Origin of the sequence: Candidatus Thermokryptus mobilis (assembly GCF_900070205.1) — a bacterium.
GTDB lineage: Bacteria > Bacteroidota > Ignavibacteria > Kryptoniales > Kryptoniaceae > Kryptonium > Kryptonium mobile.
This window is the reverse complement of sequence record NZ_FAOO01000010.1, coordinates 57,672-98,887: the sequence shown is the minus strand read 5'-3', so window position 1 is coordinate 98,887 and position 41,216 is coordinate 57,672. Positions and strand designations below refer to the sequence as shown.

The window sequence follows — 41,216 nt, the reverse complement described above, 5'->3', positions numbered from 1 at the left end:
ATAGATGACTTGTAAACCACTATCTGCTAAATCTTTTAAAAGCTTATAAAAGTGTCTGCAACCATGGGGATGAAGATAAAGTTCAGGCTCCTCAATTGCGATGATTAAAGGTTTGCGAATTACTTCGGCATAGGCACGAGCAATTGCAATTGCTAAAGCGCTCTGAGTACCCGCTCCCATATCTTCTGAATCATATTCTATATCACCTTCTTTAAAATATGGTCTTAAATTTTTGATAACTTCCATGGGATCCAAAATTGATAATTTAAGTGAAACATCAAGCCCAGTTTGGTCACGAATATGTCCTTTTAAGATGTCTTCTACTTGTTGTACCGCCGAATAAATATTATTAGTGTAGACTTCTTGAACTTTATTTTTAAATTCTTCTTTTTTCTGTAGTGTAATTTGAGAATTTATGTGTTTTAGTAATTTCCCATATAATGTCCACTGGGAAGGACTTACCTGTCTGGAAGCTTGGCGATCAAGGGATAAATACATCAAAGTAACTTCTTCTTTCATCTCATTTGAAACTTTCATTACACGTCCGGAAGAATAGGTAATTGCAATACCACCAGAATCAATTTCTACCATTGCTTGTTTTCCCTTATTCACATCTTCCATCCTAAACTCCGAGATTCTAGTCGGCTATTTCACGGCGATAAGAAGTTTATGCTTGCTCAAAATTTAAATAACTTTTCATCAAACTTCAAAGTTTCCCGAGAAAACCTTTGATTTTACAGGGGGAATTTTTAAATTAAAAACAAGTAAAACAAAGGATGGAAGGTTAAAATATGGTCACAAGAGAGATGATTAAATCAGTTAAAATTAATCCTTCAGATGTTCATTCAATTCTTTCAAAGCACATTTTAGTTGATGGTTTTGATATGGTCATTGACCTTAAAAATAGTCAGGGTCGGCGTCTTGTTGACGCTAAGACGGGCAGGGTGTATCTTGATTTGTTTTCTTTCTTTGCTTCATCGGCGCTTGGGATGAATCATCCTAAACTCCTTGAGGAGGAGTTCCTTGAGAAGCTCAAGCTTGTTGCGGTTAATAAGCCGACGCTTTCCGATATTTACCCGCTTGAGTATGCTGAATTTGTTGAGACATTTTTCAATCTTGCTGTTCCGAGTTATTTTAAGTATGCTTTTTTCATTGAGGGTGGAGCTCCAGCGGTTGAAAACGCACTTAAAGTTGCTTTTGACTGGAAGATGCAGAAAAATCTTGAGCGTGGTTTTTATAAATCGGTTGAAGATGAATCAAAAATGGTTGTGATACATTTCCGTCAGGCATTTCACGGGCGACTTGGTTATACGCTTTCTCTTACTAATACTGACCCAATAAAGCATAAATATTTCCCAAAGTTCAAATGGCCGAGAATTCATAACCCGGCTATAAAGTTTCCACTCAACGAAGAGAATTTGAAGAAGGTTCAGGAAGAGGAGAATTTAGCCTTGAATCAGATAAAGGATGCGATAAGGGAATACGGTCATAACATCGCAGCTTTGATAATTGAACCGATTCAAGCGGAGGGTGGAGATAATCACTTCAGAAAGGAATTTCTCGTTGCATTGCGTGAGATTTGTGATGAAAATGAAATTATGTATATAATGGATGAGGTTCAAACAGGAATTGGTTTGACTGGAAAAATGTGGGCGCATGAGCACTTTGTTAAACCAGATATAATTGCTTTCGGTAAGAAATCACAAGTTTGTGGGATCCTTGTTGGTGAAAGGGTTGATGAAGTCAAGGACAATGTTTTTCATGTTTCAAGCAGGATAAATTCAACATTTGGCGGTAATTTGACAGACATGGTCAGGTTCGCGAGAATCCTTGAGGTCATACACGAGGAAAATTTAATTGAGAATGCAAGAGTTGTTGGGGATTATCTCTTGGATAAGTTGATACAATTACAAAGCGAATTTCCAGATATTATTTCAAATGCGAGGGGAAGGGGTTTGATGTGTGCATTTGATTTACCCGATGCCGATTTCAGGAAGAAATTTTTAAGGAAGGTTTATGAAAATGGCGCTGTGATGATTGGTTGCGGTGAGAGGTCAATAAGATTCAGACCACCTCTTACGATCACTAAGGAAGAAGTAGATGAGGGAATGGAGATAATAAGGAAATCGCTTTATGAGTTGAAAGATTGATTTACGGGATAAAAAATTTTGTTTAATCAAATGAAGCACTTTTACCTTGTATTGTTTTTTCTGTTTTCTTTTGCACTTTCTCAACCTAAGTTTGAATTTAGAGGACTTTGGGTTGCTACAAGTGGTCTTGATTTTCCTCTTTCTGTTAGGGCTACAAATCAAAAGCAGGAGCTTGACAGGATAGTTAATGTTGCAAGAAGTGGAGGGTTCAACGCAATAATTTTTCAGGTGCTTGCTCGTGGTCAAGCTTATTATGAGTCGGAGATAGTTCCTTGGGCATCGTATTTAACATCACCCTTAATGGTTGATCAGGATGGGACGCTTTATCCTAATCTTGGGACCCCGCCTGGAACGAAGGAAAATCCGCCACAATTTTATGATCCGTTAAATTATCTCATTCAAAAATCTCACCAATATGGGATTGAAGTTCACGCTTGGATAAATGTTTATAATCTTTTGACTTTGCCGGACACAATTTATCATCTTGCTATTTCACAACCAAGGCACATAGCTATTGATGACAGCAATAGGTGGAACACCAAACTTTTCGCTAAAGATTCGCAGGGCAATTGGCTTATAACATTTGGAAATTTGAAACTTATTTGGCTTGACCCAGCAAATCCCTATGTCAGGAAATATCTTTTAAGTGTTGTTTCCGAGCTTGTCAGGAAGTATGACATTGACGGAATTCATTTTGATTATATTCGGTTTCCCGGGGCATATACTTACGGTGATTCTTTCAATTTTTATTTTAACAATCGCAGTGATTATGAAAATGGTAATCCGTATGGATTGGGTAGAGATGATTTCGCTCGTCTTTCAATTGAAAGGTTTGTCAGGGCTGTTTATGACACTGTTAAAAATTTGAAGCCGTGGGTTAAAATTGGAACCACGACTCCGGGAATTTATCAAGGTTGGAGATTGCCGATAAATCAAGCGTATTTTGACCTCTATCGTGATGGAAGGTCTGATCCGAGAAAGTGGGCTCAATTAGGATTGATAGATTATCACGCTCCCCAAGTTTATTGGGATATCGGTTCTGAATACGATTTCAGGGTTATATCTCAAGATTGGAACGCAAATATGTTTGGTAGACATGTTTATATCGGAATTTATGGGGATAATCCTTTTAGCGAGATTTCCGCAGAAATAGATTTTACAAGAGGCATTGCTGCGTATGGAGCGGTCATTTTTAGGTACTCAAACGTTTTAGCATATCTTGACTCACTCAAACAGTTTAAATATGGGACATTTGCAATTCCTCCAGCGATGCGTTGGAAGGACAGCATACCTCCAAATCCACCTCAGGGACTTTTGATAAGAAAACTGGATTCATATACCTGGCAGCTTGTTTGGTTTAATCCAGAGCCAGCTTCGGATGGTCAAAAGCCAAGCTATTATGTCATTTATAGGGTTGAGCAAAGTGAGATCGTTAATTTAAACGATCCGAGAAATATAATAGGAATAGTTCCCTCGGCTTCTTCTGTTAACATATATACCGACAGGATTCCAGATACGGCGAGGATTTATACCTATGTTGTCACATCGCTTGATAGATTGAAAAACGAGAGTCAACCGTCAAATGTGGTTATAACGAATGTCGGGCTTGAAAGTATCTTGGCAGATTTTAATCTGTCTCCAGGGTATCCGAATCCGTTCAACTCAGTTATCAATTTTAGTTATTCTGTCCCGTCTGGCTCGTTTGTTGATATCAGGATTTATGATCTGCTTGGGCGTGAGGTTAAAAAGATAGTTTCTGGGTTTCATTTTAATGGACGATACCAGTTTTATTGGGATGGGACGGATAATAACGGAGTTGAAGTTGCAAGCGGGTTTTATGTTTGCAGGATGAATGCTTTTAAAAACGGGAAAGTTATCTTTTCAAATTCGCGGAAAATCTCATTTTTAAAGTAAATTTTCACGAGTAAGTGCCGAGAAATCTTGAGATCAAAGTTAAGTTTGATGATATATCTCTGGCTGAGAGAATAGCTGTTGAAGTTGGAGCTGAACTCAAGGATGATTTCATTCAAATTGATACTTATTTTAAAGTTGGAGATGGTAGATTGAAGATGAGAGAATTTAACACGGGCGGTGCGGAGTTGATTTTTTATCGCAGGGATGAAACAAGCGATAAGCGATGGAGCGATTACCGGGTTTTAAAAGTGCACAATGCGGATGAATTGAAAGTTTTACTTTCGGAAGCGCTCGGCGTAGATGTGATTGTTGAGAAGAAGAGAAAGGTTTTTCTTTACAAGAACGCAAGGATTCACATTGATGAGGTGAAGGAGCTTGGAAATTTCATTGAATTTGAAGTGATTGATGATGGTGGTGATGTTGATGGTTTGATGGAGTTTTTGATTGATAAGTTTTCATTGCGCGGTTCTGAATTTGTGAAGGTATCTTATTCGGATTTGTTAAAACAAAATCAGGGAAATAAATGAAGCGGGTAAAAATTTTAGTTTTGTTCGCTTTTTTTATTTTTTTGTTTTCTTTCAGCTTATATGCTCAGCAATCGCTTAAGCCGAAGAATATAATTTTGATGATCGGTGATGGGATGGGGCTTGCGCAAATAAGCGCTGGGAAAACATATAAGGGAAATTTAAATCTTGAAAAGTTTAAAGTCGTTGGTCTTTTGACGACGAATTCGTGTGATGAATATATAACTGATTCAGCAGCTGGGGCGACTGCGATGAGCACGGGCTATAAAACAAAAAATGTTGCGATTGGGATTGATTGTGATGGTGAGAGAAGGGAAACAGTTCTTGAATATGCGAACAAGATTGGGAAGGCAACGGGTATAGTTGTCGTTTGCGCAATTACTCATGCAACGCCAGCTGCTTTTGTTGCACATGTTCCAGATAGAAACATGCAAATTAAAATTGCCGAACAAATAGCAAAAGAAGCAAATGCTGATCTTTACCTTGGAGGTGGTTGGGGTTGGTTTTTGCCTAAATCAAAGGGTGGAAAGAGAGAGGATGGGCAGGACTTAATTGACACGATGAGAAGAAGAGGATATTATTTTATTTCAAAGCCGGAGGAATTTTACAATTTTAACTTTGATAAAGCAGGTAAGGTTATAGGTTTGTTTGCTGAAAATCATCCGCCTTATGCCCCGAATAGAAAACCGACACTTTCGGAGATGACGAAAAAGGCAATTGAGTTTTTATCAAGGGATAAAGATGGTTTCTTTCTTATGGTTGAGGGTTCTCAGATTGATTGGGCTGGGCATGCAAATGATAGTGAACAAATTTTAAAAGAAATGGCTGATTTTGATGAAGCAATTGGGGTTGCACTTGAATTCGCACAAAAAGATGGAAATACTCTTGTTATAGTCACGGCTGACCATGAAACAGGGGGTTATGCTATTGTCGGTGGCTCGGTAGAAGAAAAGAAAGTTGAAGGGAAATTCGTTACGAAAAATCACACAGGGATAATGGTCCCTGTTTTTGCTTTTGGACCGGGAGCAGAGGCGTTTGCTGGCTTTGGAGATAACACATTGATCGGGAAGAAAATTTTTGAATATCTGAAAAAGTGATTAAATTTGCGAGCGAAGGAAGAAATTAATCTCAAAGAGGTGAAATTTTAAATGAGCAAATCGGCTAAAAAATCCTCGGGAAAAAAAGGTAAAAAGGGAAAGAGGATAAAACAACTGAATGAGAAATCAATTGAAATTTTGCCAGTCATTGAATATGCGATTTATGAGGTTGATAAAATTTTTCAGAATCAAGGCGATAGGTTAACGGATGCTTACCTTGTTTCATCTCTTAAGGGGCTTGTGAATGAAATAAAGTCAAAATCTTTTAAGAGATTGCTTGAGGAAGTAAGGGGTGAGATGATTGAGGACCCGGATATCATACATTGGGATATAGTTTCTCGGCTTGGTGATCATATTGAGTCGGGTGATTTGAATTATTCAGACAAAGACATTATTAAGGCGATTGATGGTTTGATTGATACGATAAAAATTCAGATGTCAAAAGAAAACCCAAGGGCTTATCTTTCCTTTCTTTCGGAGATCATGCGCGGGGCGGATGATTTTGATAAAGGAATGCGAAGCGATATTGAACCGGAGATTGATGATTTTGATGAGGATGAAAACTTTTAAAATTTTTGCTAAACTTTTATGGGTTTTAAATGTGGCATCGTTGGTTTGCCAAATGTTGGCAAGTCAACACTTTTTAACGCTTTAACATACTCCAGCGTCCCAGCTGAAAATTATCCCTTTTGCACCATTGACCCGAACATTGGGGTTGTTCCCGTTCCTGATGAGAGATTGAAAAAGCTCGGTGATGTTTTTAAACCAAGGCGAGGGATAACCCCAGCTGTTATTGAATTTGTTGACATAGCTGGGCTTGTCAAAGGGGCAAGCAAAGGTGAGGGTCTCGGAAATCAATTTCTTGCACATATACGAGAGGTTGATGCAATAATTCATATCGTTAGGTGTTTTGAAGATGAAAGTGTTGTCCATGTGAATGGGAGCATAAACCCAAGAAGGGATATTGAGATAGTTGAGACGGAATTGATTTTGAAAGATATTGAGACGGTTCAGAAAAGAATTGAGAAAATTAGAAATATCGCAAGGAGTGGCGATAAGAAAGCACAACATCAGTTTGAAGTTTATGAAAGTTTGATTTCACATTTAAATGGTGGGAAATTTGCTCGCAGTTTTAAGTATAACCCTGAGGATAAACAAATAATTGATGAACTCCACTTATTGACGGCTAAGCCATTTATTTATGTTGCAAATGTTGATGAAGCGGGTTTAAATGGGAATAAATATGTTGATGAGGTTCTTTCCATAGCAAAAGAGGAAGATGTCCCAGTAGTTGTCATTTGTGCTAAGCTTGAAGCTGAGCTTGCGCAATTTCCAGAGAATGAAAGGATGGAGTTGTTAAAGGAACTTGGTCTTGAAGAATCCGGGTTGCAGAAGGTGGTCAAGGTCGGGTATGAAATTCTTGATCTTATAACTTTTTTCACCGGGAATGAAAACGAGGTTAGAGCTTGGGCAGTTAAAAGGGGGACGACTGCTTATGAAGCAGCTGGAAAAATTCATTCCGATTTTCAACGCGGTTTTATAAAAGCTGAGATAATGAGATGGGATGAACTTGTAAAGTTTGGCTCTGAGCATGCGCTTAGAGAACATGGGCTTGTGAAGTTTGAGGGGAAGGAATACATAGTTCAAGATGGTGATGTAATTTTGTTTAGATTTCAGGTCTAAATTTGGAACTTGTTAACTTTCTTTCTTCGTCCAAATTTTAAACAGAGTTTAAAACAAAATTTGAAAAACGATATGAGGGCAAAATTTTTATTTCTCTCTTTGTTTTTGCTTTCCCTTTTTATCACGGCGGTTAGTCCGATCTTTTCGCAAAGAAAGGTTCAAGTGATTCAGAAGCAAGCGATTTTAAAGTATGATACGAGTTTATATCGTGCTTTGCAGTGGCGTGAGATCGGTCCCTTTAGAGGTGGGAGGTCAATCGCTGTAGCTGGACATCCATCACAGCCGTTGACTTATTATTTCGGCGCAACTGGTGGAGGTGTTTGGAAAACTGAGGATGGAGGTTTTACCTGGGTTAATATCTCAGATGGTTTCTTTAAAACGAGTTCAGTTGGAGCTATAGCTGTTGCTGAGTCCGACCCTAATGTTATTTATGTTGGGATGGGAGAAGCCTGCTTGAGAAATAACATTTCAATTGGTGATGGTGTCTATAAGTCGGAAGATGCTGGAAAAACATGGAAAAATGTTGGGCTTGCTGAAACGAAGGTCATAGCGAAAATTCGCATTCATCCAAGGGATGCGGATATCGTTTATGTTGCTGCGCTTGGAAACCCATTTGCACCGTCAAAAGATCGTGGTGTCTATAAGTCAATTGATGGTGGGAAAACTTGGAGAAAGGTTCTATATAAAGATGAAAAGACGGGCGCTGTTGATATCGCAATTGATCCAACGAATCCAAGGGTAATTTATGCTGCGATGTGGGAAGTTTATAGGAATTTTTGGACGCTGTCAAGTGGAGGTCCAGGGAGTGGGCTTTGGAAGTCAACGGATGGTGGAGAGACATGGTTTGAGATTTCAAACAATCCGGGATTTCCAAAGGGGATAAAGGGTAAGATCGGTGTTGCTGTATCGCCTGCAAAGCCAGGACTTATTTGGGCTCTTGTTGAAGCTGAAAACGGCGGGTTATACAAATCTGAAGATGGTGGAGCTACATGGAGGAAGGTCAACGACGATAAGCGACTTTGGCAAAGACCGTTTTATTATATGCATGTCTTTGCCGACCCAAAGAACCCCGATGTCGTTTATGTTTTAAATGTTCAGTTCTTGAAATCAATTGATGGGGGTAGGACATTTAACATTGTTAGAACGCCACATGTAGACCATCACGATTTGTGGATTAACCCGGAAAATCCGAAGATAATGATTCACGCAAGCGATGGTGGCGCTTCTGTGACATTTAATGGTGGAGAGACATGGACGGAACAAGATTATCCCACAGCTCAATTTTATCATGTCACGGTTGATAATCAATTTCCATATTATGTCTATGGAGCTCAGCAAGATAACACAACGGTTGGAATAGCAAGCAGGACAACTGGGATGGGAATTGGTGTAACCGATTGGTATCCTGTTGGTGGTGGAGAAAGCGGGTATATTGCTGTAAGACCGGATGATCCGAACATAGTTTATGCTGGAAGTTATGGCGGGCTCTTGACAAGATATAATCACAGAACAAAAGAAATCAAAAACATAAGCGTCTGGCCTGAATCGCCAATTGGTTCTGGGGCAAAGGATATAAAATATCGTTTTCAGTGGACATATCCGATTGTGATTTCACCCCATGATCCGAATGTTTTATATGTGACTGGGAATCATGTTTTCAGAAGCACCGATGAAGGAATGAGTTGGGAGGTGATAAGCCCGGATTTAACGCGCAATGATACTTCAAAAATTGGTCCTTCGGGTGGACCGATAACGAAGGATAACACGACAGCTGAATATTATTGCACGATTTATGCTTTTGCTGAATCACCGGTTAAAAAAGGTGTTTTATGGGCTGGTTCAGATGACGGTTTGATCCATGTTTCAACTGATGGTGGTAAAACTTGGCAAAATGTCACGCCGAGGGAATTGCCTGAGTGGAGTTTGATTAGCATAATTGAGCCATCTCCTTTTGACGCCGGGACGGTGTATGTTGCAGCAACGAAATATAAACTTGGTGATTTTAAGCCCTACATTTTCAAAACGACTGATTATGGTAAGACATGGAAAAAAATTGTAAGTGGAATTCCTGATACGCATTTCACAAGGGTTGTCAGAGCAGACCCTAATAAGAAAGGAATTTTATATGCTGGGACTGAGTTTGGAATTTATGTTTCCTTTGATGATGGCGAAAATTGGCAGACCCTGCAATTGAATTTGCCTGTTTCACCGATTTACGATATTGCTGTTCATCCGCGCGAAAAGGATTTGGTTGTTGCAACGCATGGTCGTTCTTTTTGGATACTTGATGACCTTGAATTGCTTTATCAGTTAAGTGATGAGGTGGCGAAGTCGGATATTTATCTTTTCAAGCCGGCGGATGCTTATAGGATGCGCGGTGGAAGTTTCAGGCGCCCAGGCATTACGCTTGGTCAAAATCCACCAAACGGTGTTGTGGTTTATTATTATTTCAAGGAGAAACCGAAGGATGAAGTTAAAATTGAATTTTTTGATGAAAAAGGGAACTTGATAAAGTCATTTTCAAGCAAGGAAAGACCTGAAAGGGAAGGGATGCTTGAAGAGTTTGGATTTTTCTTTGGTCAGCAAATTCAACCAAGCGTTACTGCAGAACAAGGGCTGAATAGATTTGTTTGGGATATGCGTTATCCAGACGCTGAGAACTTGAAAGATATAAGATTTTGGACTTGGGGTGGAAGCACAAGAGGTCCAGTGGCTGTTCCTGGAAAATATCAGGTTAAACTTACTGTTGGGACAAAGTCATTTACTCAGTGGTTTGAGATTAAAAAAGATCCGAGAATTTCAACTACAGATGAGGAGTTCAAAGAACAGTTTAACTTACTCATAAAGATCAGGGATAAACTCAGTGAGGCAAACGGAACTGTGAATAAAATTAGAGATATAGTCAAGCAACTTGATGAGCTTGCGCGAAAATTGAAGGGAACTTCAAAGGAAGGTGAAATTAATAAACTTATTAAGCCGTTGAAAGATAAATTGACGGCTATTGAGGGAGAAATAACACAAAATAAAGCGAGAAGTTCTCAGGATTTGCTTAATCATCCTGTCAAATTAAACGGGAAACTTGCAGCTCTTGCGAGTGCTGTTGCAAGTGCTGATTCTAAACCGACAAAGCAGATGTATGAAGTTTTTGATGACCTTTCAAAGCGACTTGATGAGCAGTTGAAAAAATTCAAAGATGTATATGAGAAGGAAATCCCTGAATTCAATCGCAAGGTTAAAGAGCTTGAGATCCCGGCAATTATAGTTGAGACGAAATAAACCCTTGGTAAATTTGATGATTTTAGTTTTGATTTTATTGATTTCAAGTTTCTCTTTCGCACAGGACACAGTAAAGACATATTATTTAGGTGAGATTGAAGTTACTGCTTATCGTGTTGGTGGTGAGGCATTAAATCTTCCCATGGCTGTTAGTTCAATTGGTCGTGAGTATATAACTTTAAAGAGAACAATCAGTTTATCTGATGTCTTAAATTATGTTCCTGGTGTTCTTGCGCAGAGTAGAGCCGGGGCTTCGGACATAAGATTAACGATCCGGGGTTTCGGCTCTCGCGGTTTTGGAGATAAATCCAACGCTGGAACGATAAGGGGGATTAAAATACTTGTTGACGGTTTTCCGGAAACCGAGCCAGATGGTAGAACCTCGCTTGATTTTGTTGATTTACTTGCAACGGAACAAATTGAGATTATAAGAACTAACGCATCAACCTTATTTGGCAACGCTTCTGGTGGTATTGTTAATTTTGAAACCTTTAAGGTGAAGGAATCTTTCGTTGAATTGAGCAGTATGGTCGGAAGTTTTGGTTTATTTCATCGTGGTGTAAAAGTTGGGCTTAAATTAAGCGATGCTGATGTTTTCCTTATTGGGACGGGTTTTGATTTTGATGGCTGGCGCAAGAATAGCTCGGCGAAAAAAAGGCAAATATATTCAACTTTAAAATTTAAATTTTCAAATATATCTCAATTTAAACTTGTTGCTGGTTTCTCATCCCATCTTTTTTATATTCCTGGTCCACTGACATATGCGCAGTTTATTGATAATCCTTCCGTTGCAAATGAGATTTACTTTTCAAGAAGAGAGCGCAGATACAATCGCATAGGTAAAATAGGTGTAAATTTCACAACACAATTGAGGCAAAATCATAGTTTTGATATGCGCCTTTACCTTATGCCGAAGGTTTTGCAAAGGTCTGAAAGAAATACATTTCGTGATTTCAATCGCTACTTTTTTGGTGGGGCGTTTTCCTATCAATATTATGATGAGAACACAAAACTTAAACCGAAGTTTATCCTCGGATATGATGATTCCTATCAAGACGGAACGATTTTGTTTTATAATCTTATCAATGGGGAGCGAGGTGATTCCTTAAGAACCAATAAGAGAGAAGGCGGAAGGACATTTGGATTTTTTGCACGCCTTGAAGTTCAACCATTTGATAAAATTTTTCTCTCGGCTGGTGGAAGATATGATTTTCAAGTATACACAAGCGAAATCTATCCAACTGGAGTAAAAGTTAGAACAAGGCGTGATGTTTTAACCCTTAGACATTTTACGCCGTCTTTTTCAGTTTTGTTCAAATTGGCTAAAAATAGCACAGTTTATTTTACTTTAAGCGGTGGCGTTGAAGCACCGGCTTTTAATGAAGTTGATCCACCGCCAGAGTTAAAAGATGTTTCTCTAAACCCACTTTTAAAACCGATGACTTCGCAAACTTACGAAATCGGGTTTAAAGGGATATCTTTTTTTAACGGATCAATTTTTCAAAATTTGATGTATTCATTTTCTACTTTTAGAATTTTAATCAAGGATGAAATTGTCCCTTATGAAAATGGTAAATGGTTTTTTTCGGCGGGAAAATCTGAAAGAAAGGGATTTGAACTCAGCTCAAGGATCGGTTTGAAATACGCCAATTTAAACTTTGCCTTCACATATATTGATGCGAAATATTTAAAATATGAGAACGATCTGGGCGATCACTCTGGTAAAGTTGTCCCTGGGATTCCAAATCTTTGGTGGAATGCGAATTTAAATTTTAATTTTAAACCCCTCACTTTAAGTGTTGAGTTAGCTCACACTGGCAGATATTTCGCTGATGATTCAAATGATATCAAAGTTTCAAGTTATACAATTTTGAATTTATCTGTTTCAGCCGAGTTCAAGTTTCTTGGTTTTGGCGCACGACTTTTAGGTGGGGTGAACAATCTAACCAATGAGAAATATATCGCCTCTGTCTTTATAAATCCAGAGCGTAAAGTTCCTTATTCATTCATTGAACCAGGTCTTCCGAGGAATATTTTTGTGGGGGTTTCGGTTAGATATAGACCTCTTGACTTAGTTCTTTAATTTTTTTATATTTTTTCAGGTTCTCTTTTTAACTATATGGGTAGATAAAAATGAGGAAGTTCTGTTTCATTAGGTTTCTTTTTACCACCGCAGTTTTATTGATTTTAGTTTTTAACTTTTGTTACACGCAACAGGGAACGGGGGCAGTTTTTCAGGATTTTGTGCTTAACGACTTCGTAGGAGTTAGGTATAAATTTTCATCCATTTTTGATTCGGGGAAGGTTGTGATTTTAAATTTTTGGGCTTCGTGGTGTGAACCCTGTTTAAAGGAGCTTGTCGAGCTAAAAGATATTTATGATAAGTACTACGAGCTTGGACTTAGGATTGTGGCAGTTAATATTGACTCTGAAAATAACCTGATAAAGGCAAAGCGGTTTATGTTACAGAACAAGCTTAAATACATAATGCTTTATGATAGATATGGTGAAGTTAGAAAACTCTATGGGATTGAGTCAATTCCTCAATTGTTTATCTTTGATGGAAAGGGGAGAGTTAGATATCATCATAAAGGTTTTAAGAATATAGAGATCATAGAGGGTGAAATAAAAGAGATCATCCAACAAACAAAATGATTATGGGGGGTGATTTAAATGTTAAAAAGGATGATCTTTGTTTTTTGTTTATTGGCAACCGCTCTCACAACAAAATCGGCAAATAAAGTAAGGGTGGCTCTTTTTGATGTGAGAGCTGTAAACACATCACAAGTGTATGCTGATAAGCTTTATTCCGAGCTGAGAGCAGCTCTTGTCCAGAGCAAGAAACTCGCTATAGTAACCGGGCGAAAAGAAGATTTGATAAAGAAAATTGAGGAGTGGAAGAAATCCGGTTGTACAGAGGTTGAGTGTATGGCAAATGCTGGGAGTGAATTAGGTGTTGATAAAGTTATCTCAGCTGAGCTTAGAGAGATGCCAGGTGGATATTATGAGGTTGATGTATTTGTAGTTGATGTTCTAAGTCAGGAAATTGAGTTTGCAATTTCATCGTTAAAAGAGGAAAAGGTTGCGAAGTTTAACGAGCTTGCACGCAAAATAGTTGATGCTATTGAATCCAAAATAATAATCCAACCAACCATAATAGCTATTGGGGAGGATGATGTTGTCTTTATTGATGCAGGGGCTGACCTTGGGATTGAAAAGGGGATGAAATTTAAAGTTGAAAGATGGTTAAATGTTCAACTTGATGAGAGGGGGAAAATAATATATGCTGATAAAAAGGAGGTTGGTGAAATACAGATTATAGATGTTCAGCAAACAGGTGCAAAAGCGATAATTACCTCACGAATTTTGCCATTTGAGAGAGGGGATAAAGCTATTTTTGCAAAAGCGTATGAAAAAGTTGATGAACCGCCATCGGTTTTTCATTCCCCGGTCCGAGCGTCTGTCTCAGGTAGAGATATAGAAATAAGCGCGCATATAATTGATGATGTTGAACTTTTAAAGGCTGTAGTTCTCTACAGGAACAAAGGTGAAAGTTCATTTAAAACAATAGAAATGAAACGAACGGAAAGGGATAAATTCCTTGCGGTTATACCTGCTTCTGATATCCTGTCAGATGCGGTGGAGTATCTTGTAAAGGCAGTTGACTCGAAAAATCAGGAGACCATAAAGTCAGATATAAAGGGTAAACCTTTTATAATATCTATATTGCCCGATGAGACCCCACCTGAAATCCAACATGTACCAATTTCAAGCACGAATGTCAACGAGCGAACTTTTATAAGATGCATCGTGAACGATAATGTCAGAGTTGATAAAGTTTTTGCAATGTATAAAAAACCTACAGATGTGGGATATTCCAAATTAGAGTTAACCTTTCAGGGTGGTTCGGCTTATGCGGGTGAGATACCTTCGGATATCAAAAGGGGTTCAAGTTTCTTTTATTATTATATATTAGCAACTGACCTTGCTGGAAATACATCTTCATTTGGCTCTGAGGCGAAACCATTTACTGTTAAGATTGAATTTGCAGATATAGTTGGTCCTACAATTGTTCATACGCCTGTAAAACAATATAATCCAAGTGTTGGATTTGAGATTGAGGTTGATGTAAAAGATGAGAGTGGGGTTCAAAGGGTTCAGTTATTTATAAAGGATGAATATTCGGGAAAATTCTCAATCTTTGAAGGGATAAAAATTGGTGAGAGTAAATATGTTTTTCGTTTCCCTGCGAACGCATTCACCAGCTCTTCAAAGTTATATTACTATATCAGCGCTATTGATAAATATAATAATATCTCATATCTCCCGACGCCAGAATCACCATTTGTAATTGTGCCAGTTACACCGATGCCATTTTTTACATCTAGGAGAGAATCAGACAATGTTTCACCTTTTCTTCTTCATTTTCCTCCCGAATTTGCCATATATAAACAGGGTTTGGGCTATCCTATAGTAGTAATTGCTGACGATAATGTTGGGATTTCAAGGGTGTTAATTTATTATAAAAGTTTAAGGGATAAGGAATTTAAAATGCGACAGCTAAGAAATTTTTCATCTCAATCCTTCGGTGATTATATAAATGTTGATAATCCATCTGAAATTGCTTATTACATTGTTGCCGTTGACTATAATCAAAATGTGTCAATGGCAGGGTCTGCACAGAACCCAATAGTATTCAGAAATGGCAAAAGGGTATCAGGCAGTTGGCAATATGTCATCGGGAGTTGGCCAAATGTTCCAAAACCTGGTATTCAGATAACCTATCCAAAGACATTTATTTTAGATGAAGATTCAAGAGTAAATGAGTTCAATTTCACATTTAAGGGGACAGAATTATCAATGAAAATTGAGGGTTTGGTTTCAAGTTATAGGGAGTTAAAAGCGGTTCTGATAAATTCAGAGCCAGCAAATATCGTTAATGTTACATCCTTGGATATTCAGATGTTTAAACTTAAAGGACCTTGTTATAAATTTGTTGGGGAGGTTGATCTTCCCCATAAAAATAATCGGGTTGAAATTAAGGTTGTTGATATCTCTAATGTAACGACAACCATGATACTTAACGTAACAAGGGAGTTTGAACCGATGTTTGTTGCATCAAAACCTAAGATAAAAATTTTATCCCCATCGTATTTCGTAGGATCAGATTCTTTAATTATTAGCGTCCCTGTTGATACATTGGACATAATAGGTATAGTTAATAGTAATTATGCTGTTAAATCAATTTCAATAGATAATATCCATGTTCCCTTTATTGAGATGAGCGTTGCAGAAAAAACCGAACAATCAGTTGGGAAAAATTCCGTAAAATTTTTATATCGCTGGACTTTAAAGCCAGGAATAAATCAAATAAAAATAGTTGCCATTGATAACTTTAATAATGCTGTAACAAGGGTTTTAACTGTAAATGTGCCTGAAGCGAAAGTTTTTGCTATAGATAACATTCCGCCTAAAGTTGAGTTCTCATCCCCGGTATCAAGGGAAACAAATGAGGAAACCGCCGTTGTTAGAGCTTTTATTAGTGATGATAAAAAAGTTGAAAATGTGAATGTTTATATAAGAAATATCAGGGTTGAAAATCCAAAATTGAAACGCGTTGATGATAAAACAATCATTTTTGAGGACACAGTTAGGTTGCTTAAGGGGATAAATAAAATCACTATAGTAGCTGATGATGGGGCAAACATTCAAACTAGCTCAGTTGATATTTTGTATATACCTAGAAGGAACCCGCCAACTGTTACAATCCTTTCCCCAAAGGAGACAACGGTAACTGATGATAAGATAGAGCTTCATTTTATAGCTGAGGATGAAAAGGTTCAGCCCGCAGTAATGGTGATAGTGAACAATCAACTTATGAGAGGAATTGGTCTTAAAGTAACAGATGAGAAAGAAGTCTCAAATAAGGTTGAGTTCAAACAGAGTATAAATCTTGTTCCGGGGGAGAATAAAATAAGGATAATAGCGTATAATGAATCAGCCGATACTTCCATTCTGATAAATGTCAATTATGTTAAGCCAAAACAAAAATTTGTATCAAGCAAGGATTTTTATGAAAATAGTTGGGCTGTTTTAATTGGGATTGATGATTACTTGAATGTTACGAAGTTGAAATATGCTGTAAAGGATGCAAAAGGTCTTAAGGAGGTTTTGATTAGCCATCTTGGTTTTGAACCTGATAAAGTTATAGAGATCTATAATAGGAATGCGACAAAACAATCAATAATCAGAGTTCTTGGGGACGAGTTACCTAAGAAGATAGGACCTAACGATAGGGTTGTCGTGTTCTTTGCTGGTCATGGTGTAACTGAGCCATTGCCGGCAGGGGGAGAAATGGGATATTTGGTTCCTGTTGATGGAAACCTTGAATCAAAGTACACAACTTGCATTTCTATGACAGAGGTAAATAACCTCGCAAAGCTTTCACCGGCGAAGCATATGTTATTTATCATTGACGCTTGTTATGGTGGGCTTGCTGGTTGGCTTACATCAAGATCTGTACCGTTAAGTGAGACGACGCTTGAGTATGTTAAAAAGAAAGCAAAGGATAGGGGCAGGCAACTTCTCGCAGCAGGGCAAAAAAATGAGCAGGTGTATGAAAGCGACTTGTGGGGCCACAGCGTTTTCACTTACTATCTCATCAAAGCCCTACAGGGTGGAGCTGATATGAATAATGATGGGATTATAACTATACACGAAATTTTCACTTATGTTGAGGAACGCGTTGTTAGCGAAACTCAATCGCGGCAAAATCCGATTCTTAGAGTTTTACCCTTTGAAGGAGATGGGGAAATCGTTTTCATCCTTGAAAAATAAATTTTAATGGTGTATGCGTTTATTAAAATTTGGTATTATAATTTTTGTTACACTGTTCTTGAACTTTTTTGAAGCTGTTCCAATTAGTGAGGATAAATCCCAAAATATAGAGATAGGGATAATTTACACCTCTAATACCAATGGAATTCTTGAAAATTGTGGATGCCCTGGTAATCCTATTGGAGGGCTTGATAAACGATATTCCGTGATAAAAAATCTCAAAGCGCAGACCAACAATCTTTCCCTTATTCTTGACGCAGGAGATATTTTTTCATCAATAGGATTCATAGAAAAAGATAGATTTGTCCTTTCGGCTTATAAAATTCTGCCTTATGATTTTATAGGAATAGGCGATCAGGAGTTTTCTAACGGAATTGATTTTTTTGAAGAGATAAAGAAAAATCTTAAGGATAAGCTTATCTCTACAAACATTGAATATAAAGATGGGAGACCGGTTTCGAAAAAATATGCGATAAAAAATATCGGTGGAGTAAAATTTGGTATAATAAGCGTTGCTAATGAAGACCCTTTCGCTATTATGCCACCAGAGAAAGTTGAACACATAAAGGTGCTTGATTATACTCAAGCTTTGAAAAACATAATACCGATCTTGAAAGAAAAGTCAGATATTATAATACTTCTTTCTCATCTTGGGTATATTAGAGATGTTGATATAGCCGAGAAATTTCCAGAGATAGACATTATAATAGGGGCACATTCTCAAACCCTTTTAATGGAGCCAGAAGTTGTAAATAAATGTATAATATCTCACCCAGGTGGAAACGGTGAATATGTTGGCTACCTTAAACTTAAAATTAATTTAAAAGATAAAGAAATTGTTAGCTATTCTGGCCGTTTGATACCACTCTTAAAAGACATCAAGGGGGATCCAAAAATTAGAAGCATTTTAAATGCTTATCAAAGGTTTGTCGCTTTGGGGTTTAAGGATACTTGCCTTTATTCAAATCCAATACCTGATAAATATATTGTTGTGAGCAGTTCAACTTGTATGGATTGTCATGAAGAAGTAGGTTATAAGTGGATGTTCACAAGGCATGCAAATGCATTTAAAACTATAATTGAGGATGGAAGGGTTAATGACCCTGAATGTTTATCTTGTCATACAACTGGTTACTGTCGCCCGGATGGATTTACAAGGAAACCCTATAAAAAGGAGTTGCTCAATGTTGGTTGTGTTGAATGTCATTTCGTTAAACCAGAGCATTTAAATGGGGATTACGAAAACACCGTTGAACCCGTTAGTTCTGAGATTTGTATCAGATGCCATAATAAGGAAAGAGACCCGTATTTTGATTTTGAGAAATATGTGTTAAAGGTTAATCACAGGGAAAGCCAATTAGTGGATTATATAGTCAAACCTGGTGATTATCTTTACCGAATTTCAAAGAACATTTATGGTGAATTTGGAAAATGGAAATTGATATACAGATTGAATAAGAACGTGATTAAAAATCCAGACCTTATATTTCCAGGACAAAAGCTCAAAATTGTTGTGAAAGTAGATTAAATCATTAATTTAGGTTTTATACGATGCGCCTGTTTGTTTTATTTCTGCTTTTATTAAATCATATCCAAGCGATCTCACAACAGGGTGCTGGACAGGAATTTTCAAAATATTTTAAGAAAACCATCTCGTTTTTGGATTATTCAGCGATAGTTTCAAAAGATATCGTTGTGAATCCAAGTGATTTAATTAGGAAACGATTGGCTGAACTTATATCAACTCAAATTAACCTTCCGAGGTTTTATTGGGAATCGTTACCCGAGACGACGGTTTCAAAATTTAAACAAGTCGTGAGTGAGAAAGCATACTCATCTCTTAATGAGCTTTCTTCCGATGTTCAAGTTTATATTGTGCCGGAGATTGTCAGGATACTTGACATAAACAAAGAGATGAAGGCGCTTTCCCTTGTTAGTGAGGCAGACAGGGAAAGATTTATCTCAACCAAGGCGAAGACATTTGGGATTGATGCTCGGAAAATTGAGAGGGTTATGAACTCTGGCTACATAGTCATTCCATTTATTGATATGGCAAGGGTTGTCAGAGATACCATAGTTGAGAAAAAGAAAGGCAGGGAAGTTCGCATCCCCGGTGTAAGGGCAACGATTAATGGAGGGATGGCGATTTACAGGGTCAAGTTTGAAAATAATCAATATTCAATCATCTTTTCGTATGAGGTGAGAGCAAAGAGCCCAAGTAATGCTTTTGTTTCAGTTGTGGATTACAAAGGAAACATTTCACCCCAGGATTCTGCTTTTATGTTTGCAGTGCCTGGGCTTGTGAGTAGCTTTGATATGGCTTTGAGGGAAATTTTTAAACTTTCAGCTCCGGTGGTTGAAGCGAGTTTTAATAGTGTAAAGTTTGATCTTGGTAAAAGAGAGGGGGTCTTGATTGATGATGGTTTTGATATTTACGAATTTGTTGAGACAATAACTGGGGAGATTAAAAAGAGAAATGTTGGATTCGTTCGTGTGAGCAATGTCGCAGATAATAGATACAAGAAGGAATATAGCAGTGCCCAGATAATAATTGGTTCAATTTTCGGTTCTGGTGTAATCCAGAAAGGAATGTTGGCTGAAGAAAGACCGAGATTTCCATTTGATTTTGTTTTTGGTTTGAGTGCTTTCCCTGTGAAGGTAAGTTCGGTTGATTTTTACAATTTCCCACTATCCGCTGGCGTGATGGATACGGTTAAAATAAAAAAGGTTTCTCCTTTTGCATATGCGGGACATTTTGATATAAATGTAAACTTTGGGAAAGCGATCAACAAAAGCCAGCTTTGGTTTATTTTATCCGCAAATGTTGGTGTGCTCCCGCTTGATGTCAATTTCTTTGGGAATGATGTTAAGAGCGGTCTTTATGGTAATTTTTCAATCGGATTGATGAAGAAGATTTATTTCAGGCGTCTTTCGGTTGCGTTTGAAAGTAGAGTTGGGGTGGCGAATTTTAAGTTCAGCGCGAAGGAAAGCAGTAATAGGGATACAATTGAGTATGCGTTAAGTCTTAGGAAATGGTTATTGCAAGGGGGAGTGGGCACTGGGATTGAGTTTGTGATAAATCCTGATTTGAATATCGGTGTTAAGGGTTTGTATTTAATTTCAGAGAAAATAGATGAATGGACATTTTTGAAGAAGGTTGGGGATGACGAGAAGAGATGGAAAGTTAGATTTGGTTCGCCTGTTTCAATGTCGGGATTTTCATTTAAAGTGTATTTTAACATAAGCATAAAAAATTTCGCCAGGGTGCGAAAGTTTGAAGATTGAGAATTATGATTTTCACGTCTAAAGGGTATATTTTCCTTGGTGATTAAAGATTTAAATCTTCCTTGTGGTGATAATCTCAACCAATTGGTTAATATCAGCCAGGGTTTCATCCCTGGCTTTATTTTTTATCGTTTTTAAATGGGGTTTTAAAATGGCACGGGGTTTGATTTTATTTTGTGAGTTTCAAAATAAAAAATTTGTCATATGCCAGAAAAGGTTCAAGCGCAACAGGTTCAAACTCCGCAAGATCAAACAGCTTCGCAGAAAAGCGGTAAAAAAACTATTTTTTTCGTTGCTATACCTATTGTTTTGCTTCAAATTGTGATCGCCTATCTTCTTGTTCTTGATCTGAACTCAAAGACAAATCCGCCGAGCGATGACGGGAAAATTAAAACACAAGCGGTGGATAAAAAAATTGGGGATGAGTATAAAATAAACGAATCGGAATATGTGATTTCACATCCGGAGTTTCTTTTCGTCGTCAAAGATTTAATTGTGAACCCTGCAGGGACGGGTGGATTAAGGTATTTGCTCACAAGCGTTGGGATAGAGGTGACGAATGAAAAGGCATTTGCTGAAATTCAAAGTAAAGAGGTCATAGTGAATGACATATTGATAAATGTCCTGTCAAGCAAGACGCTTGAAGAGTTAAGCGATGTGACGAAGAGGAAAGATTTAAGGCGGGAGATAGCTAAAAAGGTTGATGAGATTTTAACTCAGGGGAGAGTTCAAAATGTTTATTTCAGTAAGTTTATAATTCAATAAAAGTTAGTTTCTCCGATGCCAGAGATTTTATCTCAGCAGGAAATAGACAGTTTACTTGCGGGTTTAACCGCGGGTAAGTCGCCCGGGGAGATAATTTCAAAGCGTGAGCAGAAGGAAGTGGTGCCGTATGAGTTTCGTCGCCCGAGTAGGGTTTCAAAAAACCAAATAAGGACGATCCAAACGATTCATCAAAGTTTTGCGGAGATGCTTGGCTATCATTTGACGAGCCGACTTCAAACGCCAGTGACAATTCAAGTTGAAAACATTGATCAACTTTTTTATTCTGAATATATCCTTTCAATAGAAAAGCCCAGCGTTATTTTTATTTTAAGTGCTGGCGAAGGCAAGGGAGATATAATTTTTGAGCTGGGGATTGAACTTGGTTTCGTCTTGATAGAAAGGTTGCTTGGGGGGAGTGGGGATAGCGCTTTTGAAGGAAAGAAAAAAATGACAAGGGCTTTAACACAAATTGAACAAAGTTTAATTCGCGGTATAATTGAGCGTTCTTGCACAGAGCTTGAAAAAGCATGGAGCGTGGTTGACACATACAAATTCAAAATTTCAAAGTATGAAAGTGACCCGGATATAGTTCAAATCGCCCCGGCAAGTGAGATCGTGCTTGTGATTTCGTTTATTGTTTCGCTTGCGGATAAAAGCTTCAGAATGAGCATGTGTTATCCTGTTTTTGTGATTGAGGACTCGCTCACCAAGATGACGCTTCAAAAATTTATGGGGGTTAGAAGGCAAACGCCTGAGGAATATTCAAAATACATCGCTGAAAGGATAAAGACGACCAAGATTCCAGTATCAGTTGAACTTGGTCAAGTAGAGATAAGCATTGAGGAAATTTTGAATTTAAATGTTGGTGATGTAATCCTTCTTAACACAGGGGTTGATTCTGAAGTTAAAATTTTCATTGCCGGGAAACTAAAACTTTATGGTAAACCTGGGGTTTTCAATGGGAAAAAAGCAGTAAAGGTGACAAGAATTTCAAACAATGAGGAGTAGTGCAATGGAGAAGGAGACAGGGAAGATGGAAGTTCAAAACGTAGAGTTTCAAAATCTTGAAAATACTCAAACCGAAAGAACGGGCGATGAAAAAGTTGTGAACAATCGGCTTGAGATTTTGCTTGATGTTCTTTTGCCTGTTTCAATTGAGCTTGGGCGGACGACGATGTTTATAAAAGATATACTTGAGCTTGATCGTGGCTCAATAATTGAACTTGATAAACTCGCAAGTGAGCCGGTAGATGTGCTCGTAAATGGCAAGAAGATAGCTGAAGGTGAAGTTGTTGTGATTGATAAACATTTTGGCATCAGAATTACAAATCTTGTGGCGGTTGACGAAAGGATAAAAAATTTGAAGAAGTGAAATGATTTCACTTGTCATAAAAACGATTTTTTCTTTTAGCGTTGTCGTGATTTTGATGTTCGGCTTTTTATATGTGTTGAGGAAATTTTACCTGAAAATTCCAAATCCCTCGTCTTTGAGCATGAAAATTTACGCTCGGTTGCAAATTCAACCGAAGAAGTCAATTTATATTGTCAAAATTTTGAACAAAGTTTTAATCCTCGGCGTAGCTGAAAATTCCATTTCAATTTTATCCGAGATAAGCGACCCGGAGATGATTCGTATCCTTGATGAATTGGAAATAAAGCAGGGAGGTGCTTTTTGAAAATGCGTTTTTTGATTTTTCTTTTGTTCTTTCCTTTGGCTTTTTTAAGCGCACAAAACTCAAATACAGATGTACCGCTTGCAATACCTAAAGTAAACATTGAGGTTGGTAAATCGCAGAAGCCAGAGGATGTCGCCTTGACTTTACAAATTCTCTTATTGATGACCGTTCTTTCACTTGCTCCAGCGATAATAATTTTGACGACATCGTTTACAAGGATAATTGTCGTCTTTCACTTTTTAAAGCAGGCACTTGGAGTTCAACAAATGCCACCAAGTCAGGTTCTCGTTGGGCTTTCGCTTTTCTTGACATTTTTTATAATGTCCCCCGTATGGGAGAGGATTAATGCGGATGCAATTCAGCCATACCTTCGTAAGGAGATAAACCAAGCTCAAGCTTATGAAAGGGCGATAAAACCATTGCGGGAGTTTATGTTCAAGCAAGTCAGTGAAGATGACCTCGCACTTTTTGTTTCACTTTCAAAATTACCAAAGCCACAAAACAGAGATGAAATCCCAACACATGTATTGATACCCGCCTTCGCAATTAGCGAATTAAAAATAGCATTTCAAATTGGGTTTTTGATTTATGTCCCGTTTTTGATGATTGACTTAATAGTCGCAAGCGTTTTAATGTCAATGGGGATGATTATGCTTCCGCCAGTTATGATCTCTCTTCCGTTTAAAATTTTGCTTTTCATTTTGATTGATGGGTGGCATCTAGTTGTTGAATCGCTCGTTAAAAGTTTTCACTAAGAAAATTAAAATGGAAATTTATGACCGAACAATTCATAATTCATCTTGCGAGGGAAGCGTTTTTCACCGCTTTTCTGGTCTCCGCGCCGATTTTGATAGCGTCAGCAATAGTTGGACTTATCATATCAATTTTTCAGTCCGCTACCTCAATAAATGAAATGACACTGACATTTGTCCCGAAACTTATCGTCATAGCAATTGTTCTTGTCATCGCTTTGCCTTGGATAATTGATGTCTTCGTTAGCTTTGCGCGTGAAATTTTTAATCAGATACCAAACATAACAAGATAAAAGCGATGGAATTATATCTCTCAACTTTTTATGTTTTCATTTTGATTTTAGTCCGCACATTGAGTTTCATCTCAACCTCCCCCGTATTGGGGCATTCCGTTGTCCCATTCCAGCTCAAATTTTGGGTCAGCATTTTTTTGAGTTATATCTTTCTTCTGACGATTGATGTCAATTTAAATCTATCTTTTGAGTTCCTTGGTTTTTTTATCTTGATCTTAAAGGAGGTGATAGTTGGGCTCATAATGGGTTTTTCCTGTTGGGGAATATTTTACGCTGTGCAATTCGCTGGACATTTGATTGGGTTTGACATTGGGTTTTCCACATCCACAGCGTTTGACCCGGAGCATTCGGAGCCAGTTCCAACTTTAAGTCAGTTTAAGCATTACCTTTCGCTTTCACTTTTTCTTATGTTAAATGGGCATCACATTTTGCTTCGTTCTTTATCCGCAAGTTTTGAAATTGTCCCCATTTCTTCTTTTGGCATAACTGGTGGATTGGTTGAATGGGGTGTTAAGTTCATATCTTTTGTCTTTATAACCGCTATTAAGATAAGCGCGCCGATTTTAGTTGCATTGTTTTTGACTGACATAGCAATAGGGATTCTATCAAGGGTTTTCCCACAAATGAACATCTTCATGTTTGCTTTTTCAGTTAAAATCGCTGTTGGATTTATAGCTTTGATAATTACAATGCCACTGTTCGTTGCAATTTTTAAAAAAGTTTTGAATGTTTTTGAGGGTGATTTGATTGAACTTTTAAAATTAATTCGTGTCTAAGTTATGGCTGAGGAATTTCAGGAGCGGACTGAACAAGCTACGCCAAAGCGAAGGGAAGACGCAAGGAAGAAGGGAAAGGTCGCAAAAAGCTATGAGTTTAACTCTGCGATAGTTTTGTCCGTTTCTTTAATTATCCTGTATTTCGGTGGTAAGCATGTTTGGGTTAAAATTTCAAATTTTGCTGTGTTTATTCTTTCAAACTTACATTCAATTGAAATTTCCAAAGCAAATCTCCAGGGATATGCAACTTATATGATTTCATTTCTCGGGCTGAATTTTCTTCCTTTTTTACTTCTTCTTTCAGTTGTTGGGGTTGGGGTAAATCTAGCACAAACTGGTTTCGTTTTCACCTTTGAGCCGTTGAAGTTTGATTTTGAGAGATTAAACCCAGCAAGCGGGATAAAGAAAATTTTGTTTTCAAGAAGAAGTTTTTTTGAATTGGTCAAGGGATTTTTCAAGGTAGGCGTCGTTGGTTTTGTTGCGTTTTTGACTTTGAAAGGTATGATTGATGATGTTGTGGTTCTCATTGATTCCGAGATCAAAGGGATAGCTGATTTTATCGTTAGGTCTGGTTTTTCATTGTTATTGAAGACGGCGGTTATTTATTTGGTCTTGGCTATATTTGATTTTTCTTTTCAAAGATGGGAATATGAAAAGGAGTTAAGGATGACGAGGCAGGAAGTGAAGGAGGAATTGAAGGAGCTTGAAGGTGATCCGCTTGTCAAGGCGAGGATTAGAAGAAAACAGAGGGAAATTGTAAGGATGAGGATGATGCACAATGTTGCGAGGGCGGATGTTGTGATCACAAACCCAACACATATAGCGGTAGCTTTGAAGTATGAACCGAAAAAGATGAAAGCGCCGAAAGTAGTTGCTAAGGGGATAAACCTTATAGCAGAGCGAATAAAAGAAATAGCACGGAAAAACAATGTTCCAATCGTTGAAGATAAACCTTTAGCTCAAATGCTTTTCAAAATAGTTGATGTTGACGAGGAAATACCGCCACAATTGTACAAGGCAGTTGCAAAGGTTCTCGCATATGTATTCAGATTGAAAAATAAAAGCTCTAAAGTTTCAGTATGAACCAGGGAAATGGGATTTTAAATGCTTTGGGTAGAAATACCGATGTTTTGCTTGCTGTAGCGGTGGTTTCAATACTTGTTTTTATGATTTTGCCACTTCCACCGTTTCTTTTGGATATATTGATTGCGTTGAATATCACGCTTTCAATTGTAGTGCTTTTAATTTCAATGTATATAACAAGTCCGCTTGAACTTTCCGTCTTCCCGGGGCTTTTGTTGATTTTGACACTTTTCAGATTAAGTTTGAATATCGCTTCAACGAGGTTGATACTTGGCGATGGATATGCTGGGAAGATAATTTTTGCTTTCGGTTCGTTTGTCGTCAAAGGAAATTATGTCGTTGGATTTATCGTCTTTATAATTCTTGTGATAATTCAGTTCGTTGTGATAACCAAGGGAGCCGGTAGGATAGCTGAGGTTGCTGCGAGATTCACGCTTGACGCCATGCCCGGGAAACAGATGAGCATTGATGCTGATTTAAACGCTGGCATAATAACAGAGGAAGAAGCGAGAAGGCGAAGGGAAATGATACAAAGAGAAGCGGAATTTTACGGAGCGATGGATGGAGCAAGCAAGTTCGTCCGTGGCGATGCAATTGCTGGATTAATAATAACTGTTGTGAATATCGTAGGCGGGTTGATAATTGGAGTGCTTCAGCGTGGTATGACTTTTCAAGGGGCACTGCAAACTTACACACTTCTTACAATAGGTGATGGGCTTGTCTCGCAGATACCGGCGCTGATAATTTCTGTCTCCGCTGGAATGGTTGTCACGAGAAATGCATCCGGGAATCAGTTTGATGTTGAACTTAAAGGTCAAATTTTTCAGCGACCGAAAGCACTGTTAATCGCTTCTGGTGTTCTCGCCTTTTTCGCAATTGTCCCCGGTCTTCCGATGTTTCCTTTTCTTGTGCTTTCCGTTGTTAGCGGAGTGGCTGGATATTTAGGCACAAAATTGGAGAAAGTTAAAGTTACAGTTCAAGAAATAAAACCACAAAAGCAAACTTTACAACAGGAAGAAAAAGTTGAGAAGTTGATTCAGGTTGATCCAATTGAAATTGAAATTGGTTATGGTTTAATTCCGCTTGCAGATGAAGAGCAAGGTGGAACTTTATTCAAGAGGATAATAGGTATAAGGAAACAGCTTGCACTTGAACTTGGAATCATCGTTCCACCTGTGAGGGTCAGGGATAATATACATCTTCAGCCAAATGAATATGTCATTAAAATTCGTGGGAATAAAGTCGCTTCTTGGGAGGTTAAACCTGGTTTTTATCTTGCGATGAATCCGGGGACAGCAGAGAGCGAGATCGCTGATGGAATTAAAGTTAAAGAACCAGTTTATGGTTTTGATGCTTATTGGATTCCGCCTCATAGAAAAGAAGAGGTTGAGGTTTCGGGATATACTGTTGTTGAGCCGGTATCTGTAATAGCGACACATTTAATTGAAATTTTGAGGAGGAATGCAGGCAAAATTTTGAGCAGGCAAGATGTTAAGGTGTTAATTGATAGTTTGCGTGAGGATTATCCGGCGCTTGTTGAAGAGATAAACGCTGAAACTTTGCCAATAGGTACAATTCAAAAGGTTTTGCAAAATCTTCTCAGCGAAGGGATACCCATTCGTGATATGGTCACAATACTTGAGGCGTTACTTGATTATTCAAGGGTTACAAAAAATGTTGATGTTTTGACCGAATATATAAGGCACTCACTTTCCGAAACGATTGCACGGCTTTATCAGGACGACAACGGTGTGATTCACGCTATACAACTTGATCCGAGAATTGAGGAGCTAATTACGCAGGCGTTACAGCAGGGTGCTTCGCAGACGCAGACCCTGGGTTTACCGCCGAATTTAGTCCGTGCAATCAACAATTCAGTTAAAGATAATATTGAAATTGCCAAAGGGCTTGGATATGCTCCTGTAGTGATTTGTTCGGCGACCGTTCGTCTTTACTTTTATAGGTTGATACATTCAAGTTTTCCAGATGTCAGTGTGATTTCATACACCGAACTTCCCACAGATGTTGATATTGAAATAATTGGGCGGATAAAAATTAACAACGGGGCTTAAAAGTTTCTTTTTTGGGCGTTTTTGATTATTTTTATGACGAAGTTAAAAATAAATTTGATTTCTCAATGGATCGTCTTTGGGCCCCTTGGAGGGCTAAGTATATTGAAAGTTTTTCAAATGAAGAATCCAAAGGGAAAGAATGCCTCTTTTGTGAGAAAGCTAAATCAAACGACGATGAAAAAAATCTTGTTCTTTTCCGCGGTGAAACCTGCTACATCATAATGAACCTTTTCCCCTACAATTCAGGACATATAATGGTCGTCCCTTACAAGCACACTTCAAGTTTTTCATCTCTAACGGAAGAAGAGATGCTTGAATTGATGAAAGTTATAAAAAAAGGTATTTCAGCTCTTGAAATCGCACTAAAACCTCATGGTTTTAATATCGGGGCTAACCTCGGACGTGTCAGTGGGGCTGGAATTGAAGACCATATACACTTCCATATAGTCCCAAGGTGGAACGGCGACACTAACTTTATGCCCGTGATTTCGGAGACGAAAGTCATATCCGAGCTTTTATCTGATACATATAAAAAAATTAAAAGTGCCCTTGAGAAGGTCTCAGATTAAACCGGAGGGGTTAAAGATTCATCTAAATTTGTGAAGTCAAAAACAAAATTGAGGAACTCTTATGTTAAGATCAAAATTGTCTCTTTTAGCGTTTTTCCTTGCTGGAATCTTTCTAATTTCCGGTTGCACGAAGGAATCAGAATTAACCTCTCCTTTGACCGAAGCTGACAAGGAAGTGATCAAGCAAATAATTGAGAGCGATGATTTCATTTCAGGGACTGATGTTGCTTTAAACGATGGGACATATTTACCGCTGAATTTTGAGTTTGGTTCGCTTTCAAGGGAATTTTATCCTTTGAGGTGGGGCAGAATTGTTAAGAGGGTGACCAAGGATTACAATTACGAGAATGTGAATGATACGCTTGTTGTTGTCACGATAACAAGAACGGTTGAATCAGATTTGAAAATCGCTGGGTCTTACACGCAGGGGAAGACAACGCCGGATACCGTTATAACCAAGCCATTGACTGAGGTATTCACTCGCAAGGTTCAAGTTGTAAAGAAAGAAAATGCTGACGCTCCAAATGCCAGGAAGTGGAGGATATGGGCTGTTTCGCTTGTTCAGGGTGGAACTCAAAATTCAAACATAACGATCAAGAAGATAACTTTGACATTACCAGATGGTAATACTATTGAGGTTACCGATCCGTTGAATCAGTTTTATCGCCCTGGTTTCTTGGGTAGACATGGGGTTCCATCATTTAACCCATCCGCTGTTGTTAAGTTCACAGTAACAGTTCAAAGCGCAACACCCGACACTGACATCGTTTCTATGACTTATGGAGTTAATCGTTTCGGTTTCTTCAGGGCGAGGAAACTTTTCAAAATGGTCTCATCAAGCGGGAGTGAGGAGGTTTATGAGGCGGAGTTGAAGGTTCATTCGCATAGGGGGAATTTCAATGCGATGATACACGCTATTTCAAGGGAGTCGCTTTATGATGATAGCGCCCCGGTTTCCGTCTCTGTTTGGGGTGTTCCGTATGTCGTGTTTTAGTAAGTTTAAGGGCGGTCCCAAAAGACCGCCCGTTTTTTTAAACTTATGTAAAATAGTTGATGAACAAATCGGATATTGAACTTGTCAATGAGTTTAAAAATGGAAATACTTCTGCTTTTGATGAAATCGTCAAAAGATATCAACGGAAAGTTTATACTCTTGCAAGAAGAATTCTCGGAAACCATGAGGATGCGGATGACATTGCTCAAGAGGTCTTCATTAAACTTTTTTATTCGCTTAGTGATTTCAAGGGAGAGTCAAGCTTGTTCACCTGGATTTACAGAATAACAGTAAATGAATGTAGGAGTTTTTTAAGGAAAAAGAAGATAAAAGAGTTCATTCAAATTGACGAAGTCACTAACCTATTGAAATTTGGTCAAACGCCAGATCAGGAACTTTTTGAAAGAGAAGAGAGAAATTTAATTGAAAGGGCAGTTGAAAAATTGCCGACTAAACAAAGGATGATTTTTGTAATGCGTTTCTTTGAAGACCTTGATTATCAAGAGATAGCGAAGATACTTAATAAGCCGATCGGGACTTTGAAGGCGAATTATTTCCACGCTGTTAAAAAAATACAAAAGTTCATCAAAGATGAAATGCAAGGAGGTTAAATTAAATCTCGTTGATTACGCAACTGGCAAGTTGAAATCAGTTGAGATTGAAAAGCATCTTAAAGAATGTGAAAGTTGTAAGTTTGAGTTTCAGCAGATCGTTGGTGTTGTATCAGCGCTAAACGAATTAAAATTTGATGAGCCATCGGAATTTTACTGGTCTAATTTTTTGGGGAGAGTTAAAAGGGAAATAGCCAAGCGTGGCAGTGCAAAGGTTTTCGCTTTGAAGCCGGTTTTATTTGCGCCTTCTATTGCTGTTATCATCATTGGCTTCATTTTTGGATTTATCTTTTCAAATTTGGGTTTGAGCGATTTTTACGCTTATCATTATGATGTTGAGAAGTGGGGTGTTTTCGTTAAGCCAGAAGAGATGCAATCAGGTGAATTTAGTGATGAGCTTATTGAAGAGGCGATATCCTACCTTTATGAAAAATATCAACTGCCGGAGATTGACAAGGCGAGATTGAATTACCAGGAGATTGACATTGATGAGATTTTACAGCGACTTTCAAACAAATTTTGATATGAGATGAGGAGATTAATTTTAATTTTATTTGTGTTCGCTTTCTTTGCCGATTTTTCATCGGCTCAGGGATTTATGAGACCGATGTGGAGGCAGAGGATTCTTGAATTTAAGAAGGTTCGGCTTCTTGAAATTTTAAAACTGGATGAACAGACATCAGTAAAATTTTTGAGCAAGTATAGTAAATTTTCCAATGATTTAGCGCAGGTTTGGATTGAAAGGGAAAATTTGATAAATGAGCTTGAGGTCAAGATAAATCGTGGGGATAAAGATAGCTATGACAAATTGATGCAAGATATTTTTGAGCTTGAGAGGAAGGAGAATGAGTTAAGGGTGAATTTTTACAATGAGTTAAAGGAGATATTGAGCGATCGTCAGATAGCACAAGTTATAGTTTTTGAAAGGAATTTCAACCGTGAGTTTATAAATACGCTTCGTGAGATGCAAAGGGAAAGGATGAGGCGCAGGTTTTAGATTTTGATTTTTATCTTTTGGCGCATAAATTTTATTTTGATTTTGGAGGGGTGGCCGAGTGGATGAAGGCGCACGCCTGGAGAGCGTGTATCCCGCCAAAAAGCGGGATCGTGGGTTCGAATCCCACCCCCTCCGCAACATTTATTTGATTTTCACCTTCCTTTTTTTAATTTTTTTACTACTTAACAAAAACAAAAATATCACTTTCTATGGCTGAAAAATTTGATGTCATCGTTATAGGGGGTGGTCCCGGTGGTTATGTCTGTGCGATTCGGGCTTCACAACTTGGTTTTAAGACGGCTCTCATTGAAAAAGACCGTGTCGGGGGGATTTGTCTTAATTGGGGTTGTATCCCAACAAAAGCTTTGCTTAAATCAGCGGAAGTCTTTAACCTCATCAAGCGGGCGGATGAATTTGGGTTGAAGGTTGAAAACCCAAGTTTTGATTTCAAAAAGATAATTCAGAGAAGTAGGCAGGTAGCTGATAGGTTGTCAAAAGGTGTTGAATTTCTTTTGAGGAAAAATAATGTTACAAAGTTTTCTGGCCAGGGGTTTTTATTAAAGAGAAACTTGGTAGGAGTGAAATCGGATAAAGAGGAATTTGAGGTAGAAGCGAGACATGTAATCATAGCTACGGGAGCAAGACCCAGGGAGATCCCAGGGATTACAATTGATGGTGTTAAGGTTATAACGAGCAAGGAAGCGATGTTGCTTGAAGAACCGCCGAAGTCAATGATAATTATCGGAGCTGGAGCTATTGGTGTTGAGTTTGCTTATTTTTATAATTCGTTTGGGACGAAGATAACCTTGGTGGAGATGATGCCATCAATTTTGCCAAATGAGGATAGGGAGATAACCGAAATCCTTGAAAAGTCGTTTAAAAAGAGCGGAATTGATATTTTGACAAACACTCGCGTCATTGAAGCGAAGAAAAACGGTGATTTCGCTGAGGTTAAAATTCAGAATCAAAATGGGGAGATGGTTTTAAAAGCCGATGTTGCTCTCGTTGCTGTTGGGGTTCAGGGGAACAGCGACAAGCTTGGGCTTGAGGAACTTGGTGTTGAGGTTGAGAAGAGTTTTATAAAGGTTGATAAGATAAGTTATCAAACAAGCGTTGAGGGGATTTATGCAATCGGTGATGTAATCGGTCCGCCTTTGCTCGCTCATGTTGCTTCTGCCGAAGGGATAAGATGTATTGAGAACATTGCAGGGGTTGAGACAAAGCCGATTGATTACAACAACATCCCGAATTGCACTTATTGCATACCGCAGGTTGCAAGCATTGGTTTAACCGAACAAAGGGCGCTTGAGCTTGGGTATGAGATAAAAGTCGGTCGTTTTCCTTTTAGGGCAAATGGTAAGGCGCTTTCATTGGGAGAGACGGAAGGGATTGTTAAAGTTATATTTGACGCAAAATATGGTGAAATTCTAGGCGCACACATAATAGGTCCAGAAGCAACGGAGTTGATAGCTGAATTTGGTGTGGCTAAAACACTTGAGAGCACTGCCTTTGAAATAGTAAAAACGGTTCACGCTCATCCAACTCTTTCTGAAGCATTGATGGAGGCATCCGCTGATGCATTAAAGGAGGTAATTCATATATGAGAAACAAAATTCAGCTTATGCTATGCCTTTGCTTCAACTTCTCGTCAAAGTGGTTAAAATTTTAAGGGCGCATGGAACCCCTGGGCAAGTCGCAGCAGGTTTTGCCTTTGGAATGTGCCTTGGATTGATCCCATGGGATACCTTACACGGTTTTTTCATTTGGTTTCTTGTCATAATTTTGAATGTGAATTTCGGAGCTGTTTTGCTTGGGTTGGCAATCTTTTCATCTATAGCTTATATCTTTGACCCAATTTTCCACTCAATTGGATATTGGCTTCTTGTTGATGTTGAATTTCTTCGCGAATTTTGGACCTCTTTATATCAATCTCCTGTGATTCCATTTACAAGGTTTTACAACACAGTTGTCATGGGGAGCACATCTATTTCAATGATTTTGTTTGTTCCTGTTCTAATTTTGACAAGGTGGCTTGTGAAAAATTATCGCGTTAAAATAGACCCGCATATTCAAAAACTTCCTTTGTTTCAAATGTTTAAAGCGACGAAAATTTATAACATATATCAAAAAATAAAGGTGTTAAGTGAGTTGTGAAATACATAAGAAAATCTGGCGTTATATTCGTTGCGGTTTTAGTTTTGATTTTTGTTCTTTTGAATATTTTCTTGACCGATAAATGGCTTGAAAGGACACTTGAAAAAGCCGGAGAGGGAATTGTCGGTGCAAAGGTTGAAATAGATAACCTTGACTTTTCAATTTTAAATTTATCTTTCAAGTGGAATAGATTGCAGGTTGCTCATCCAGAGATAGCTTTCAAGAATATGATTGAAACTGGTCCGGTTGAATTTAAGTTATCTCCATCTGCGCTTTTGAAGAGGAAAGTTGTAATTGAGAGGATGAAAGTTTTAAACATAAAAACATTTACAGATAGAAAAACGGACGGGCGTTTGCCAAAGAAAAAAGAAGAGAAAAAAGAGCCAAGCTTTATTGAAAAGCAATTCGCTGTAGTTCTGGAACAAGTTACATCCACCCCTGCCTTTGATATTTTGTCTGAGATAAAGACGATGAAAGTTGAAGATGTAGTTGATAAAGTTAAACTTGAAACGCCAAATAAAGTTGACTCCATAAAAAAGGAATTCATCTCGCGGGTTGATAAGATTAGGGCTGAAGTTGAATCAATTGAAAAGGAAATTGATTCTTTGAGACAAATTGAGAGAAATTTAAGGTCGCTTAATGTAAGGGATATCAAGACGGTTGATGATTTAAAAAGAACAAGGGATGTCATTGTCAACGCTGCGAATTTTGTAAAGGGATTAAAAGGTAAATATGATTCAAGGATTAACGAAGTGAAGGATTTAAAATCAAAAATTGAAGGTGCCAAACTTGAATTTCAAGATGCGATAAAAAGTGACCTTGCTAAGGTTAAAGATTATGCTAAAATTCCAGATATTTCAAAGATGGAGGTTGTGCGTTATCTGATCGGTCCGAAGTTGTTCTCGTATTATTTGACTTACCTTAAGTATTCGGACAGGGTTGAAAAAGCGGTTGAGAAGTTACAGGCGATTAAACCTGAAAAGGAGAAGAAACCACCGAGGTTTAAAGGGCAAGATATACACTTCGTTAAGGAAAAAGCTTTGCCAAATTTTTGGTTGAGACGCTGTGAAATATCAGGTGAGACCAACGGCGGTTTCTTTATAAAAGGGGAATTACTTGATGTTTCATCACAACCGAAAATCGTTGGTAGACCCACAATTTTTTCGCTTGAAGGAACTCGCCCAGACAAAGCTCAATTATATCTAAAACTTGTCCTTGATTTTGTTTCTTCACCGCCAAGTCAAAAATTGCAACTTGGGATTTTAAATTTTCCAATCGTTGATTTAAAATTTGATCACAATGTTAAATATCTCCCGATTAGATTGGCAAGGGCTAGTGGGAACTTTAACTTTGAAATTTCCAAGCAGGCGAATTTGATAGAATCAACCGCAAAGTTTAACGCTTTAAATCCCGCCTTTGCTTATCAAGATGTGAAATTTAATAATCAGTATGAAGAAAAGGTTGCTGAAATTTTCAAGCAAACATTTAACTCAGTTAAGAATGTTGACGTGAACATATTGTTGTCGTTCAAAGGATCTGATTTTGATGTGAGGTTTAACTCAATGCTTGATAGACAGTTGACGCAAGGTTTTAAAGACGCCGTGGGGAAAGAGATTGAAAGGATAAAACAAGATGTTGAAAAGGCGGTAAGAGAGAAAATTGATTCATATCTTGCTGATTTTGAGCGAAGTGTTGAGAATAAGGTAAATGAGGCATATTCAAAATTAGAACAATACAATGTTCAGATAAGTGAATTTGAGAAGCTGAAAGATGCTAAGCTAAGGGAAATAGAGGATGAAATAAAAAGGCGGGGTGGGAAATTGCTTGAACAGATTTTCAGGAGGTGATCACTCCTCAAGAGCAAGTTTTACAATTCTGTCAACGAGTTCTGGGAAATCAATTCCAGCTGCTTTAGCTGCTTTAGGGACTAAGCTTGTTCCTGTCATGCCTGGGATTGTGTTAATTTCAAGGCAATATATTTCGCCGTTATCTTTAACTCTGAAATCAACCCTTGCGAATCCCTTACATCCGATTGACTCAAACGCAAGCAAGGCTTGTTCTTGAAGTTTTTGGGTTAGTTCTTCTGGTATTTGCGCAGGGACTATGTATTCGGTTGCCCCTTTTGTGTATTTATGGTAATAATCATAAATCCCGCCCTTGGGTATTATTTCAATCACTGGCAATGCCATATCCCCGAGAATTCCAACTGTTAGCTCCTTGCCATCTATGAAGTCCTCAACCATGACTTGATCTGAGTATTTGAAGGCAAGTTCAATTGCCGGTTCAATATCTTCGGGACATTTGACTATACTTAAGCCGACGGTTGAACCCTGATCGTTGGGTTTCACTACACATGGGTATGAGAATGATTTTTCAATTTTTTCTCTTATTTCCTTCAGGTCAATTTTATTTTTTCTTATCATAAACCATTCTGGTGTTTGAACGCCGTGATGTTTGAAGACGATTTTGGACATATTTTTATCAATGCCGATTGCGCTTGCAAGCACCCCGGAACCTGTATATTTTTTACCGCGAAGCTCAAGCAAGGATTGAACTGTTCCATCTTCCCCCCATTTCCCGTGCAAAATTATAAAGACAACATCAACATCATCAAGGAGATTTGAGTTGATGCACTCAATCACATTTTTATTTGAAAGTTTTGAGAGTTCCTCCTCAGTTGGCGGGGTTTCCCTTATTGAGCTTATAAAAAGTTCATCCTCGTTTTCGGGTTGATTCACACCAAGGGCTGGATCAATCGGTTTAACGATGTATCCGACTTCCCTTAATCCAAGCGTTACATATTTTCCAGAAATTATTGAGACATCCCTTTCGGGAGATGTTCCCCCAAGCAAAACCGCAACTTTTATTTCCCCTGTCTTCATATACTTATCTTTTTCCCGTATGATTTTAAGCTTATTTCTGAAAGTTTTGCAATTTCCTCCTGTGATAGATTTTTTTCACCGCCAAGGATTCTCGCAAGTAAAATTATCATTGCATAGTGTTCAAGTTTTTCCATTTTAAAGTAGGCATCTTTCAAGCTTGAGCCAAGCGTAACCGCGCCATGATTTTGAAGGAGAAATGCATCGTGTTTTTCAACAAACGGCTCTATTGACAATGGAACTTCTTCGGTTGATGGGGTAGCATATTTAGCAAGCGGTATTTTACCAAGGTTTATAATCACCTCGGGTAAGACATAGCCCTCAAGCGAGAGCCCTGTGGTTGCGAAAGCGGTGGCAAACGGTGGATGAGCATGAATTATCGCTTTAACATCATCGCGACGCTGATAAATGAAAAGATGCATTTTTATTTCGGTTGACGGCTTGTAAATTCCATAAACTACTTCGCCTGTTGGATTTACCTCAACGATATGTGATTTTTTGACCTCGCCTTTATTGACGGATGTCGCAGTGCAAAGTATATTTCCATTCGGGAGTTTAGCTGAGATATTGCCGTCGGTTGAGGATACGAAGCCCTTTTTATAAATCAGGTGCGATATTTCAACGATTTCCTCAATTAATTTCTCTTTAATTTTCATTTCGCTTTGACGATTTTGATTGTAGATACATTTGAATTCTGAGGAAAATCCTAAGTATGAACAATGCGATTGCAACTGTTAAAGCATGAAGATAGTATTTAGGCGGTATCACCCTTGTAAGCATTCCAATTAGCAGGATGACGAGAATTGCCAAGCTTATGTAAGTTATCAGGTTGAATGTTTTGGTTGAAATTTTCATTTTGGAAGCGGTTTCATTTTTTATGCAAATTTAATTAAATTAAAAACAATAAAAAACAAAAATTGCGAATTGCTTTGCAGGACGAGCTTAAGTTTCAATATTGGGAAGAGTTCAATCAACTTATGAAGAGGCGACTTGAGGAGCTTGAAGAGTTGAAAAGACTTGGGATTAACCCTTATCCTTATGAGTATCCGGTTAATGCTTATTCTGATGAAATTTTAAGAAATTTCCGAGATGAAGATCCCCCGATGAGTGTTTCAATTGCTGGGCGAATTATGTCAATAAGACGAATGGGAAAGGCGACATTTTCGCATATTCAAGATTCAAAGGGGAAAATTCAAATTTATTTCAAAAAAGATGTGCTTGGGGAAAAGTATGATATTTTGAAGTTGCTTGACATTGGAGATATAATTGGCGTTAGGGGTGAGGTTTTCAGGACCCGCACCGGTGAAGTGACTGTCAAAGTTGATGACTATCAAATTCTTGCCAAATCAATTAGACCGCTTCCAGTAGTAAAAGAAAAGATAGACGAACACGGCAATAGGATTGTTTATGACCCCTTCACGGATAAGGAGATGAGATACAGGCAAAGATATGTTGATTTGATCGTAAATCCGGAAGTGAAGCAGGTTTTCATAAAGCGTGCGAAGATAATAAGCACTATAAGGGAGATACTTGATTCACATGGTTACATTGAAGTTGAAACGCCAATCCTTCAGCCAGTTTATGGTGGTGCAACAGCTAGACCTTTTGTAACGCATCATAATGCGCTTGATATGGATTTGTATCTTCGCATTGCAGATGAACTTTACTTAAAGAGATTAATCGTTGGTGGCTTTGATGGTGTTTATGAAATAGGCAAGGATTTTAGAAATGAGGGTATGGACAGGATGCACAATCCGGAGTTTACAATGCTTGAACTTTATGTGGCGTACAAGGATTACAATTGGATGATGGAGTTTACGGAGAGTTTGATTTACAATGTTTGTTTGCGTGTTAATGGAACTTCAAGGATAAAGTTTGGTGATAATGAAATTGATTTGACCCCGCCTTGGAGGAGAGTTCCGATGTTTGAGTTGTTGAAGCAGTACACGGGTGAAAATCTTGAAGGGAAAAGTGAAGATGAACTTCGTGCCATAGCGAGGCGACTTAATGTTGATGTTTCTTCAAAAATTGGGGTCGGGAAGATAATTGATGAGATTTTTTCAGAGCTGGTTCAACCGAACTTGATACAGCCGACATTTGTGATTGATTATCCAATTGAGATGTCACCGCTTGCGAAAAGACATAGAAGCAAACCACATCTTGTTGAAAGGTTTGAGGTTATAATTTCAGGCATGGAGGTCTGCAATGCTTTCAGCGAGTTGAACGACCCGATTGATCAAAGATATAGGTTTGAAGAACAGGCGCGTTTAAGGGCACAAGGGGATGAAGAAGCGATGACCATAGATGAGGATTTTATAAGAGCTCTTGAATATGGTATGCCACCAACAGCTGGGCTTGGTATAGGGATTGATCGGCTTGTGATGATTTTAACCAATCAGAAAACCATTCGCGATGTCATACTTTTCCCACATATGAGACCTGAAAAATAGTGAAAACAAAATTTTGAAATTTAAAGGTGAAAAAAATCAACCTAGTCCTTGGAATTCACAATCATCAACCATCTGGAAATTTTGATTTCGTATTTGAGCATGCTTATAATTCCGCTTACAAGCCCTTTATTGAGATACTTGCGCGACATCCGAAAATTAAACTCGCACAGCACTACACTGGAATTTTATTTGAATGGATCTTGAAAAATCATCCGGAGTTTTTGGAGCAACTTAAATCTCTCGTTGATAACGGTCAGGTTGAGTTGATGACTGGTGGTTTTTATGAGCCGATACTTGCTATTATACCCGATCAAGATAAATTTGATCAAATAAGGAAACTTTCTGATTTCATAGAGGAACATTTCGGCAAGGTTCCAGTTGGAATGTGGCTTGCTGAAAGGGTTTGGGAACAGCACATCGTTAAGTTCATTTCTCAAGCTGGTGTTAAGTATGTTATAATTGACGATACACACTTTAGATATGCGGGGCTTGTAGGTGACCAATTGCTTGGTTATTATATAACCGAGGAACAGGGCTTTACGGTTAATATATTTCCGATAAGCAAAATGTTAAGGTATACGATTCCTTTCCAAGCGGTTGAGAAGACGATTGATTACCTCAGGGAAATTGCAACCGAGGAAGGAGATAGAGTTATAGTTTATGCTGATGATGGGGAAAAGTTCGGCGTTTGGCCAAATACTTATAAGCATGTTTACGATGATGGCTGGCTTGAGGAATTTTTCTGCGCACTTGAAGAAAATAGCGATTGGATTAATATACTTCACTTTTCGGAGGTGCTTGATAAAATTAAACCCATAGGGAGAATTTATCTTCCGAACGCCTCATACGCTGAGATGATGCATTGGGCTTTGCCAGCAGATGCATACCTTGATTATGAGAAACTTGAAGAGCATTTAAAGGAAGAGGGGATGTATGAGCAATATTCAAGATTTTTCAGAGGCGGTTTTTGGAGAAATTTTCTCGTTAAGTATCCCGAGGCAAACAATCTTCACAAGAAAATGTTAAGGGTATCTGAAAGGGCTAGAAAGCTCCAGGCGAAAGGAAAAGATGTCAAATCCGCGCTTGAAAAGGTATGGAGGGCGCAGTGCAATGATCCATATTGGCACGGGATTTTCGGCGGTCTTTATCTGACGAGTTTGAGGTCAACAGCATATAGAAACTTGATAAGCGCAGAGAACGAACTTGATAAGGTTGAGAGGAAGAAAATCATAAAGTATGAATTCACTGACTTTGACAAGGATGGTAAAGAAGAGCTAATAGTTGAGACGCCAAATTTTAATGTCTATATCAATCCGAATTATGGTGGTCAAATTTTTGAACTTGATTTTAAACCAGCTGAATTTAACATAACAGATGTGATGACAAGAAAAAAAGAGGGTTATCACGAAAAGCTTTTGCAACTTTCAAAAGAGATGAACAATCCGAACAATCAGGGTGTTGCAAGTATACATGATATGTTAACTGCTAAAGAAGAGGGGTTGGAAAAGTTTTTGCATTATGACTGGTATAGGCGTGGTAGTTTAATTGATCATTTCTTTGGGGCTGAAACGACAATTGAAAATTTTTATCAATGTAAATATCCAGAGCAAGGCAATTTTGTGAATCAACCTTATAGGGCAGATGTTGAGCTCAGGCATGGGGTAATTGAGATTACACTTTCAAGAGATGGGCATGTGTGGGTTGAGAATGAGCGAAAGAATTTACGCTTGCAGAAGAAGATCATAATTGATAAAAATTCAACCGAAGTTCTGTTTAGGTATAAACTTGAAAATCTTGAGGAAGAAGAGATTGATTTGTGGTTTGGGGTTGAATTCGTTTGTAATTTCCTCGCGCCGAATTCAGATGACAGGTATTTTTATTTCGTGGGATATGAAGTTGATGATTCAAAATTGGCAAGTATTGGGGAGGTTGAAGATGTGACTTCTTTTGGAGTTGTTGATAAGTGGCTGGGTGTTGATATGAATTTTTATCTTGATAAATTCGCAAATGTGTGGAGGTTTCCGATTGAGACGGTTTCTTTATCCGAGGCGGGGTTTGAGAGAGTTTATCAGGGTTCGGTGATACTCCTGCATTGGAACATAAAGCTCAGCAGGGAATGGAATGTTGAAATTAGAAATATATTCCGTAAAATTTGAGGATGATTTATTTCTTTCTTCTTTTATTTCTGTCACCTTTTTCATATTGTGCAGACGCTGATTCAACTAAATCTTCAAGTAGTATTAACTATACAAAACTTGCTTTTGTTGGCGTTGGAACCGCTGGGACGATGGCTGTGATACATGTCTATCAAAAAAATGCTTGGTGGAGTGGGCAAAGGCGGTCTTTTCATATTGTAAACGACTGGGAATATGCACTTAA

The 41,216-nt window shown here is 38.1% G+C and carries 36 protein-coding genes and 1 tRNA gene (1 of these 37 only partly in view); 33 read left to right on the top strand and 4 right to left on the bottom strand.

Going from position 1 to position 41,216, the window contains the following annotated elements; genetic code table 11:
• Nucleotides 1–621: ATP-dependent nuclease (locus FKZ43_RS07815; RefSeq protein WP_140945323.1), on the bottom strand; the 621-nt coding region annotated here is incomplete at its 3' end.
• A 185-nt stretch (nucleotides 622–806) separates the two neighbouring features.
• Between FKZ43_RS07815 and lat the strand changes: the two genes are divergently transcribed.
• From lat to FKZ43_RS07665, 30 genes are all read left to right on the top strand, one after another.
• Nucleotides 807–2,150, top strand: coding sequence for an L-lysine 6-transaminase (gene lat / locus FKZ43_RS07810; protein ID WP_140945322.1), 1,344 nt, complete (start codon nucleotides 807–809; stop codon nucleotides 2,148–2,150).
• A gap of 30 nt (nucleotides 2,151–2,180) precedes the next feature.
• The gene (locus FKZ43_RS07805) at nucleotides 2,181–4,064 is read left to right on the top strand and encodes a family 10 glycosylhydrolase (protein WP_140945321.1); all 1,884 of its coding nucleotides are present in this window, start codon (nucleotides 2,181–2,183) and stop codon (nucleotides 4,062–4,064) included.
• A 14-nt stretch (nucleotides 4,065–4,078) separates the two neighbouring features.
• Entirely contained in the window at nucleotides 4,079–4,591 is a 513-nt protein-coding gene (locus FKZ43_RS07800; protein WP_140945320.1) for a class IV adenylate cyclase, read from the top strand.
• Nucleotides 4,588–5,685 carry an alkaline phosphatase gene (locus FKZ43_RS07795; RefSeq protein WP_140945319.1) on the top strand — a complete coding sequence of 366 codons (1,098 nt, stop codon included), beginning with the start codon at nucleotides 4,588–4,590 and terminating at the stop codon, nucleotides 5,683–5,685. The genes FKZ43_RS07800 and FKZ43_RS07795 overlap by 4 nt, the downstream gene beginning before the upstream one ends.
• Before the next feature lie 51 nt (nucleotides 5,686–5,736).
• On the top strand, nucleotides 5,737–6,255 hold the full coding sequence (locus FKZ43_RS07790) for a hypothetical protein (protein ID WP_140945318.1): 519 nt from the start codon (nucleotides 5,737–5,739) through the stop codon (nucleotides 6,253–6,255).
• 18 nt (nucleotides 6,256–6,273) lie between these two features.
• Nucleotides 6,274–7,368: a redox-regulated ATPase YchF gene (gene ychF, locus FKZ43_RS07785; RefSeq protein ID WP_140945317.1), complete on the top strand. Its 1,095-nt coding sequence runs from the start codon at nucleotides 6,274–6,276 to the stop codon at nucleotides 7,366–7,368.
• Nucleotides 7,369–7,440: 72 nt separating this feature from the next.
• The gene (locus FKZ43_RS07780) at nucleotides 7,441–10,644 is read left to right on the top strand and encodes a WD40/YVTN/BNR-like repeat-containing protein (protein WP_140945316.1); all 3,204 of its coding nucleotides are present in this window, start codon (nucleotides 7,441–7,443) and stop codon (nucleotides 10,642–10,644) included.
• Nucleotides 10,645–10,660: 16 nt separating this feature from the next.
• A complete protein-coding gene (locus FKZ43_RS07775) occupies nucleotides 10,661–12,727 on the top strand; it encodes a TonB-dependent receptor family protein (RefSeq protein WP_140945315.1) in 2,067 nt (688 codons plus the stop codon).
• A gap of 50 nt (nucleotides 12,728–12,777) precedes the next feature.
• Entirely contained in the window at nucleotides 12,778–13,299 is a 522-nt protein-coding gene (locus tag FKZ43_RS07770) for a TlpA disulfide reductase family protein (RefSeq protein WP_140945314.1), read from the top strand.
• 93 nt (nucleotides 13,300–13,392) lie between these two features.
• A complete protein-coding gene (locus tag FKZ43_RS07765) occupies nucleotides 13,393–17,481 on the top strand; it encodes a caspase family protein (RefSeq protein WP_219916513.1) in 4,089 nt (1,362 codons plus the stop codon).
• Nucleotides 17,482–17,494: 13 nt separating this feature from the next.
• On the top strand, nucleotides 17,495–19,009 hold the full coding sequence (locus FKZ43_RS07760; RefSeq protein ID WP_140945312.1) for a multiheme c-type cytochrome: 1,515 nt from the start codon (nucleotides 17,495–17,497) through the stop codon (nucleotides 19,007–19,009).
• A gap of 23 nt (nucleotides 19,010–19,032) precedes the next feature.
• Nucleotides 19,033–20,766, top strand: coding sequence for a hypothetical protein (locus FKZ43_RS07755; protein WP_140945311.1), 1,734 nt, complete (start codon nucleotides 19,033–19,035; stop codon nucleotides 20,764–20,766).
• Nucleotides 20,767–20,970: 204 nt separating this feature from the next.
• Nucleotides 20,971–21,531 carry a flagellar basal body-associated FliL family protein gene (locus FKZ43_RS07750; protein ID WP_140945310.1) on the top strand — a complete coding sequence of 187 codons (561 nt, stop codon included), beginning with the start codon at nucleotides 20,971–20,973 and terminating at the stop codon, nucleotides 21,529–21,531.
• A gap of 15 nt (nucleotides 21,532–21,546) precedes the next feature.
• Nucleotides 21,547–22,539, top strand: a complete 993-nt coding sequence (fliM, locus tag FKZ43_RS07745) for a flagellar motor switch protein FliM (RefSeq protein ID WP_140945309.1) — start codon at nucleotides 21,547–21,549, stop codon at nucleotides 22,537–22,539.
• Nucleotides 22,540–22,543: 4 nt separating this feature from the next.
• Nucleotides 22,544–22,903, top strand: coding sequence for a flagellar motor switch protein FliN (gene fliN, locus FKZ43_RS07740; RefSeq protein ID WP_235894720.1), 360 nt, complete (start codon nucleotides 22,544–22,546; stop codon nucleotides 22,901–22,903).
• Nucleotide 22,904: 1 nt separating this feature from the next.
• Nucleotides 22,905–23,207, top strand: a complete 303-nt coding sequence (locus FKZ43_RS07735; protein ID WP_140945307.1) for a FliO/MopB family protein — start codon at nucleotides 22,905–22,907, stop codon at nucleotides 23,205–23,207.
• A 2-nt stretch (nucleotides 23,208–23,209) separates the two neighbouring features.
• Nucleotides 23,210–23,962 (top strand): flagellar type III secretion system pore protein FliP, encoded by a 753-nt coding sequence (fliP, locus tag FKZ43_RS07730; protein WP_140945306.1) that lies wholly within the window; start codon nucleotides 23,210–23,212, stop codon nucleotides 23,960–23,962.
• A 20-nt stretch (nucleotides 23,963–23,982) separates the two neighbouring features.
• A complete protein-coding gene (gene fliQ / locus FKZ43_RS07725) occupies nucleotides 23,983–24,252 on the top strand; it encodes a flagellar biosynthesis protein FliQ (protein WP_140945305.1) in 270 nt (89 codons plus the stop codon).
• Nucleotides 24,253–24,257: 5 nt separating this feature from the next.
• Nucleotides 24,258–25,028 carry a flagellar biosynthetic protein FliR gene (fliR, locus tag FKZ43_RS07720; protein WP_140945304.1) on the top strand — a complete coding sequence of 257 codons (771 nt, stop codon included), beginning with the start codon at nucleotides 24,258–24,260 and terminating at the stop codon, nucleotides 25,026–25,028.
• Nucleotides 25,029–25,031: 3 nt separating this feature from the next.
• Nucleotides 25,032–26,111 (top strand): flagellar biosynthesis protein FlhB, encoded by a 1,080-nt coding sequence (gene flhB, locus FKZ43_RS07715; protein ID WP_140945303.1) that lies wholly within the window; start codon nucleotides 25,032–25,034, stop codon nucleotides 26,109–26,111.
• Complete coding sequence (gene flhA, locus FKZ43_RS07710; RefSeq protein WP_140945302.1) at nucleotides 26,108–28,183, top strand: flagellar biosynthesis protein FlhA; 2,076 nt, start codon at nucleotides 26,108–26,110, stop codon at nucleotides 28,181–28,183. The genes flhB and flhA overlap by 4 nt, the downstream gene beginning before the upstream one ends.
• A 65-nt stretch (nucleotides 28,184–28,248) precedes the next feature.
• Complete coding sequence (locus FKZ43_RS07705; RefSeq protein WP_140945301.1) at nucleotides 28,249–28,752, top strand: HIT family protein; 504 nt, start codon at nucleotides 28,249–28,251, stop codon at nucleotides 28,750–28,752.
• A gap of 61 nt (nucleotides 28,753–28,813) precedes the next feature.
• On the top strand, nucleotides 28,814–29,746 hold the full coding sequence (locus tag FKZ43_RS07700) for a hypothetical protein (RefSeq protein ID WP_140945300.1): 933 nt from the start codon (nucleotides 28,814–28,816) through the stop codon (nucleotides 29,744–29,746).
• Between the two features lie 59 nt (nucleotides 29,747–29,805).
• On the top strand, nucleotides 29,806–30,357 hold the full coding sequence (locus FKZ43_RS07695; RefSeq protein ID WP_140945299.1) for an RNA polymerase sigma factor: 552 nt from the start codon (nucleotides 29,806–29,808) through the stop codon (nucleotides 30,355–30,357).
• The gene (locus tag FKZ43_RS07690) at nucleotides 30,338–30,880 is read left to right on the top strand and encodes a zf-HC2 domain-containing protein (protein ID WP_140945298.1); all 543 of its coding nucleotides are present in this window, start codon (nucleotides 30,338–30,340) and stop codon (nucleotides 30,878–30,880) included. Before FKZ43_RS07695 ends, FKZ43_RS07690 begins: the two co-directional genes overlap by 20 nt.
• 6 nt (nucleotides 30,881–30,886) lie before the next feature.
• Nucleotides 30,887–31,354, top strand: coding sequence for a hypothetical protein (locus tag FKZ43_RS07685; RefSeq protein WP_140945297.1), 468 nt, complete (start codon nucleotides 30,887–30,889; stop codon nucleotides 31,352–31,354).
• 44 nt (nucleotides 31,355–31,398) lie between these two features.
• Nucleotides 31,399–31,489: transfer RNA gene (locus FKZ43_RS07680), tRNA-Ser, on the top strand.
• A 74-nt stretch (nucleotides 31,490–31,563) separates the two neighbouring features.
• Nucleotides 31,564–32,958, top strand: coding sequence for a dihydrolipoyl dehydrogenase (gene lpdA, locus FKZ43_RS07675; RefSeq protein WP_140945296.1), 1,395 nt, complete (start codon nucleotides 31,564–31,566; stop codon nucleotides 32,956–32,958).
• Nucleotides 32,959–32,980: 22 nt separating this feature from the next.
• Nucleotides 32,981–33,508 (top strand): TIGR03546 family protein, encoded by a 528-nt coding sequence (locus FKZ43_RS07670; protein ID WP_140945295.1) that lies wholly within the window; start codon nucleotides 32,981–32,983, stop codon nucleotides 33,506–33,508.
• Nucleotides 33,505–35,355, top strand: coding sequence for a TIGR03545 family protein (locus tag FKZ43_RS07665; protein WP_140945294.1), 1,851 nt, complete (start codon nucleotides 33,505–33,507; stop codon nucleotides 35,353–35,355). The genes FKZ43_RS07670 and FKZ43_RS07665 overlap by 4 nt, the downstream gene beginning before the upstream one ends.
• Here FKZ43_RS07665 and FKZ43_RS07660 read toward each other — a convergent pair whose 3' ends face one another.
• Genes FKZ43_RS07660 through FKZ43_RS07650 form a run of 3 tightly spaced genes read right to left on the bottom strand, consistent with a single transcriptional unit; the run spans nucleotide 35,356 to nucleotide 37,242 of the window.
• On the bottom strand, nucleotides 35,356–36,390 hold the full coding sequence (locus FKZ43_RS07660) for a D-alanine--D-alanine ligase (protein ID WP_140945293.1): 1,035 nt from the start codon (nucleotides 36,388–36,390) through the stop codon (nucleotides 35,356–35,358).
• Nucleotides 36,387–37,043 carry a class II aldolase/adducin family protein gene (locus tag FKZ43_RS07655; protein ID WP_140945292.1) on the bottom strand — a complete coding sequence of 219 codons (657 nt, stop codon included), beginning with the start codon at nucleotides 37,041–37,043 and terminating at the stop codon, nucleotides 36,387–36,389. Before FKZ43_RS07655 ends, FKZ43_RS07660 begins: the two co-directional genes overlap by 4 nt.
• The gene (locus tag FKZ43_RS07650) at nucleotides 37,033–37,242 is read right to left on the bottom strand and encodes a hypothetical protein (protein WP_140945291.1); all 210 of its coding nucleotides are present in this window, start codon (nucleotides 37,240–37,242) and stop codon (nucleotides 37,033–37,035) included. The genes FKZ43_RS07655 and FKZ43_RS07650 overlap by 11 nt, the downstream gene beginning before the upstream one ends.
• Before the next feature lie 122 nt (nucleotides 37,243–37,364).
• Here FKZ43_RS07650 and lysS point away from each other — a divergent pair, with 122 nt between their 5' ends.
• The 3 genes in view from lysS to FKZ43_RS07635 are tightly spaced (at most 26 nt apart) and all read left to right on the top strand, a layout consistent with a single transcriptional unit that may run on beyond the window.
• Nucleotides 37,365–38,837 (top strand): lysine--tRNA ligase, encoded by a 1,473-nt coding sequence (lysS, locus tag FKZ43_RS07645; RefSeq protein ID WP_140945329.1) that lies wholly within the window; start codon nucleotides 37,365–37,367, stop codon nucleotides 38,835–38,837.
• Nucleotides 38,838–38,863: 26 nt separating this feature from the next.
• Complete coding sequence (locus FKZ43_RS07640; protein ID WP_140945290.1) at nucleotides 38,864–40,993, top strand: alpha-amylase/4-alpha-glucanotransferase domain-containing protein; 2,130 nt, start codon at nucleotides 38,864–38,866, stop codon at nucleotides 40,991–40,993.
• 2 nt (nucleotides 40,994–40,995) lie between these two features.
• A protein-coding gene (locus tag FKZ43_RS07635; protein ID WP_140945289.1) for a DUF2279 domain-containing protein crosses the window boundary here: on the top strand, nucleotides 40,996–41,216 show its 5' portion. Its footprint extends 631 nt past the window's final position; only the first 221 of its 852 coding nucleotides appear in the window; the start codon lies at nucleotides 40,996–40,998; its stop codon lies beyond the right edge, outside the window.

What these genes read in the sequence shown, in the direction of transcription:
- fliR (WP_140945304.1), top strand. Translation starts at nt 24,258, where the DNA reads ATGGAATTATATCTCTCAACTTTTTATGTTTTCATTTTGATTTTAGTC.
- FKZ43_RS07695 (WP_140945299.1), top strand. Translation starts at nt 29,806, where the DNA reads ATGAACAAATCGGATATTGAACTTGTCAATGAGTTTAAAAATGGAAAT.
- FKZ43_RS07770 (WP_140945314.1), top strand. Translation starts at nt 12,778, where the DNA reads ATGAGGAAGTTCTGTTTCATTAGGTTTCTTTTTACCACCGCAGTTTTA.
- lat (WP_140945322.1), top strand. Translation starts at nt 807, where the DNA reads ATGATTAAATCAGTTAAAATTAATCCTTCAGATGTTCATTCAATTCTT.
- FKZ43_RS07700 (WP_140945300.1), top strand. Translation starts at nt 28,814, where the DNA reads ATGTTAAGATCAAAATTGTCTCTTTTAGCGTTTTTCCTTGCTGGAATC.
- FKZ43_RS07685 (WP_140945297.1), top strand. Translation starts at nt 30,887, where the DNA reads ATGAGGAGATTAATTTTAATTTTATTTGTGTTCGCTTTCTTTGCCGAT.
- flhA (WP_140945302.1), top strand. Translation starts at nt 26,108, where the DNA reads ATGAACCAGGGAAATGGGATTTTAAATGCTTTGGGTAGAAATACCGAT.
- FKZ43_RS07805 (WP_140945321.1), top strand. Translation starts at nt 2,181, where the DNA reads ATGAAGCACTTTTACCTTGTATTGTTTTTTCTGTTTTCTTTTGCACTT.
- ychF (WP_140945317.1), top strand. Translation starts at nt 6,274, where the DNA reads ATGGGTTTTAAATGTGGCATCGTTGGTTTGCCAAATGTTGGCAAGTCA.
- FKZ43_RS07795 (WP_140945319.1), top strand. Translation starts at nt 4,588, where the DNA reads ATGAAGCGGGTAAAAATTTTAGTTTTGTTCGCTTTTTTTATTTTTTTG.
- FKZ43_RS07780 (WP_140945316.1), top strand. Translation starts at nt 7,441, where the DNA reads ATGAGGGCAAAATTTTTATTTCTCTCTTTGTTTTTGCTTTCCCTTTTT.
- FKZ43_RS07760 (WP_140945312.1), top strand. Translation starts at nt 17,495, where the DNA reads ATGCGTTTATTAAAATTTGGTATTATAATTTTTGTTACACTGTTCTTG.
- FKZ43_RS07660 (WP_140945293.1), bottom strand. Translation starts at nt 36,390, where the DNA reads ATGAAGACAGGGGAAATAAAAGTTGCGGTTTTGCTTGGGGGAACATCT.
- FKZ43_RS07690 (WP_140945298.1), top strand. Translation starts at nt 30,338, where the DNA reads ATGAAATGCAAGGAGGTTAAATTAAATCTCGTTGATTACGCAACTGGC.
- lysS (WP_140945329.1), top strand. Translation starts at nt 37,365, where the DNA reads ATGAAGAGGCGACTTGAGGAGCTTGAAGAGTTGAAAAGACTTGGGATT.
- FKZ43_RS07750 (WP_140945310.1), top strand. Translation starts at nt 20,971, where the DNA reads ATGCCAGAAAAGGTTCAAGCGCAACAGGTTCAAACTCCGCAAGATCAA.
- FKZ43_RS07655 (WP_140945292.1), bottom strand. Translation starts at nt 37,043, where the DNA reads ATGAAAATTAAAGAGAAATTAATTGAGGAAATCGTTGAAATATCGCAC.
- fliP (WP_140945306.1), top strand. Translation starts at nt 23,210, where the DNA reads ATGCGTTTTTTGATTTTTCTTTTGTTCTTTCCTTTGGCTTTTTTAAGC.
- FKZ43_RS07775 (WP_140945315.1), top strand. Translation starts at nt 10,661, where the DNA reads ATGATTTTAGTTTTGATTTTATTGATTTCAAGTTTCTCTTTCGCACAG.
- fliN (WP_235894720.1), top strand. Translation starts at nt 22,544, where the DNA reads ATGGAGAAGGAGACAGGGAAGATGGAAGTTCAAAACGTAGAGTTTCAA.
- fliM (WP_140945309.1), top strand. Translation starts at nt 21,547, where the DNA reads ATGCCAGAGATTTTATCTCAGCAGGAAATAGACAGTTTACTTGCGGGT.
- FKZ43_RS07755 (WP_140945311.1), top strand. Translation starts at nt 19,033, where the DNA reads ATGCGCCTGTTTGTTTTATTTCTGCTTTTATTAAATCATATCCAAGCG.
- FKZ43_RS07790 (WP_140945318.1), top strand. Translation starts at nt 5,737, where the DNA reads ATGAGCAAATCGGCTAAAAAATCCTCGGGAAAAAAAGGTAAAAAGGGA.
- FKZ43_RS07735 (WP_140945307.1), top strand. Translation starts at nt 22,905, where the DNA reads ATGATTTCACTTGTCATAAAAACGATTTTTTCTTTTAGCGTTGTCGTG.
- FKZ43_RS07705 (WP_140945301.1), top strand. Translation starts at nt 28,249, where the DNA reads ATGGATCGTCTTTGGGCCCCTTGGAGGGCTAAGTATATTGAAAGTTTT.
- lpdA (WP_140945296.1), top strand. Translation starts at nt 31,564, where the DNA reads ATGGCTGAAAAATTTGATGTCATCGTTATAGGGGGTGGTCCCGGTGGT.
- fliQ (WP_140945305.1), top strand. Translation starts at nt 23,983, where the DNA reads ATGACCGAACAATTCATAATTCATCTTGCGAGGGAAGCGTTTTTCACC.
- FKZ43_RS07650 (WP_140945291.1), bottom strand. Translation starts at nt 37,242, where the DNA reads ATGAAAATTTCAACCAAAACATTCAACCTGATAACTTACATAAGCTTG.
- FKZ43_RS07670 (WP_140945295.1), top strand. Translation starts at nt 32,981, where the DNA reads ATGCCTTTGCTTCAACTTCTCGTCAAAGTGGTTAAAATTTTAAGGGCG.
- flhB (WP_140945303.1), top strand. Translation starts at nt 25,032, where the DNA reads ATGGCTGAGGAATTTCAGGAGCGGACTGAACAAGCTACGCCAAAGCGA.